Origin of the sequence: Qipengyuania sp. (assembly GCF_043423005.1) — a bacterium.
Lineage (GTDB): Bacteria > Pseudomonadota > Alphaproteobacteria > Sphingomonadales > Sphingomonadaceae > Qipengyuania.
In genome coordinates this window covers 1-42,710 of record NZ_JBHWMI010000059.1, presented here as the reverse complement: position 1 = coordinate 42,710, position 42,710 = coordinate 1, and the positions used below count along the sequence as shown (strand labels likewise).

The 42,710-nt window shown below is 67.3% G+C and carries 45 protein-coding genes; 26 read left to right on the top strand and 19 right to left on the bottom strand.

All coding sequences use genetic code 11. From position 1 onward, the window contains the following. Nucleotides 1–11: 11 nt before the first annotated feature. Entirely contained in the window at nucleotides 12–1,586 is a 1,575-nt protein-coding gene (locus tag ACHFFA_RS09260) for a helicase HerA-like domain-containing protein (RefSeq protein WP_394270565.1), read from the bottom strand. 114 nt (nucleotides 1,587–1,700) lie between these two features. Here ACHFFA_RS09260 and pabB point away from each other — a divergent pair, with 114 nt between their 5' ends. The 7 genes from pabB (at nucleotide 1,701) to ribA (ending at nucleotide 7,757) form a co-directional block, all read left to right on the top strand. Continuing rightward, the gene (gene pabB, locus ACHFFA_RS09255; protein ID WP_394270564.1) at nucleotides 1,701–3,509 is read left to right on the top strand and encodes an aminodeoxychorismate synthase component I; all 1,809 of its coding nucleotides are present in this window, start codon (nucleotides 1,701–1,703) and stop codon (nucleotides 3,507–3,509) included. Beyond that, on the top strand, nucleotides 3,506–4,165 hold the full coding sequence (locus ACHFFA_RS09250) for an RluA family pseudouridine synthase (protein ID WP_394270563.1): 660 nt from the start codon (nucleotides 3,506–3,508) through the stop codon (nucleotides 4,163–4,165). Before pabB ends, ACHFFA_RS09250 begins: the two co-directional genes overlap by 4 nt. Further along, on the top strand, nucleotides 4,158–4,562 hold the full coding sequence (gene arfB / locus ACHFFA_RS09245) for an alternative ribosome rescue aminoacyl-tRNA hydrolase ArfB (RefSeq protein WP_394270562.1): 405 nt from the start codon (nucleotides 4,158–4,160) through the stop codon (nucleotides 4,560–4,562). Before ACHFFA_RS09250 ends, arfB begins: the two co-directional genes overlap by 8 nt. 151 nt (nucleotides 4,563–4,713) lie before the next feature. Further along, nucleotides 4,714–4,881 (top strand): 50S ribosomal protein L33, encoded by a 168-nt coding sequence (rpmG, locus tag ACHFFA_RS09240; RefSeq protein ID WP_067682697.1) that lies wholly within the window; start codon nucleotides 4,714–4,716, stop codon nucleotides 4,879–4,881. Nucleotides 4,882–4,963: 82 nt separating this feature from the next. After that, nucleotides 4,964–5,620 (top strand): outer membrane lipoprotein carrier protein LolA, encoded by a 657-nt coding sequence (locus ACHFFA_RS09235; RefSeq protein WP_394270561.1) that lies wholly within the window; start codon nucleotides 4,964–4,966, stop codon nucleotides 5,618–5,620. 272 nt (nucleotides 5,621–5,892) lie between these two features. Next, nucleotides 5,893–6,690: an exodeoxyribonuclease III gene (gene xth, locus ACHFFA_RS09230; RefSeq protein ID WP_394270560.1), complete on the top strand. Its 798-nt coding sequence runs from the start codon at nucleotides 5,893–5,895 to the stop codon at nucleotides 6,688–6,690. A gap of 53 nt (nucleotides 6,691–6,743) precedes the next feature. Further along, nucleotides 6,744–7,757, top strand: coding sequence for a GTP cyclohydrolase II (ribA, locus tag ACHFFA_RS09225; RefSeq protein ID WP_394270559.1), 1,014 nt, complete (start codon nucleotides 6,744–6,746; stop codon nucleotides 7,755–7,757). Between the two features lie 10 nt (nucleotides 7,758–7,767). Here ribA and asd read toward each other — a convergent pair whose 3' ends face one another. The 3 genes from asd to recQ all read right to left on the bottom strand — a co-directional run bounded on the left by asd (nucleotide 7,768) and on the right by recQ (nucleotide 10,753). Continuing rightward, nucleotides 7,768–8,610 (bottom strand): archaetidylserine decarboxylase, encoded by an 843-nt coding sequence (gene asd, locus ACHFFA_RS09220; RefSeq protein ID WP_394270558.1) that lies wholly within the window; start codon nucleotides 8,608–8,610, stop codon nucleotides 7,768–7,770. Between the two features lie 29 nt (nucleotides 8,611–8,639). Beyond that, a complete protein-coding gene (locus tag ACHFFA_RS09215; protein WP_394270557.1) occupies nucleotides 8,640–8,903 on the bottom strand; it encodes a DksA/TraR family C4-type zinc finger protein in 264 nt (87 codons plus the stop codon). A 77-nt stretch (nucleotides 8,904–8,980) separates the two neighbouring features. Then, a complete protein-coding gene (gene recQ / locus ACHFFA_RS09210; RefSeq protein WP_394270556.1) occupies nucleotides 8,981–10,753 on the bottom strand; it encodes a DNA helicase RecQ in 1,773 nt (590 codons plus the stop codon). 139 nt (nucleotides 10,754–10,892) lie between these two features. Here recQ and ACHFFA_RS09205 point away from each other — a divergent pair, with 139 nt between their 5' ends. The 6 genes from ACHFFA_RS09205 to ACHFFA_RS09180 all read left to right on the top strand — a co-directional run bounded on the left by ACHFFA_RS09205 (nucleotide 10,893) and on the right by ACHFFA_RS09180 (nucleotide 16,088). Continuing rightward, nucleotides 10,893–11,204 carry a hypothetical protein gene (locus tag ACHFFA_RS09205; protein WP_394270555.1) on the top strand — a complete coding sequence of 104 codons (312 nt, stop codon included), beginning with the start codon at nucleotides 10,893–10,895 and terminating at the stop codon, nucleotides 11,202–11,204. Between the two features lie 8 nt (nucleotides 11,205–11,212). Further along, nucleotides 11,213–11,413, top strand: coding sequence for a hypothetical protein (locus tag ACHFFA_RS09200; protein WP_394270554.1), 201 nt, complete (start codon nucleotides 11,213–11,215; stop codon nucleotides 11,411–11,413). Next, on the top strand, nucleotides 11,410–12,603 hold the full coding sequence (locus ACHFFA_RS09195) for an acyl-CoA dehydrogenase family protein (RefSeq protein ID WP_394270553.1): 1,194 nt from the start codon (nucleotides 11,410–11,412) through the stop codon (nucleotides 12,601–12,603). Before ACHFFA_RS09200 ends, ACHFFA_RS09195 begins: the two co-directional genes overlap by 4 nt. Before the next feature lies 1 nt (nucleotide 12,604). After that, complete coding sequence (locus ACHFFA_RS09190) at nucleotides 12,605–13,828, top strand: CoA transferase (RefSeq protein ID WP_394270552.1); 1,224 nt, start codon at nucleotides 12,605–12,607, stop codon at nucleotides 13,826–13,828. A 167-nt stretch (nucleotides 13,829–13,995) separates the two neighbouring features. Next, entirely contained in the window at nucleotides 13,996–15,228 is a 1,233-nt protein-coding gene (locus ACHFFA_RS09185) for an acetyl-CoA C-acetyltransferase (protein ID WP_394270551.1), read from the top strand. Further along, the gene (locus tag ACHFFA_RS09180) at nucleotides 15,225–16,088 is read left to right on the top strand and encodes a MaoC family dehydratase N-terminal domain-containing protein (protein ID WP_394270550.1); all 864 of its coding nucleotides are present in this window, start codon (nucleotides 15,225–15,227) and stop codon (nucleotides 16,086–16,088) included. The genes ACHFFA_RS09185 and ACHFFA_RS09180 overlap by 4 nt, the downstream gene beginning before the upstream one ends. Here the strand turns inward: ACHFFA_RS09180 and ppk2 are convergent, their stop codons facing one another. Then, complete coding sequence (gene ppk2, locus ACHFFA_RS09175) at nucleotides 16,089–16,856, bottom strand: polyphosphate kinase 2 (RefSeq protein ID WP_394270549.1); 768 nt, start codon at nucleotides 16,854–16,856, stop codon at nucleotides 16,089–16,091. It abuts the gene before it with no gap. A gap of 49 nt (nucleotides 16,857–16,905) precedes the next feature. On the opposite strand from ppk2, the gene phhA reads away from it, so the two are divergent. Beyond that, nucleotides 16,906–17,844: a phenylalanine 4-monooxygenase gene (gene phhA / locus ACHFFA_RS09170; RefSeq protein WP_394270548.1), complete on the top strand. Its 939-nt coding sequence runs from the start codon at nucleotides 16,906–16,908 to the stop codon at nucleotides 17,842–17,844. A 76-nt stretch (nucleotides 17,845–17,920) separates the two neighbouring features. Here the strand turns inward: phhA and ACHFFA_RS09165 are convergent, their stop codons facing one another. The 5 genes from ACHFFA_RS09165 to ACHFFA_RS09145 all read right to left on the bottom strand — a co-directional run bounded on the left by ACHFFA_RS09165 (nucleotide 17,921) and on the right by ACHFFA_RS09145 (nucleotide 23,606). Then, a complete protein-coding gene (locus ACHFFA_RS09165) occupies nucleotides 17,921–18,217 on the bottom strand; it encodes a hypothetical protein (protein WP_394270547.1) in 297 nt (98 codons plus the stop codon). Nucleotides 18,218–18,294: 77 nt separating this feature from the next. After that, entirely contained in the window at nucleotides 18,295–18,552 is a 258-nt protein-coding gene (locus ACHFFA_RS09160; protein WP_394270546.1) for a hypothetical protein, read from the bottom strand. A gap of 109 nt (nucleotides 18,553–18,661) precedes the next feature. Beyond that, entirely contained in the window at nucleotides 18,662–19,474 is an 813-nt protein-coding gene (locus tag ACHFFA_RS09155) for an undecaprenyl-diphosphate phosphatase (protein WP_394270545.1), read from the bottom strand. Between the two features lie 96 nt (nucleotides 19,475–19,570). Beyond that, nucleotides 19,571–21,724, bottom strand: a complete 2,154-nt coding sequence (locus tag ACHFFA_RS09150) for a M13 family metallopeptidase (RefSeq protein WP_394270544.1) — start codon at nucleotides 21,722–21,724, stop codon at nucleotides 19,571–19,573. A 151-nt stretch (nucleotides 21,725–21,875) separates the two neighbouring features. Further along, nucleotides 21,876–23,606, bottom strand: coding sequence for an ABC transporter transmembrane domain-containing protein (locus tag ACHFFA_RS09145; RefSeq protein ID WP_394270567.1), 1,731 nt, complete (start codon nucleotides 23,604–23,606; stop codon nucleotides 21,876–21,878). 267 nt (nucleotides 23,607–23,873) lie between these two features. Here ACHFFA_RS09145 and ACHFFA_RS09140 point away from each other — a divergent pair, with 267 nt between their 5' ends. Further along, nucleotides 23,874–25,115 carry a polyhydroxyalkanoate depolymerase gene (locus tag ACHFFA_RS09140; RefSeq protein WP_394270543.1) on the top strand — a complete coding sequence of 414 codons (1,242 nt, stop codon included), beginning with the start codon at nucleotides 23,874–23,876 and terminating at the stop codon, nucleotides 25,113–25,115. 109 nt (nucleotides 25,116–25,224) lie between these two features. Then, complete coding sequence (locus ACHFFA_RS09135; protein WP_394270542.1) at nucleotides 25,225–25,719, top strand: ferritin-like domain-containing protein; 495 nt, start codon at nucleotides 25,225–25,227, stop codon at nucleotides 25,717–25,719. Between the two features lie 60 nt (nucleotides 25,720–25,779). On the opposite strand, the gene fghA is transcribed toward ACHFFA_RS09135, so the two are convergent. From fghA to ACHFFA_RS09120, 3 genes are all read right to left on the bottom strand, one after another. Continuing rightward, complete coding sequence (gene fghA / locus ACHFFA_RS09130) at nucleotides 25,780–26,619, bottom strand: S-formylglutathione hydrolase (protein WP_394270541.1); 840 nt, start codon at nucleotides 26,617–26,619, stop codon at nucleotides 25,780–25,782. Between the two features lie 89 nt (nucleotides 26,620–26,708). Continuing rightward, the gene (locus ACHFFA_RS09125) at nucleotides 26,709–27,089 is read right to left on the bottom strand and encodes a VOC family protein (protein ID WP_394270540.1); all 381 of its coding nucleotides are present in this window, start codon (nucleotides 27,087–27,089) and stop codon (nucleotides 26,709–26,711) included. Between the two features lie 34 nt (nucleotides 27,090–27,123). Further along, the gene (locus tag ACHFFA_RS09120) at nucleotides 27,124–28,233 is read right to left on the bottom strand and encodes an S-(hydroxymethyl)glutathione dehydrogenase/class III alcohol dehydrogenase (RefSeq protein WP_394270539.1); all 1,110 of its coding nucleotides are present in this window, start codon (nucleotides 28,231–28,233) and stop codon (nucleotides 27,124–27,126) included. 97 nt (nucleotides 28,234–28,330) lie between these two features. Between ACHFFA_RS09120 and ACHFFA_RS09115 the strand changes: the two genes are divergently transcribed. From ACHFFA_RS09115 to ACHFFA_RS09105, 3 genes are all read left to right on the top strand, one after another. Continuing rightward, complete coding sequence (locus ACHFFA_RS09115; protein ID WP_394270538.1) at nucleotides 28,331–28,717, top strand: hypothetical protein; 387 nt, start codon at nucleotides 28,331–28,333, stop codon at nucleotides 28,715–28,717. A gap of 25 nt (nucleotides 28,718–28,742) precedes the next feature. Then, nucleotides 28,743–29,189: a hypothetical protein gene (locus tag ACHFFA_RS09110; protein ID WP_394270537.1), complete on the top strand. Its 447-nt coding sequence runs from the start codon at nucleotides 28,743–28,745 to the stop codon at nucleotides 29,187–29,189. Nucleotides 29,190–29,261: 72 nt separating this feature from the next. Further along, complete coding sequence (locus ACHFFA_RS09105) at nucleotides 29,262–29,933, top strand: glutathione S-transferase family protein (protein ID WP_394270566.1); 672 nt, start codon at nucleotides 29,262–29,264, stop codon at nucleotides 29,931–29,933. A 51-nt stretch (nucleotides 29,934–29,984) separates the two neighbouring features. Here ACHFFA_RS09105 and mutM read toward each other — a convergent pair whose 3' ends face one another. After that, complete coding sequence (gene mutM / locus ACHFFA_RS09100; RefSeq protein ID WP_394270536.1) at nucleotides 29,985–30,800, bottom strand: bifunctional DNA-formamidopyrimidine glycosylase/DNA-(apurinic or apyrimidinic site) lyase; 816 nt, start codon at nucleotides 30,798–30,800, stop codon at nucleotides 29,985–29,987. A gap of 55 nt (nucleotides 30,801–30,855) precedes the next feature. Here mutM and ACHFFA_RS09095 point away from each other — a divergent pair, with 55 nt between their 5' ends. The 4 genes from ACHFFA_RS09095 to dut all read left to right on the top strand — a co-directional run bounded on the left by ACHFFA_RS09095 (nucleotide 30,856) and on the right by dut (nucleotide 35,544). Continuing rightward, a complete protein-coding gene (locus ACHFFA_RS09095) occupies nucleotides 30,856–31,587 on the top strand; it encodes a class I SAM-dependent methyltransferase (RefSeq protein ID WP_394270535.1) in 732 nt (243 codons plus the stop codon). 4 nt (nucleotides 31,588–31,591) lie between these two features. Next, nucleotides 31,592–33,139, top strand: a complete 1,548-nt coding sequence (gene ubiB, locus ACHFFA_RS09090) for a 2-polyprenylphenol 6-hydroxylase (RefSeq protein WP_394270534.1) — start codon at nucleotides 31,592–31,594, stop codon at nucleotides 33,137–33,139. Between the two features lie 205 nt (nucleotides 33,140–33,344). Next, entirely contained in the window at nucleotides 33,345–35,090 is a 1,746-nt protein-coding gene (locus tag ACHFFA_RS09085) for a bifunctional phosphopantothenoylcysteine decarboxylase/phosphopantothenate synthase (protein WP_394270533.1), read from the top strand. After that, complete coding sequence (gene dut, locus ACHFFA_RS09080; protein ID WP_394270532.1) at nucleotides 35,083–35,544, top strand: dUTP diphosphatase; 462 nt, start codon at nucleotides 35,083–35,085, stop codon at nucleotides 35,542–35,544. The genes ACHFFA_RS09085 and dut overlap by 8 nt, the downstream gene beginning before the upstream one ends. Nucleotides 35,545–35,551: 7 nt before the next feature. Here the strand turns inward: dut and ACHFFA_RS09075 are convergent, their stop codons facing one another. The 5 genes from ACHFFA_RS09075 to secB form a co-directional block, all read right to left on the bottom strand. After that, nucleotides 35,552–35,839, bottom strand: coding sequence for a hypothetical protein (locus ACHFFA_RS09075; RefSeq protein WP_394270531.1), 288 nt, complete (start codon nucleotides 35,837–35,839; stop codon nucleotides 35,552–35,554). 120 nt (nucleotides 35,840–35,959) lie between these two features. After that, nucleotides 35,960–36,646: a DUF4136 domain-containing protein gene (locus tag ACHFFA_RS09070; RefSeq protein WP_394270530.1), complete on the bottom strand. Its 687-nt coding sequence runs from the start codon at nucleotides 36,644–36,646 to the stop codon at nucleotides 35,960–35,962. Nucleotides 36,647–36,811: 165 nt separating this feature from the next. Further along, nucleotides 36,812–37,840 carry a tryptophan--tRNA ligase gene (gene trpS / locus ACHFFA_RS09065; protein WP_394270529.1) on the bottom strand — a complete coding sequence of 343 codons (1,029 nt, stop codon included), beginning with the start codon at nucleotides 37,838–37,840 and terminating at the stop codon, nucleotides 36,812–36,814. Nucleotides 37,841–37,858: 18 nt separating this feature from the next. Continuing rightward, complete coding sequence (gene murJ / locus ACHFFA_RS09060) at nucleotides 37,859–39,472, bottom strand: murein biosynthesis integral membrane protein MurJ (RefSeq protein WP_394270528.1); 1,614 nt, start codon at nucleotides 39,470–39,472, stop codon at nucleotides 37,859–37,861. 34 nt (nucleotides 39,473–39,506) lie between these two features. Then, nucleotides 39,507–40,037 carry a protein-export chaperone SecB gene (secB, locus tag ACHFFA_RS09055; RefSeq protein ID WP_394270527.1) on the bottom strand — a complete coding sequence of 177 codons (531 nt, stop codon included), beginning with the start codon at nucleotides 40,035–40,037 and terminating at the stop codon, nucleotides 39,507–39,509. Nucleotides 40,038–40,268: 231 nt separating this feature from the next. Between secB and ACHFFA_RS09050 the strand changes: the two genes are divergently transcribed. From ACHFFA_RS09050 to ACHFFA_RS09040, 3 genes are all read left to right on the top strand, one after another. Continuing rightward, the gene (locus ACHFFA_RS09050) at nucleotides 40,269–40,934 is read left to right on the top strand and encodes a Tim44/TimA family putative adaptor protein (protein WP_394270526.1); all 666 of its coding nucleotides are present in this window, start codon (nucleotides 40,269–40,271) and stop codon (nucleotides 40,932–40,934) included. 55 nt (nucleotides 40,935–40,989) lie between these two features. Continuing rightward, nucleotides 40,990–42,186: a murein transglycosylase A gene (locus ACHFFA_RS09045; protein WP_394270525.1), complete on the top strand. Its 1,197-nt coding sequence runs from the start codon at nucleotides 40,990–40,992 to the stop codon at nucleotides 42,184–42,186. Further along, the coding region (locus ACHFFA_RS09040) for a Smr/MutS family protein (protein ID WP_394270524.1) at nucleotides 42,183–42,710 on the top strand (528 nt) is incomplete at its 3' end. The genes ACHFFA_RS09045 and ACHFFA_RS09040, both read left to right, overlap by 4 nt.

The following is a 42,710-nucleotide window of genomic DNA, read 5'->3' as shown; positions in this document are numbered from 1 at the left end:
TGTCTCGGCCGCTATCGCATCAGCCCGCCGATAAGGTTGCGCAAGAAGCGCCCGGCCAGCGCCCCGCCAAGGCCGGTGGCAATGGTGCCGGCGGCGGCACTGGCCGCGGTCTTGTCCGGACTGGCGCTGCTGCGCCGACCGGTGACCTTGGCGGCAACCACCGCCGCGGCGCTGCCGGCCGCCGCCCCCATCGCGGCTTTCCCGGCCTTCTCCCACAGCGATGGCGACTTGCGCGCGCGGCGGGCGACGTTCGCGCGTCCCGCCTCGGCCACCTCCTCGGCGGTGGCGGCGGCATCCACGGCCTTGGCGGCGAGCACCTCGGCGGCGCTTTCGCGGTCCACCGGCTCATCGTACTTGCCCGTGAGGTCGCCTGCCGAATTGACGATCGCCCGTTCGCGCGCCGTGACCGGGCCGAGGCGCGAGCGGGGCGGCTTGATCAGCGTGCGCTGCACCGGCGTCGGCGCCCCGTCCGCGTCAAGGGTCGAGACCAGTGCCTCGCCGACCTTCAGCTCGGTGATCGCCCGCTCGACATCGAGCTCGGGGTTGATGCGAAAAGTTTCCGCCGCTGCCTTGATCGCCCGCTTGTCGCGCGGGGTGAAGGCACGCAGCGCGTGCTGCACCCGGTTGCCCAGCTGGCCGGCGATCTTTTCGGGAATGTCGATCGGGTTCTGGGTGACGAAATAGACGCCGACGCCCTTCGACCGGATCAGGCGCACGACCTGCTCGACCTTGTCCAGCAAGGCATCAGGCGCGTCGTCGAACAGGAGGTGCGCCTCGTCGAAGAAGAAGACGAGCTTCGGTTTCTCAGGGTCGCCTACTTCGGGCAGGCTCTCGAACAGTTCGGACAGCAGCCACAGGAGGAACGTCGCATACAGCTTGGGGCTGCGCATCAGCTTGTCGGCGGCAAGGATGTTGATCATTCCGCGGCCGTTCTCGTCGGCGCTGAGGAAGTCGTCGATCTCCAGCGCCGGTTCGCCAAAGAACATCGCCCCGCCCTGGCTTTCGAGCGTCAGCAGCTGGCGCTGGATCGCCCCGACGCTGGCCCTGGAGACATTGCCGTACGTGCCGGACAGCTCGGCGGCATTGTCATAGGCCCAGGCAAGCATCGCCTGCAGGTCGGTCAGATCGAGCAGCAGCAGTCCATTGTCGTCCGCATGGCGGAAGACGATGGCCAGCACGCCTTCCTGCGTCTCGTTGAGGTCGAGCAGACGGGCGAGCAGCAGCGGACCCATTTCGCTGATGGTGGTGCGGATGGGCAGGCCCTGTTCGCCGAACAGATCCCAGTAGACGGCCGGATTGTCGCGATAGGCATAATCGGCAATTCCGAGTTCGCGGGCGCGCCCCTCCAGCTTGTCGGCATTGGGCGCCTGCGCGCTGCCCGCCATCGCGATGCCGGCAAGGTCGCCCTTGACGTCGGCCAGGAACACCGGGACGCCCGCGGCCGAGAAATCCTCGGCCAGCGTCTGCAGGGTGACGGTCTTGCCGGTGCCTGTCGCCCCCGCGATCAGCCCGTGCCGATTGGCCTGCGCCAGCAGCAGGCTCTGCGCCGCGCCGCCTTTCGTCTTGCCGATCAGTATCGCCCCCATTTCCGTCCGTCCTCCGTCAGCCCGCGCGGCATGATCCCGCCGCATTGGCCAGCGCCGGGCATGCGGTCAAGCAATGGCTCGACAGCCGGGGGCAAGGCGTTAAAGGCTGTGGCAATGGCCCGCCGGCAACCCTTCGTCCTGCTCGACGACGCCCGCGAAAGCGGCGCGGCGGACGCCTTGCTGTACGAAAATCCCCAGGCGATCTTCATTGCCCGCCACCCGGACGAGGTCGAACAGGCGCTCGCCGCGGCCGATGCGGCGCGGCACGATGGCGGAACGCTGGTCGGCTACATCGCCTATGAGGCGGGGCTGGCGCTCGAACCCCGGCTCGCCCCGCTTGCTCCTGCGCGCAGTGGCGGGGCGGGGCCGCTGGTCTGGCTGGGCCTGTTCGCCAGCGAGGAGCGTATCGCCGCCGCCGACATGCCGGCCTGGCTGGATGCACGCGCCGGCGGCCCCGGCAGCGTCGGCCCGCTCGAGCCGCAGGTGTCGCCAGCCGGCTATGATGCGGCCTTCGCCCGCCTGCAGCAGGCGATCCGCGCCGGCGATATCTATCAGGCGAACCTCACCATCGCGCTCGCCGGGGCGTTCTCCGGCGACCCGCTCGGCCTCTATGCGGCGCTCCGGCCGGCGGGCAGGGCGGGCTATGGCGGGGTGGTGTTCGACGGGTCGCACTGGCTCATAAGCCTCTCGCCCGAACTGTTCGTGGCCGCGCAGGACGGTCGCGCGCGGGCCAAGCCGATGAAAGGCACCCGCCCGCGCAGCGCCGACCCGGTCGAGGACGCCGCACGGGCCGAGGAACTCGCCGCCTCGGTCAAGGATCGGGCAGAGAACCTCATGATCGTCGACCTGATGCGCAACGATCTTGCCCGTGTGGCCACGGCGGGGAGCGTCACCGTCGACCAGCCGTTCGCCGTCGAAAGCTACCCCACCGTCCATCAGATGGTGACCGGCATTCGCGCGCACCTGGCCGAGGGGCGGGGCCCGCTCGATCTGGTGCGCGCGCTGTTTCCCTGCGGGTCGATAACCGGCGCGCCCAAGATCAGGGCGATGGAATTGATCGCCAAGGTCGAGCGCGATCCGCGCGGCCCCTATTGCGGCGCCATCGGCCGCATCGGGCCGGATGGCGATGCGGCGTTCAACGTCGCCATTCGTACCCTCCGCCTGACCGAGATGGAAAATGCCCGCGGCAAGGCCGTGCTTGGCGTCGGCGGCGCGATCGTGGCGGATAGCGATGCGGGTGCCGAACGGCGCGAGGCCCTGCTCAAGGGCGCGTTCGTCACGGCCAGCTCACCGGTTCTGCGGGCGGCGCAATTCGACCTTATCGAAACGATGCGGTTTTCTCCGGCGGGGGGCATCCCGCTGCTCGAGCGACATCTGGCGCGGATCGGACGCAGCGCCCACGACCTCGGCTTTGCCTTCGATCGTCACCAGACCCGCAACCAGTTGCATGCGCTGTGCTTCATGATCGAGCGGCCGAGCCGGGTGAGGCTGCTGCTCGCCCGCTCGGGCGCGATCGCCTTCGATGTGCAGGACCTGGCGGAGGGATGGCCCGAGCCGGTTCCCTGCATCGCCCTGCCGCTGCCGGTTGATCCGGGCGACTGGAGGTTGCGCCACAAGACCACCGATCGCGGCTTTTACGAGGAAGGGCAGCAGGCAGCACGCGCTTGCGGTGCGGTAGAGGCGCTGTTCGTGCGCGAGGATGGACTGGTGACCGAGGGGTGCGTGTCCAATGTGTTCGTGACGCGCGGGGACACGCTCATGACCCCGCCCGCCGCACTGGGTCTGCTCCCCGGTATCCTGCGCCAGTCGCTGATCGACGAGGGCCGGGCGCGCGAAGAGCCGCTGAGGCTGGACGATCTGGCGGGCGGCTTCCTGATCGGCAACGCCGTACGCGGGCTGTGCCCGGCAAGGTTGATGACATGACGGGCGACATTCCCATCGTCTTCGAGGACGGCGAGGCGCTGGTGATCGACAAGCCCGCAGGCCTGCCGGTCGACCGGCCGCGCCGCGGCGGCCATTCGCTCGAGGACCATCTGCCGCGCCTGCGGCTGGGGTTCCAGCGCGATCCGCTGCCGGTCCACCGGCTCGATACCGATACCAGCGGCTGCCTGCTGCTGGCCCGCAATCCCAAGGCGGCGCGGCGGTTCGGGCAGGCGTTCGAGGCGCGGCGGGTCGGCAAGCGGTATCTCGGCATCCTCGCCGGTGTGCCCGCGACGCAGGAAGGGACGATCGAGCTTGCCCTCGCCAAGGTCAGCAGCGCGGCGAAAGGCTGGCGGATGATCGCGGCGCGCAGCGGCAAGCCGTCGGTCACCCACTGGCGGGTCGTCGGGGAAGTCGGCGGACGGGCGCTGATCGAGTTCCGGCCCGAGACCGGACGGACGCACCAGATCCGCATTCACGCGCTGGCCGGGCTGGGCGTCCCCCTGCTGGGCGACCCCGTCTATGGCGAGGGTACGGGGGCGGCGCGCACGATGCTGCATGCCGCCGGCCTGACGGTGGAGCGCGACGGGAAGCCGCCGATCGTCGCCCATGCCCTGCTGCCGGCCGATTTCGCCGCGCTCGGCTTTGTCGATGGGTAGGATCGCCCAGCGCGCGATCGAGCTGGCCGAGGAAAAGTTCGTTACCGCGTCCGGGCCCGGCGGGCAGAATGTCAACAAGGTCGCGACCGCGGTGCAGTTGCGGGTCGATGTCTTCGCCCTCGGCCTGTCGCCCGAAGCCTTTGCGCGGCTGCGCGAACTGGCAGGCAGCCGGCTGACCAAGGCGGGCGAGATCCTGATCCTGGCGAGCGAACACCGCACGCAGGACATGAACCGCCAGGCGGCACGGGCGCGCCTCGCCGCGCTGCTCGACGAGGCGCTGACCCCGCCGGCGCGGCGGGCCAAGAGCCGGCTCAACCGGCTGGGGAAGGTCAAGCGGCTGAAGGCCAAGAAGGAACGCGGCGCGGTGAAGGCCGGGCGGGGCAAGATCGACTGGTAAGCCTGGCGCCGCTTGCTTGACTTTGGCCGGTGAATCGCCCAAAGGCCGCGCCGGAACGGCGGTGGCCTGGCGATGCCGGGCGCGCCGCCTTTGTTTTTTCGGCATCTGCACCCCGTGGCGGGGCAATGCCCGCAGCGATCAGGAATACGTCATGGCGAAGCCCGCAACCGTCAAGATCAAGCTCGTCTCGACCGCCGATACGGGCTTCTATTACGTGACGAAGAAGAACCCGCGCAACATCACGGAAAAGATGACCTTCCGCAAGTATGACCCGGTCGCGCGCAAGCACGTCGAGTTCAAGGAAGCCAAGATCAAGTAATCGCCACCGTCCCGCGTGACGACGTCGCGGGAACGGGTCGGGTTCACCGGCGGTTCAATGCTCCGACCATAATCGGGGGAGCATGAAAAACGTGTCATTCTTGAGCAAGCGTACGGCCGCGGCCGTTTCCGCGATCGCCATCGGGTTCGCCATTCCCGCCAGCTTCGTGGCCGCGCCCGCGCCGGTCGAGGCGGCGGCGGGCGATCTCGACAGGGCGGTTGCCGCCCTGCGCGGCATTTCGACCATGAAGGCCGACTTCACCCAGACCGACCGCAACGGGCAGACCGTATCCGGCGTGATGACCTTGAAGCGCCCCGGCCGCATCCGCTTCGAATATGCCAAGGGCGTGCCGATGCTGGTCGTCTCCAACGGCAAGTCGATGTATCTGGTCGATTACGAGGTCAATCAGGTCCAGCGCTGGCCGATCCAGAACTCCCCGCTCGGCGCGCTGCTCGATCCCAGTCGCGACGTGAAGAAATACGGCCGGCTCGTGAACACCGATCACCCGGATGTCGTCAGCGTGCAGGTGCGAGATACCACCCACCCGGAATATGGCGTCATCACGTTGATCTTCACGCGCAAGACCGGTGCGCCCGGCGGGCTCGAGCTGACCCACTGGGTCGCGCTCGATTCGCAGAATCACCGCACCACCGTACGGCTGCGCAATCATCGCTATGGGGTCGAGGTGGCGGATAGCGCGTTCACCTTCCGTGACCCGCGCCGCGCCGCTCGGCGCTGATCCGCAACGTCGCGGCGACCAAGCGTTGCCCCTGCGCGTTCTACGAAGAAAAGCATTCATTTCCTGGCAAGCACGGCGGGCCTAATACCGGTTGGACGAGACGACGGGAGGCGGGTTTCCCCCCTGTTGACCCCCAACCATCAGGTCGCCTCGTACAGGCGTGACGAACGCTAAGTGGAACCCCCGAGCCAATGCCCCCGGCTCGGGGGTTTTACGTATCCGCGGCCCGCGCAGGGGTGGACCGGGCGCGGGCACGCTTCTATCTGCCGCGCATGGTTTCCATCGCCACCTGGAACATCAATTCCGTGCGCCTGCGCATGCCCCTGGTCGAGCGCTTCGTGCGCGAGCAGGCGCCCGACATCCTGTGCCTGCAGGAGATCAAATGCCAGGAACACCAGTTCCCCTACGAGGCCTTTCGCGCGCTCGGTTACGAGCATTTCGCGATCCACGGCCAGAAGGGCTATCACGGGGTCGCCACGGTGGGACGGATACCGTTTCGCGACTTTTCGCGCCATGACTGGCAGGACAATGGCGAGGCCCGCCACGTCGGCGTCGAACTGATCGATCCGCGGTATCAGGGCATGGTGGTCGAGAACGTCTACGTACCCGCCGGCGGCGATATTCCCGACCGGGAACAGAACGCAAAGTTCGGCCAGAAGCTCGATTTCCTTCAACGGATGACGCGGTGGGCCGAACGGGTCGACAGGCCGAGCCTGATCGTCGGCGATTTCAACATCGCGCCTCTCGAAAGCGACGTCTGGAACCACAGGCAGCTGCTCAAGGTCGTCAGCCACACTCCCGTCGAAGTCGACAGCCTCAAGCGGTTCATGGATGCGCATGGCTGGGCGGATCTCGGCCGCCAGCATGTCGCCGCGCCGGCGCGGTACTACAGCTGGTGGAGTTACCGCGCGAAGGACTGGCGCCAGCACGATCGCGGGCGGCGGCTCGATCATATGTGGGCCAGCCCCGAGCTTGCCCGGCAGACCCGCGCCCACCACGTCATCGAGGATGCTCGCGCATGGGAGCAGCCATCCGATCACGTGCCCCTGATCACGGAGTTCGATCTCTGAGCCGGAGGGCGCCGCCGTCTCCCGCGCGCCGGGCCGCACAGGCGGTCGACGCCTTGCGTCACGGCTGGCCGCTGGCGATCGGCGGGGCACCGCTGTTGCAGCCGGTGGAAACGGGCTTCGGCTCGATCGGCGCGGAGCTGATGCTGATCTCCTCCAGCCGCGCCGTAACCTTGAAGCTTGTTAACCAGCGGGCCGCGGCCGAGCCGGGGCAGCCGGTCGTCATCGCCGGGGCGGAGCCTTTCGACTTGCCGGCCGCATTGGCAGTAACCGATCCCGCGCTCGATCTCTCGCACCCGTTCAAGGGTCCGTTCGAGGCCCGGCCCTGCGACTGGCGCGGCGAGGCGGCGGCCGCGCTGGAGCTGGCCCGGATCGCGGGCATCCTCCCGGCCTTTCTGGTATCGCCGCAAGGGGCGGGCGAGCCCGTCAGCCTCGAGGCGGGCGATCTTGCCGCGTTCCTCGATCCTGCCCGGCTCGCCATCGCCAGCCGCGCGCGGCTGCCGGTATCGGCTGCCGATACCGCGCAGATCGTCGCCTTCCGCAGCCCCGACGATACGCGCGAACATGTGGCGCTGATCATCGGTTCGCAGCAGAGCGGGCGCCCGCCGCTGGTGCGGCTGCATTCCGAATGCCTCACCGGCGACGTTCTCGGCAGCCTCAAATGCGATTGCGGGCCGCAACTGGATGCCGCCCTGGCCGCAATGGCGGACGAGGCGACCGGGGGAGGCTGGGGCGTGCTGCTGTATCTGCGGCAGGAGGGCCGGGGCATCGGCCTCATCAACAAGCTGCGCGCCTATCGCCTGCAGGACCAGGGGTTCGACACCGTCGATGCCAACACCCGGCTCGGTCTGCCGGACGAGGCGCGCGATTTCCCGGTGGCGGCGCGGATGCTGGCACTGCTCGGGGTTCGCGCGGTCCGACTGATGACCAACAATCCCGCCAAGGTCGCGGCGATGGAGGGAAGCGGGGTGACGGTCGCCAAGCGGGTGCCGCACGCCCTGCCCGACAATCCGCACAACGTCCGCTATCTCGCCACCAAGCGTGACCGGGCGGGACATCTGCTGCCGTAGGACGCGCCGTCTAGATCCAGTCGCCGATCGCCTCGCCCATGCGCACACTGTCGCCTGGCGCAAGCCCGCGGCGCCAGCGGGCCCGGCCCGGCTCGAACAGCAACACCACGGTCGAGCCGAGCACGAAGCGACCCATTTCCGCGCCGGCTTCCAGCACGTGCTCTCCGCGTGCGAAGCGGTCGTGCACTCTTTCCGGCGCGTGGGTTTCGACCGGGCCACCGAACACCGTCTCGATCCCGGCGACGATCATCGCGCCGACCATTACGCTGGCGAACTGGCCATGCGATCCGGTGAACAGGCTGACGAGCCGCTCGTTGCGGGCGAACAGCCCTTCGACATTCTCGGCCGTGACGCCGTTTACCGAGAACAGGTCGCCCGGCAGATAGGTGGTGCTGAGGAGCTCGCCGGTCGCCGGCATGTGGACCCGGTGATAATCGCGCGGCGAGAGATAGATGGTTGCAAAGCTGCCGCCGTCGAACCGCCGGGCCGCCGCTTCGTCCCCCCCAAGAAGCTGTGCGGCGGTGAACTCGCGCCCCTTGGCCTGGAGGATGCGGCCGCCCTCGATCCGGCCGATCTGGCTTACCGCGCCGTCGGCCGGGCTGAGGACGTGGCGCTCCGCATCGGCCAGCGGCCGGGTGCCGGGCTTGAGTTCGCGGGTAAAGAAATCGTTGAAGCTGCGGAACTGCCCGGGCGAGCGCGCCGCCTCGGTCATGTCGACGTCGTAGGCGGCGATGAAGCGGCGGATCAGCAGATCGCGCAGCCACGGGGTCTCGCTGGCAGCAAGCTTGCCGACGCTGCGGGACAGCGGATGGTGGGGCAGGGCGTGCTGCAGCCAGATGAAGGGGGAAGCCATGGTGTGCAGGCGATGGACGGCTGCGCGGTTCAGCGCAACTGGCTATCCTTGCTGCCCCTGCGGTTGATCGCCGAATGGCGCACCGCGCGGTCTCTTTCGGCCTGGCATTGCACGCAGGTGCGCACCCCCGGCAGGGCCGCGCGGCGTTTTTCCGGCACCGGTTCGCCGCATTCGTCGCAGAACTCTGCGCTCTCGCCCTGTGGCATCCGCGCGCGGGCGGCGGTGACGGCATCGCTCACCGTATCGTCGATCTGATCCTGCACCGCGCCATCGCGGGTCCAACCGCCTGCCATGTTCCGCTCCTTCCGCCATACAACGGCGCGCAGGGCGCAGGCGTTCCGCTGGCCGTTCTTGCCGGGGCGGCGGTGGCTCAATACTGGCGGATGATCCCCAGAAAGGCATCGCCATAGGCGGCAAGCTTCTTGGCCCCCACGCCTTCGACGCGGCCGAGCTGAGTGAGGGTCGCGGGGCGCGCGGCGGCCATCTGGCGCAAGGTCGAATCGTGGAAGATCACATAGGGCGGGAGGCCGGCCTCCTTCGCCAGATCGCGGCGCAGGGCGCGCAAGGCCTCGAACAGCGGATCGCCAACGGGATTGGCTTCGGACGGGGCGCGCCGGGCAGACCGGCTGCGCGGCGGAGGCACCACGATGCGGACCCCGCGCTCGCCTTTGAGGATTTCGCGCGCGCCGTTGCCCAGCGCCAAGCCGCCATGCGCCGTCGCCACCAGTTCGCCCCGCGCCTGCAGCGCCCGGGCGAGGGGTTGCAGCAAGCGCGCGTCCTCGCCCCCGACGATGCCGAATACCGAGAGCGCTTCGTGCCCCTTGTCGCGGGTGCGCTCGTCGCTCTGCCCGGTCAGCACCTTGGCGAGATGCCCCATGCCGAAGCTCTGCCCGGTGCGATAGACAGCCGAGAGCAGCTTTTGCGCCAGCTCGGTCGCGTCCGTCACCTTGGGCGGGTCGAGGCAGTTGTCGCAATTGCTGCAGGCCGGCGGCGGGTCCTCGCCAAAATGCCGCAGCAGCACCGCTCGGCGGCATTCGGCGGTCTCGATCAGAGCGGCGAGGGCATCGAGCCGCTGGCGCTCGGCCGCGCGGCGGGCTTCGGGCGTTTCGGACAGGCGGGCGCGGGCGGTGGTGAAATCGCCCGCGCTCCAGAACAGTTCGGCGCGGGCCGGATCGCCATCGCGCCCGGCGCGGCCGGTTTCCTGATAATAGCCCTCGACCGATTTCGGCAGTCCGACATGGGCGACGAAGCGGACGTCGGGCTTGTCGATTCCCATGCCGAAGGCGACCGTGGCGACGATCACCATGTCCTCGCTGGCGACGAAGGCGGCCTGGTTGGCGGCGCGTACTTCCGGCGGCAGACCGGCGTGATAGGGGCGGACTTCGCGCGCCGACGCGGCGTCCAGCGCCGCGGCCAGTTCCTCGACCTTGCGGCGGGTGGGGGCGTAGATGATCCCCGCGCCCGGTTCGTCCCCTAGCAGCGCGGCAAGCTGACGCATCCCGCCCTCGCGCTGCTGCACGGCATAGCGGATATTGGGCCGGTCGAATCCGGCAAGGATCAGGCCATCTTCCGGAATGCCAAGCTGCGCCATCACGTCGGCCCGGGTCTGGCTATCGGCGGTGGCGGTCAGCGCCAGGCGGGGTACGTCCGGAAAGGCGTCCATCAACGGGCGCAGCTGGCGATAGTCGGGGCGGAAATCATGCCCCCATTCCGATACGCAATGCGCCTCGTCCACCGCGAAGAGGGCCAGCGGCGCGGCGCCGAGCAGGCTGCGGAAGCCCGGCTGGCTGGCCCGTTCGGGCGCGACATAGAGGAGATCGAGCGCGCGTGCGCGGAAGGCCTCCTGCGTTTCGCGCCAGTCCTCGTCGGCGCTGGTCAGGGCGGCGGCGCGGATGCCGTTGGCCCGGGCGCTGCGCAACTGGTCGTGCATCAGGGCGATGAGCGGGCTGATGACCACGCAGGTGCCGGGCAGCATGACTGCGGGCAGCTGGTAGGTGAGCGACTTGCCCGCGCCCGTCGGCATGACCGCCAGGGTGGATCGCCCCGCCAGCACCCGCGCCACCACCTCGCCCTGCCGCCCGCGAAAGTCGTCGAACCCGAAGGTCTGGCGCAGGGTTTCGCGGGCATGGTCGAGCGTCGGCATGGGCGGCCATGTCGCGGCTCGGCCCGTGCCGCGCAAGCCATCTGCGCGTTTTTCCCCTTGGCCTGTGGCCGCGCGCCATATTAAGACGCCCGGCAGTTTCGGCGCCCCTTCGCGCCGCGTGTTCCCAAGGAGATTTTCGATGAAGTTGCGTCTTGCCACTCTTGTTCTTGGCACCCTTGCCCTTGCCGCGTGCGGTGGCACCGAGGATGCCTCGACCGGGGCCGAGGTCGATACCGTCGAGATGACCGCCGACGAGGCGCTGGCTCCCGTGGACGAAGCACCGGTCGCCGATCCGATGGCGAACACCGCGCCGGCTCCCGCCGCCGGAGCCGACACCGGCCCGGCCGAGCAGACCGAGGAGGAACAGATCCAGCAGGCGGGCGACGATGCCGCCGCCACCGCCGAGGCCGCGCTCGATGCGATGGCCGAGGATGGCGAGCCGCAGAACTGATGACGGGCATGGCACCGGCTGCATGGGCACGCCTGCCCCTGCTCGCCGGTGCCGCCCTGCTGTCCGCCTGCGACGGCGCAGCGGATAACGCCCCGCTTCCTCCCGCCACCGTGGCGGAAGAGCAGGCATTGAAGGATGCCGAGGCCATGCTTGCGCCCCGAGGGCGCGGCGCAGCGCCAGCGCAGACGAGATCGGGAGAGACGCCATGAGCAATCCGCCAGCCACCGCCAACCCGGGCATGGATCCCGAAACCTTCGAACAGTTCCACGAACAGCTCGAACGGTTTGTCCGCGAACGGCTGATCCCGGCGGAAAAGGACGTCATCGCCAACGACCGCATCCCCGACGAGATCGTCGCGGAGATGAAGGAGATGGGTCTGTTTGGCCTGTCGGTCCCCGAAGAGTTCGGCGGGGCGGGGCTCAACCTCACGCAATACGCGCGGGTGGTGAAGGCGATGTCCTATGCTGCGCCGGCTTTCCGCTCGATCTTCTCGATCAATATCGGGATGTTCAATTCCGCGCTCAAGAACGGCGGCACGCCGGCCCAGCAGGCCGAATGGTGGCCCCGGATCGCGGCGGGCGAGATCGCCTGTTTCGGTCTGACCGAGCCGGGTTCGGGCAGCGACAGCGCCGCCATGCAGACCACCGCGCGCCCCGATCCCGATGGCAACGGCTGGGTGCTCAACGGGTCCAAGCGCTACATCACCAACGCCCCCCATGCCGAAGTCGCGCTGATCATGGCGCGGACCGAAAAGGAGGCGCTGCCGCGCAATGCCCATGTCTCGGCCTTCATCGTGCCGATGAACACGCCGGGCGTCACGGTGGGCACGCCGGACAAGAAGATGGGCCAGGCCGGCAGTCACATCGCCGACATCATGCTCGACGATGTCCACGTGCCGGGCGATGCGCTGCTTGGCGGGGAAACCGGGCAGGGCTTCCGCTTCGCCATGATGAGCCTCGACAACGGGCGCATCTCGGTGGGGGCGGCCAGCACCGGATATGCCCGCCGCGCACTCGATTCCGCGCTGCGCTATGCGACCGAGCGCAAGGCGTTCGGCGAACCGATCGCCAATTTCCAGCTGATCCAGCAGATGCTCGCCGAAAGCGAGACCGAGATCTACGCCGCCGAATGCATGATGGCCGATGTGACCGCGCGCGCCGACCGGGGCGAGAACACTATCCGCCAGGCGGCGGCCTTCAAGGTCTTCGCCAGCGAGATGTGCGGCCGGGTGGTCGACCGGGTGGTGCAGATCTACGGCGGGGCGGGCTATCTGGCTGAATACGATGCCGAACGCTTCTTCCGCGATGCGCGCATCTATCGCATCTACGAAGGCACGACGCAGATCCTGCAATTGCAGATCGCCAAGCATATGCTGCGCGAATTCGCCGCGCAGGGTTGAGGTGTACCAACTCCTCCACGGGCTTTCGATCATCGAGGCGTCGAGCTTCGTCGCCTCGCCCACCGCCGGGCTCTACTGCGCGCAGATGGGGGCGGAGGTCATCCGCGTCGATCACAAGACAGGCGGGCTCGATTACGATCGCTCGCTGCTGACTGCCGAAGGGCGCAGCCTTGCGTGGGAGAACCTCAACCGGGCGAAGAAATCCGTTGCGATCGACCTGCGGTCGGACGAGGGGCGCGAGCTGCTGGTCGAGCTGGCCGCACGCGCCGGAAACCTCATCACCAACCTGCCGGAACGCAGTTTCCTCGGCCATGCGGCGGTGGCCGAGCGGCGGCCCGACCTTGTCAGCGTGCGCATCATGGGCTGGCACGACGGGCGCCAGGCGATGGATTTCACCGTCAACGCGGCCAGCGGCTATCCGCTGATGTGCGGGCCGGAGGAATGGGATCCGGCAACCGCCCCGCCGGTCAACCAGGCGCTGCCGGCCTGGGACTTCCTCACCGGCGCCTACTGCGCCTTTGCGCTCCTCGCCGCGATCCGCCACCGCGACCTGACGGGCGAAGGCAGCGAGGTGCGCGTGCCGCTGGGCGATGTTGCGATGGGCACGGTCGCCAACAGCGGCTCGATGGCGGAAATGCTCTATCGCGGGGCGGACCGCGAACGGCTGGGCAATTCGGTCTGGGGCGCGTTCGGACGCGATTTCGTCAGCCGTGACGGCGTGCGCTTCATGGTCGCCGCGCTCACCGAAAAGCAGTGGTCCGGCCTGGTCGCGGCCTTTGCGCTTGCGGACGACATCGCCGCCCTGGAGGCAGAACTGGGCGTGCGTCTCGATGGTGACCTTCCGCGGTTCGATCATCGCCACGGGCTGTTCGCCCTGTTCCAGGGGCGGGCCGGCACCCTCGCGTGGCATGACCTGTCTGCCCGGCTCGCCGCGGAAGGCCGCACGTTCGAGCGGTATCGCACGATGTACGAGGCTGCCCGCGATCCACAGCTGGTCACGAACAATCCCCTGTTCGGCCCCTCGCCCGCCAACCCCAGCGGCTTTGCCTATCCCGCCGCGCGCAGCTTCGCCAATATCCCCGGCCGCACGGCCGGCGATCCCCGACCGGCGCCCTATCTGGGCGAGCATACCGAAGAGGTGCTGGCCGAACGGCTCGGGCTGACGCAGGCGGCGATCGGCGATCTGGTCCAGCGCGGCGTCGCCCGCCTTTCGGACCGCGACTAGCGCTGTCCTACACGGCTCGTGTCATGCAGGTTTTGCGCCATGACGTCATCCCGAAGCCCTCTGTGTTGCGTCGCTAGAAAACCGCTGGCGGCGCAGCCCGCTTTTCTTGATCAGGACTGTGTGACAAGTGTGACACGTCCCTCCGCGAACCACCGAAAGGCCCCCTCATGACCCAACTTCGCCGCGTTGCCATCTGCCAGCCGCTGCGCACCCCTGTGGGCACTTTCCAGGGCAGCCTCGCCCCGCTCGAGGCGGGACGGCTGGCCGCCATCGTCATCCGCGCGGTCATGGAGCGCAGCGGGATCGATCCGCTGCGGGTCGACGATGTCGTCTTCAGCCAGGGCTACGGCAATGGCGAGGCACCTGCCATCGGCCGCTGGAGCTGGCTCGCCGCGGGCTATCCGGTCGAAGTGCCGGGCTACCAGCTCGACCGGCGCTGTGGTTCGGGGCTTCAGGCCATCGTCAACGCCGCGATGATGGTGCAGACCGGCGCCGCCGATTGCGTGCTCGCCGGCGGGGTCGAGAGCATGAGCAATGTCGAGCATTACACCACTGCGGCGCGGGGCGGGGCGCGGCTCGGCGACATGGCGCTGTGGGACCGGCTGACGCGCGGGCGGCTGATGAGCCAGCCGATCGACCGCTTCGGCGTGATCACCGGCATGATCGAGACGGCCGAGAACCTCGCCAAGGATTACGCCATTACGCGCGAGGACGCCGATGCCTTTGCCGTGAAGAGCCATCGCAACGCCGCGCAGGCGTGGGACGAGGGGCGGTTCGACGCGCAGCTCGTCCCCGTCGAGGTGCCGCAGAGGAAGGGCGAGCCGCGGGTGTTCGCCCGGGACGAGGGCTTTCGCCCCGATGCCAGCATGGAAAGCCTCGCCGCGCTGCGCCCGATCGACCTCAAACGCGATCCCGAGGCGATCGTTACCGCCGGCAACGCCAGCCAGCAGAACGATGCCGCCGCCGCCTGTCTGGTGGTGGCCGAGGACAAGGTGAGCGAACTCGGCCTCGAACCGCTGCTGTGGTTCCATTCGTGGAGCGCGGCGGGCTGCGAACCCTCGCGCATGGGCATCGGCCCGGTGCCCGCGGTGGAGCGCCTGTTCGCCCGCAACGGACTTGGCTGGGACGATATCGGCCTCGTCGAGCTCAACGAGGCCTTCGCCCCGCAGGCGCTGGCGGTGCTCAAGGGCTGGGGCTTTGCCGCGGACGACAGCCGCCGCGAGATCGTCAACGTCAATGGCTCGGGCATCAGCCTCGGCCATCCCATCGGCGCGACCGGCGTGCGCATCCTTGCCGACATGGCGCACGAGATGCACCGGCGCGGCGCGCGCTATGGTCTTGAAACCATGTGCATCGGCGGCGGGCAGGGCATGGCCGCGGTGTTCGAGCGCGCGGCATGAGCGAGTGGCAGCCCTGGATCGGGCGAGAGGCGCTGGCGGAGGACGTGCTGGGCGAGAGCCTCGCGCGGCGCTGGTGCGCTGCGTTCGATCTGGCGCTGCCCGAGGACGGCGTCATGCCGCAGGGCATTCACTTCTGCCTCTGCACGCCCGATGCGCCGACAGGCGCGCTGGGGGAAGACGGCCACCCGCTGCGCGATGACAGCCCGCAAAGCTTCCTGCCCCCAGTCCCCCTGCCGCGGCGGATGTGGGCGAGCAGCAGCATCGCGTTCCACGCCCCCCTCGCCATCCGCCAGCGTATCGCGCGCCGCTCGCGCATCCTCAGCGTCGAGGAGAAGTCCGGCCGCAGCGGAGCGATGGTGTTTGTCGAGGTCGAGCACGAGACGCAGGGCGACGGGGCACTGGCGGTGCGTGAGGTGCAGACGCTGGTTTACCGCGAGGCGGCCGCGCCCGATGCCCCGCTCCAGCCGCCGGCCCCGGCGACCGCCGGCACCTTTGCGCCCGATGCCTACGACGTCCACCGCACGATCGTCCCCGATCCGCGGCTGCTGTTCCGTTACTCCGCGCTCACCTTCAACACGCATCGCATCCATTACGATGCGCCCTATGCCACAAAGGTGGAGCGTTATCGCGGGATCGTGGTCCATGGGCCATTGACGGCAAGCCTGCTGCTGCAACTCGCCGCCCGGACGGTGGGGGAGAACCGACTCCGCCACTTCGCCTTTCGCGGGCTGAGCCCGGCGATTGCGGACGAGCCGCTGCACCTGGTTGCCCGGCATGACGACAGCGGGCTGGCGCTCGCCGCCTTCGCCGCCGACGGGCGGCAGGTGACAGAGGCCAGCGCCCGCCTGGCGCCCGGCTGACTAGATACGGTACGGCGCCAAGGGGGTCGCCGCGCCATAGCGTTCCAGCAGCGGACGATGGCTGAGCGGGGGCAGGGCGATATCCTCCAGCGGCACCGCCGTATCGGGTAGCCGGTCGAGCAGGTCGCGGATGAGGGTGAGCCGGCCGAGCTTCTGGTCGTTGAATTCGACGATCCGCCACGGCGCCCAGTCGGTATGGGTCGCGGCCAGCAACTGCTCTCTGGCGGCCGTGTAGTCCTCGTACCGCTCGCGCGCGGCAAGATCGACCGGTGAAAGCTTCCACCGCTTGAGCGGATCGTCGAGCCGCTCCTGAAAGCGGGCTTCCTGTTCGGCCTGGTCGACGGCGAGCCAGTACTTGAACAGCAGGATGCCGTCGTCGGTCAGCAGCTTTTCGAACACCGGGGCCTGCGCGAGGAATGCCTGTACCTCGGCATCGGTGGCAAAGCCCATCACCTGCTCTACCCCGGCGCGGTTGTACCAGCTGCGATCGAACAGCACGATCTCGCCGGCGGTGGGCAGATGGGCGACGTAGCGCTGGAAATACCATTGCCCGCGTTCCGTCTCGGACGGGGTCCCGAGGGCAACGGTCCGGCACTGGCGCGGGCTCAGCGAATCCGCGATTTCGCGGATCACGCCGCCCTTGCCCGCGGCATCGCGGCCCTCGAACAGGATCGCGATCCGGGCACCCGTGGCGCTGCCCCAGCGGGCCATGCCGACAAGTTCGTTCTGAAGGGGCTCCAGCGCCGCCTCGTACTCCTTGCGCTTCATCGCCGCTCTCCCGTTTGTGCTGTCCCGCCTTTGGGTATAGATCGCTAGCATGGCTACTCTTGCAGAACCGCAAACGGATTTTACGCGCCTGCCGACGATGGCGGACGAGGTGTTCACCGCCCCGCTCAGAAAACCGGCGCATGTCGGGGACGACTGGCTCGAACCCGAACAGACCGCCTACAGCACCGAGGACGATGCGATCTGGGACGATCTGTTCGCCCGCCAGATGGACGTCTTGCCGGGCCGCGCGGCGAGCGCATTCCTTGCCGGGCTGGACAAGCTCGATCTGGGACGCGGCGGGGTGCCGGAGTTTCGCCAGATGAGCGAGGAACTGGACCGGCTTACCGGGTGGAGCGTGGTCCCCGTGCCGATGCTGATCCCCGATCACGTGTTCTTCTGGCACCTTGCCAATCGCCGCTTCCCGGCAGGCAATTTCATCCGTACGCGAGAGACGTTCGACTATATCCAGGAGCCTGACGTCTTTCACGACGTGTTCGGCCACGTGCCGATGCTCACCGATCCGGTTTATGCCGATTACATGCAGGAATATGGCAAGGCCGGGTGGAAAGCGATGCGCTACAACCGGTTGAAGGCACTGGGCTCGCTGTATTGGTACACCGTGGAATTCGGCTTGCTGATGGAGGAGGCCGGGTTGCGCGCCTATGGAGCGGGCATCCTCTCCGGGCCGACCGAGGTGGTCTATGCCATCGAGGCGCAGAGCCCCAACCGGATCATGCTCAACGTCGACCGCGTGATGCGCACAGATTACGTCATCAGCGATCTGCAACCGACCTATTTCGTGATCGACAGCTTCGAGGACCTCTATCGCCAGACGGTGGAACGCGATTTTGATCGGCTTTATCGCAGCCTTGGGCCGGGGTTCACTTACGCCAATACGGCGGTGATTGACGTCGATAACGTCCTCAATCGCGGGACACTCGAGTATACCTTGCGCGGCGGGCGGGGGAGCGGGGCGGCGCCTCTCTGACGCCTCGCGCATCCCCCAACACGCAAAACGGCCCCGGATCGCTCCGGGGCCGTTTCGATTCGCAAGCGGATAAGGCTTACTGGGCGGCGGGGGTCGTCGCCGTGACGGGAGCGACGGCGGCATCGCCTTCGTCCATCGCTTCGCCCATTTCTTCCATGTTGTCGGCCTGATCTTCGGCCTGGTCGACCATGGCGTCTTCCTGGTCGCTGGTGATCTGGCCTTCAGCTTCCATCTGGTCAGCCATGTCGTTCACGGCTTCGGCGTTCTGCTCGCCGGCGTCTTCCATGGCGTTTTCGTTCGGGCCGTCACATGCGGCGACACCGAGGCTGAGCGCGGCGGCCGAAATGACGAGCATGGTCTTGTTGAACTTCATAACTCTTCCTTCTCTGTAAGAGGTGGGCGTGATTAGCAGGACGTCGGGCCATATGTAAGCCCTAATTTCGCCTCAATTCAGTCCGCCGTATTCCGGCGAAACGCGAGGTGACCGGCAGCGATGGTGACGATCGCCCCGACAACGCCGGCCAAAAGGGTGAGGGCGGTGACCGATCCGAGGATCAACCCCTCAGCGGTCGCGAACCCAGCGATTACCGCACCGACAAGCCCGAAGACGATATAGCGGCCGATCTCCCGCCCATCCTCGATCTGCAATACGATCGTCGCCAGCCAACCGAGCAGTGCGCCGGTAAGAATTAGAAGAGATAGTCCCACGATTGGCCTTCAAGCTGATGAATGTTGGTTTGAAACTGCACAGAGGGGCGGGGGTTCCGGCTATATCTTCGCGCCATCCCGTGTGTGGCGTCGACGCAACTATGACCCGTTACCCGAAACTCAGCCAAGCCAGCGCGGCGGACCCGATGATGATGCGATACCAGCCGAAAGGCGAAAAACCGGCCTTGCTCACATAGGCGACGAACGCCCGGATCACGATCAGTGCGACGACGAAGCTGACGAGAAACCCGATCGCGATCTCGTCCCAGCCGACCCGCGACGTGCCCGAGGCCATCGTGTCCCAGTTTGTCGTCAGTTCGAGGAAGCTTGCCCCGATCATCGTCGGCACGGCGAGGAAGAACGAAAATTCGGCCGCGGTCTTGCGGTTCACCCCCATCGCCAGGGCGCCCATGATCGTCGCACCCGACCGGCTGACCCCGGGGACCAGCGCCAGGCATTGGGCAAACCCTACGCTGAGCACTTTCTTGAGCGGTAGATCGGCGACGCCGCTTTCATCCGTGGGATGAACGGCGCGTTCGATCAGGATGATGGCGATACCGCCCACTATCAGCGCCCACGGCACCACCGAAGGGCTGCCAAGCAGCATCTCGAATTGTTCATGCAAGGCGAAGCCGAGCGCGGCGCTGGGCAGGAAAGCAAGCAGGATGTTGCGCGCGAACATCAACCCCTCGCGTTCGCGCCGAAGCACACCGAGAAAGGCGCTCCAGAACGTCCCCCAGTATTGATAGACGACCGCCAGTATCGCCCCGAGCTGGATGACGACGTTGAACATCGCCCATTCGGCAGGCTCGGCCCCGATCAGTTCCGTTGCGAGGATGAGATGCCCGGTCGACGATACGGGGATGAACTCGGTCAGGCCCTCGACAATCCCGAGGATGATGGCGGTGATCCAGTCTGGCATGGAGCGGGTCCATGAAGAAAGGGCGGGACAAGTCAAGCGACCTGTCCCGCCCTGTTCGATCATGCGTCCGATCGCGACCGGACGAAACAGAGGTCCCTACCAGATGGTGATGCGCTGTTCCGGCGGCAGGTAGAGGTCATCGCCCGGCTTGACGTCGAACGCCTTGTACCAGGCATCCATATTGCGCACGACGCCGTTGACCCGGAACTCCTCGGGGCTGTGGGGATCGGTGGTCAGCCGTTGCCGGGCCGCCGCCTCGCGCTGCTGCGCGCGCCACACCTGGGCCCAGGCGAGGAAGAACCGCTGATCGCCGGTCAGCCCTTCGATCACCTTGTCCTCCTTGCCATCAAGCGACAGCTTGTAGGCGCGGTAGGCGAGGCTCAGCCCGCCGAGATCGCCGATGTTCTCGCCAAGCGTCAGTCGTCCGTTGACGCAGGTCTTGCCGTCATCGAGCGGGCAATAGGCGTTGTATTGCGCCACCAGCTGATTGCCGAGTTCGTCGAACGCCTTGCGATCGCTGTCCGTCCACCAGTTGCGCAGCATTCCGGTGGCATCCGACTTCGACCCCTGGTCGTCGAAGCCGTGGCCCATTTCGTGGCCGATGACGCCGCCGATCGCGCCGTAATTGACCGCCGGATCGGCACTCGCTCCGAAGAACGGCTGCTGGAGGATGGCGGCGGGGAAGACGATCTCGTTCTTGGTCGGGTTGTAATAGGCGTTGACGGTCTGCGGCAGCATGTACCACTCGGTCCGGTCGATCGGCTGGCCGAGCTTGGCGAGATTGTCGCGCCAGGCCCATTCGTTCGCCGCCATGCGATTGGCCAGCGGCTGGCCGGCAGCGACGACGAGCCCCGGGTAAGTCTCGAGATTGTCGCGGTAGCCGATCTTGGGATCGAAGCTGTCGAGCTTGGCAAGCGCCTGCTGCTTGGTCGCCTCGCCCATCCATTCGTTATCGTCGAGCGATGCGGCAAGCGCCTTGCGCAGATTGCCGACGAGTTCGCTCATCGCGGCCTTGTTGGCGGGCGGGAAGTAACGCTCGACATAGGACTTGCCGAGCAGTTCGCCGAGCAGTCCTTCGGTCTCGTCGGTGGCGCGCTTCCACCGCGGGCGCTGTTCGGGAGTGCCGTTCAGCAGCGTGCCGTAAAGCGCGAAGTTCGCCTCGTCGAAGCGGCGGGGAAGGGCAGCGGCATTGCTGCTCAAGAACCCCTTCGCGGTCCACGCCTGCAGCACCTCGATCGGAGTGTCCTGCACCAAGGCCATCAATGCCGGGAGCCCGCCGCCGATCTTGGACAGGGTTTCGGCATCGAGGCCAAGCTCTGCGGCGCGTTGCGGCGAGGGGGGAAGATCGCCGACGATCACCCGGTCAAGCGCGGGATAACCGGCCGACGACAGCATCGTTGCAAGCGGGAAGCCACCCGCCAGCCGCTGCAATTCCGCCGGGGTCAGCGCGTTATAGGTCAGATCGTCGTTGCGGCGCGTCGCGCGGTCCCATGCGACCTTGCGGGCGATGGTATCCTCGAAGGCATAGACCTTGCCGGCCAGCGCCTGCGGGTCGGCATAGCCTGCCTCGCCCAGGAGGAAGGCGAGATATTCGCGATACTTGGCCTGGATCTCGCGGCCTTTCTCGCTCTCGTCGAGATAATAGTCGCGGTCGGGCAGGCCGAGGCCACCGGAACCGGCATGGGCGGTGTAGCGGGTCGGCTCCTTCGCATCGACCTCGACATAGCTGTAGATCGGCGAGGAATAGCCAGGCTTGCCCCACAGCGCCGCCAGTTCGGCCAGCGTGTCGGCATCGCGGATCGCGGCGAGATAGGGCGTCGCCGGGGCAAGACCCGCCGCCTCGATCCGGTCGGTATCGAGGAAGGCGCCATAGGCATCCACGATCCGGCGTTCGTCATCGGTCAGCGCCGCGCGATCCTTGGCCAGCAGCTCGTCGATCACCGCCTTGACGTCGGCGGTCGATTTCTCGCGCAGGATATTGAACGCGCCGAAGCGGGCGAATTCCGGCGGCAGGGGGTTCGCATCGAGCCAGGTTTTGTTGGCATAGGCGAAGAAATCGTCGCCCGGGTCGATCGTCGTCGAAAGAGAGGAAGGATCGAACCCCCATTCGCCGAATTCCATGGTCGGCGTGGCGGGGGTCGCCTCGGTTGCGGCGGGGGCAGTCGGCGCCGTCTGGGCGGCGGCGGGAACAGCGAAAAGAAGTGCCAGCGTCGAAGCGCCGGCGGCGAGCATCGTCTTGGTCAAGCCCATTCTCCTTGGACGGGGCACCGGCCCGGCAGGGCTGAAGGGTGCCGTAACCGCCTGCCCCTAGCAGAACCGGTGCGAAAGTGTCGCGCTTCGTCGGCGGAACTTGGGGTTGGTCGATTTCCAGGGCAACGTCGAGGGGAGGGCGAGGAGGCCGTCAGGCAGCGCTCTCGCGCCCGAATTGCAGGGCGGCAAGCCGTGCATAAAGGCCGTCGCCGCCGCTCAGGCTGGCATGGGTGCCCTGTTCGACGATGCGGCCGTCGGCCATCACGATGATGCGGTCGGCCGCACGGATGGTCGCCAGCCGATGCGCGATGACCAGCGTGGTGCGATGCTCCATCAGCCGGTCGAGCGCGTCCTGCACCAGCCGCTCGCTTTCGGCATCGAGCGCGCTGGTCGCCTCGTCGAGCAGGAGGATCGGCGCATCGCGCAGCACCGCCCGGGCAATGGCGAGTCGCTGTTGCTGGCCGCCTGACAGCCGCGTTCCGCTTTCGCCGAGATAGGTGTCGAGCCCGTCTGGCAGGCGCTCGAGAAACTCCGCGGCATTGGCGGCACGGGCAGCGGCCCAGATTTCGTCCTCGCTGGCGTCCCAGCGGCCATAGCGCAGATTATCCCGCGCGCTGGCCGAGAACAGCACCCCGTCCTGCGGCACGAAGGCGATGCGTTCGCGGATCGCCGCCGGATCGACGCTGGCGAGGGGCACCCCATCGATGCGGACCGAGCCTGCCTGCGGATCGTAGAATCGTTCGGCCAGCTGGAAGATGGTCGACTTGCCGGCTCCCGAAGGGCCGACGATGGCGACCGTCTCGCCCGGTTCGACCTCGAGGTTGAAATCCTCCAGCGCTGGCTGGTCGAGCCGGTTGGGATAGCGGAAGGTGACATTGCGGAACGCCAGCCCTCCACGCGGCGGGCTTGGCAGGGCCAGCGGCCGGGCCGGGGGCGCGATTGCGGGCTGTTCGTCGAGCAGTTCGGACAGGCGGCTGGCGGCGCCCGCCCCGCGGAGCAGATCGCCCAGCACCTCGGTCAGCGCGCCGAAGGCTCCTGCCGCGATCACTCCGGCAAAGACGAAGGCACCGATCGTGCCGCCGGTGATCTCGCCCTGCTGGACGAGGTTCGCGCCCCGCCACAGCAGTACGACGATCGCCCCGAAGATCAGCGTGATGACGAGCGCGGTCATGATCGCGCGGATGAGGATGCGCTGGCGGGCGGTATCGAAGGTCCGCTCCACCGCGGCAGAGAACCGCTCGCCCTCGCGCCGTTCCTGGTTGAATGCCTGGACGATCTTCATGCCCGAGAGAACTTCGGTCACCATCGCGCCGACATCGGCCACCCGGTCCTGACTGGTCCGGCTGATCGCGCGCAGCCGCGATCCGAACAGGGCGATCGGCAGGATCACCAGCGGAATGCCGATCACCAGATATTGCGCCAGCTGGGGGGCGAGCCAGAAGAGATAGGCCGTGGCGAAGATCGCCATGATGATGTTGCGCAGCGCCACCGACAGGGTGGTGCCGACGACGGTCTCGATGATCGCGGTATCCGCGGTCATCCGGCTGGAGATCTCCCGCGGACTGTTCTCCTCGAAGAACGAGGGCGACAGGCGCAGGAGGTTGGCATGCACCTGGCGGCGGATGTCGGCAACCACCCGCTCGCCCAGCCAGCTGACGAAATAGAACCGCAGCGCGGTGAACCCGCCGAGCAGGGCGACCAGTAGCAGGAGATAGCGGAACCAGCGCCCGATATCGGCCCCGCCGTCCGCGCCGAAGCCGCGATCGATGATCAGCTTGAGTGCGCTGGGCACCGCCAGCGAGGTGATCAGCGCGGTGACCAGCAGCGCGATCCCGGCGAGCGTCAGCTGCACGGGATAGGCGCGGGCCGAACGCCAGATCATGCCGAGCGGCCGGAGCGAACGCGGCTGCGCCTCGCCGCTGGTTCCGCGAATGCGCTCGAACAGCGTTGCACCGCGCCGGCCGGCCGGTTCTGACTCACCTTCGCTCATGCCGCATCGCCTAGCCAGACCGGGGGATGAAATCCACCGGCGCCTTGTGGTTTTGCGGCACATCCTGCCTATTTGTGCATTGCACAAGGTTGAGTTCCGGCAATTTACGCTGCGGCGCGCGCCACCGATCGCGGGCACCGGCGCTGACAGGATATGACGATGCTATATCACGCTTACGAATTGCAGCGCAGCTGGCTTGCCGGGGCCAGTGCCATGGCCTCGATCGGGGCGGAGGTGTTGTCGCGCTCGGCCCTGCCGATGGGGGCACTCGGCTTCGGTTCCGCCGCGGCTTCGGCGCTGGAGGTCTTCGCCCATGCCGCCGCCCCGCGCGGCAAGCCGGCCTGGAACATCGATACCGTGCTGGTCGCAGGCGGACGGCACGCAGTGGAAGAGGCGACCGTCGTCAACCGTCCGTTCGGCGATCTCAAGCGCTTCACCCGCGAGGGTTTGCCTGACGATGCGCCGCGGGTGCTGATCGTCGCCCCGATGAGCGGCCACTATGCCACCTTGCTGCGCGGCACGGTGGAACGCATGGTCCACCATAACGTCGTATTCGTGACCGACTGGGCGGATGCGCGCAACGTGCCCCTGTCCGAGGGGCATTTCGATCTCGACGACTACATCGACTACGTCATCGGCTATTTCGAACATATCGGGCCGGGCGCGCATGGCATCGCGGTATGCCAGCCTTCGGTTCCGGTATTCGCCGCAACCGCGATCATGAACCGCGACGATCATCCCTGCGCCCCGAAAACCCTGACCATGATGGGCGGACCGATCGACACGCGCTGTTCGCCCACCACGGTCAACGATCTGGCGATGGAGCGCCCGATCGAGTGGTTCCGTCACAATGTCATCGCGACCGTGCCGATGCAGTATCGCGGGGCCGGACGGAAGGTGTATCCCGGGTTCATGCAGCTGGCCGGGTTCATGAGCATGAACCTCACCAACCACCTGATGAGCCATTACGAGATGTTCAAGCATCTCACCCTTGGCGACGATGAAAGCGCGCAGGCGACGAAGGATTTCTATGACGAGTATCGCAGCGTCTGCGACATGACGGCGGAGTTCTATCTTCAGACGGTCGAGGAAGTTTTCCAGAACCATGCGATCCCCAACGGCACGTTCCTCCACCGGGGCAAGCGGATCGATCTGGGCGATATCACCCGGACCGCCCTGCTCGCCATCGAGGGCGAACGCGACGATATCTCGGGCATCGGCCAGACGCGCGCGGCGCTGGAGCTGACCCCCAATCTCGCCGCTTCCAAGAAACGCTATTATCTGGCCGAAGGAGCCGGCCATTACGGCATCTTCAACGGCAGCAAGTGGCGTGCGCGGATCGCGCCGGTGGTGGAAGAGTTCATCGCCGCCCACGGCGACCGCGCCTCTGCCTCGGACTGACCCCTGTCACAGGATGCTGGCGGAACTTCTCGCCGTCTCTCGCCTTCCCAAAGTGTGCGGTTGCCGACCGGTCCCTCCGGATCGGGGCACCGCGAGAGGAGACAGACAAATGTCCGCACCCGAAAATCTCGAAGATTGCTACGCCGGCGAGCTGGCCGACCTGTGGTCTGCCAATGACCAGATGGAAAAGGTCGTCAAGGAACTGGCCAGCGTGGCAAGCGACGACAAATTGAAGCAGAAGCTCGAGAAAGCGACCGAGGGCATCGCCAAGCATACCAAGACGATCAAGGCGCTGCTCGATGAAATGGGCGAGAGCGAGAAGGAACATTGCAAAGGCATGGAGGGCCTCGTCAAGGAAGCCCGCAAGCACGCCATCGAAGAAGACATTCAGGACGATGACGTGCGCGATGTCGTGATCGTCGCGCAGTATCAGCGCATGTGCCACTACGGTATCTGCGGCTTCGGCACCTCGAAGGCCTTTGCCGAGGCGCTGGGCAAGAAGGATCACGTCAAGAAACTCGACGAGATCACCGCCTCGATCTACGACGCGGACGAGAACATGTCGGACCTTGCCGAACGCAGCGTCAACCTCGCGGCGAAGTAAGGCGAAGCGCGCGGGGCGGCGGGCCGGCGATGCGCTGCCCGCCGCCCTGCCGTATCCTGTTTAACGCAGCCGCGCCGCGTGCCAAGCGACGTGTTCGCCCATGAAGGTCGAGATGAAGTAATAGGAGTGGTCGTACCCCTCCCACATGCGGATCTCGGGTTGCATCCCCGCCTTGGCGCAGGCCATCGACAGCAGGCCCGGTTTCAGCTGTTCTTCGAGGAACTGGTCGGCTGTGCCCTGGTCGACCAGGAGGTGATCGAGCCGCGCTCCATCCTCGATCAGGGCTACTGCATCATAGGCGCGCCATGCCGTCCGGTCCTCGCCCAGATAACGGCTGAACGCCTTTTCCCCCCACGGCACCTGCGACGGCGCGACGATCGGCGAAAATGCGCTGACCGAGCGGAAACGGCCCGGATTGCGCAGCGCCATCGTCAACGCGCCGTGCCCGCCCATCGAATGCCCCGTTATCGCCTGACGGGTCTGGCTGACCGGAAACTCCGCCGCGATGAGGGCGGGCAGTTCGTCCTCGAGATAGGTACGCATCCGGTAATTGGCCGACCAGGGGTCCTGCGTCGCATCGAGATACATGCCCGCACCCTTGCCGAAATCATATTCGTCCGGCGCATCCGGCACGTCCGCCCCGCGGGGCGAGGTGTCCGGCGCCACGAGGACGATCCCGTGCTCGGCACAGGCCGCGCGATATTCGCCCTTCTCGGTGACATTGGCATGGGTGCAGGTAAGGCCCGAGAGATACCACAGGACGGGGAGCCGTTCCTCCGGACGATGGGGCGGGACATAGACCGACAGCGTCATGTCCGTGCCGGTGCTGGCCGAGGCGTGGGAACAGACATACTGCGTGCCGCCGTACGCCTTGTTCTGCGAAAGATATTCGAACTGCATCCCGGCCCCATGATGCAAAGGGCGCAGCCGGCCAAGGACCGCTGCGCCCGGATCACCCCGGGGCGGGATGGCTCGTGCCGGTTCCGGGATCAGCCCGGGCGGTGCATCGCGCAGATCTTGTTGCCGGCGGGATCGCGCAGGTAGGCCAGATAAAGCTTCATGCCCGCGCCTTCGCGAATGCCTGGCGGATCCTCGATCGCGGTGCCGCCATGCTCGAGCCCGGCCTTGTGCCAGGCGTCGGCCATTTCGGGACTGGAGGCGGCGAAACCGATGGTCGATCCGTTGCCGCAACTCGCCGGACCGCCGTCGATCGGCTTGGTCAGGATGAAGATGCCGCCGTTGTGGAGGTAGATGACCCGGCCCAGCGGATCGATCTGTCCCTCGCGCCCGCCGAGCGCCTTGATGCAGGCATCGTAGAAGGTCTTGGACGCCTCGATATCGTCCGCTCCGAGCATGACATGGCTGAACATGGCTTCCTGTTCTCCTCTCTCGTGTGTTGATGGATCAGTCGTAGACGACGACGCTGCGGATGCTTTCGCCGGAATGCATCAGGTCGAACCCCTTGTTGATCTCGTCCAGCGTCAGGACGTGGGTGATCATCGGGTCGATCTGGATCTTGCCGTCCATGTACCAGTCGACGATTTTGGGCACGTCGGTACGTCCTTTCGCGCCCCCGAACGCGGTGCCGCGCCAGTTGCGCCCGGTAACCAGCTGGAACGGACGGGTGGCGATCTCCTTGCCCGCTTCGGCCACGCCGATGATGATCGAGGTTCCCCAGCCCTTGTGGCAGCATTCGAGCGCCTGGCGCATGACCTCGGTGTTGCCAGTGCAGTCGAAGCTGTAGTCCGCCCCGCCGTCGAGCATGGCGACGAGGGTTGCCACCACGTCGTCGACCTCGCGCGGGTTGACGAAGTCGGTCATGCCGAAATGCTCGCCCCAGCTCTTGCGCTCGGGATTGATGTCGACCCCGACGATGCGGTCCGCGCCCGACATCTTCGCGCCCTGCACCACGTTGAGGCCGATTCCGCCGAGCCCGAAGACCACCACCTTGTCCCCCGGCGCGATCTTCGCGGTGTTGACCGCCGCGCCCACCCCGGTCGTCACTCCGCAGCCGATATAGCAGGCGGTGTGGAACGGCGCGTCCTCGCGGATTTTCGCGACCGCGATTTCCGGCAGGACGGTGAAGTTCGAGAAGGTCGAGCAGCCCATGTAATGGTAGATCGGCTGGCCGCGATAGCTGAACCGGGTGGTCCCGTCGGGCATCAAGCCCTTGCCCTGCGTCTCGCGGATGGCGCTGCACAGATTGGTCTTGCCCGAGAGGCACATTTTGCACTGGCGGCATTCAGGGGTGTAGAGCGGGATGACGTGATCGCCGGGCGCCACGCTGGTCACCCCGGCGCCAACTTCGCGCACGATTCCGGCGCCTTCATGGCCGAGGATGGAGGGGAAGATGCCCTCGCTGTCGTGCCCTTCCAGCGTATAGGCGTCGGTATGGCAGATGCCGGTCGCCTTGATCTCCACCAGCACTTCGCCCGCCTTGGGTCCTTCGAGGTCGAGTTCGACGATCTCGAGCGGCTGGTTCGCGGCAAAGGCAACGGCGGCGCGGGTCTTCATGCACGAATCTCCTCTGCCAAATGCGGTAGGGGCGGGCGGCACGGCTCGCAAGCGAGGGTTGCGACGGGTTCAGGTAAAGCGCGATAGGGGCGTGGCGATGATCACATTCCTGTTTTTCGCTGCCGCCCTCGCCCCGCCTGTGAGCCCCATCGCCGTTCAGGATACTGCGCCGCCGGCAGGCGCACTGGCCGAGTGGCCCATCCGCCAGCAGGCCGCCCTGCGCTGTGCGGTGGCGGTCGCGCTCGCTGCCGAGCAGCAGAAGGCCGGCACCGGGTCGCCGGCGGACTGGCCCGATCTTGCCGCTGACAACCGCGGCCGCGAATTCTTCGTCCGCACGATGGCGCAGCTGATGGATGAAACCGGCGCAACCCGCGAGCAGATCGCAGACCGCGCCCGCGCCGAGGCGCAGGATCTGCAAACCGGGGGACGGCTGATCGAAGTGATGCCGGCATGCCTGTTGATGCTTCAGGCATCCGGGCTGTAAGACATTGGCGCTCAAGGAAGGACTGATGATGCCACGGACCGTTCCCATATCGCTGGTGCTTGGTGCCTTCTGTTTGCCGACCGCCGCGCTGGCGCAGGATCAGGAGACAGACCGAATGCCCGCGCCCGAGGTTTCCGCCTCGATCAAGGCGCACCTGTCCGACCCTGCGCGTCAGGCGCAGCTTGCGCGGACCCTTCGGGTGCTGGGCGAAGTGATGCTCGACCTGCCCCTTGCGCCCCTGGCCGATGCGGCGGCGCAGATCGCCGGGGAGGATGGGCCCGCCATTCCTCCGGGCACTACCCTGCGCAGCATGGCACCCGAAGCCTCGCGCCTGCCCGAACTGGCCGAGCGCGCCACCCCCCGCGCTCTGGACGCGCTGGCGGCGCTCGCCGAAACGCTCGACGCGATGGCGCCGGCGCTGCGCGACCTTTCGGCCCAGCTCGAGGATACCGCGCCCCCGCCGCCACGCTGAGGGGCAAAACGCGCGGATTTACAGGCACTCCCGGTGGACGGGGACGCAGGCATGGGGCATGAGGGGCGCTGCATGTGGCAGCTCCACCAGTTTCCCCTCTGTCCGTTCAGCCGCAAGGTTCGCCTCCAGCTTGCGGAGAAGGCCGTCGCCTATGATCTCGTCCGCGAAAATCCGTGGGAGGGTCGCGACGAATTATGGCAGATCAATCCTGCCGGCCGTACCCCGGTGCTGCGGGACAGCGCGCGCGGATCGGTGCTGGCGGACAGCCGGGCAATCTGCGAATATTTCGAAGAAACCATCGAGCGGACGCCGCTGATTGCAGGCACTGCCTTGCAACGCGCCGAAACCCGCCGTCTGGTCGCCCTGTTCGACGAGAACCTCTATCGCGACGTGACCGAGCCGGTGATGCACGAAAAGCTGATGAAGCGGCTGATCCTGCGCCAGCCGCCCGATGGCCAGACCCTGCGCCGGGCGGGCAAGCTGCTTCACGGGCATCTCGATTATATCGACTGGCTGGTCGACACCCGCCAGTGGCTCGCCGGGCCGACGCTGAGCCTCGCCGACCTCGCCTGTGCGGCGCATCTTTCGGTCATCGACTATCTCGGCGCGATGGACTGGTCGGGGCACGAACAGGCCAAAGGCTGGTACATGGTCATGAAAAGCCGGCCCAGCTTCCGCCCCCTGCTGGGCGAGAAGATGGACGGCTTGCCGGCCGCGCGGGAATACGCGACGCTGGATTTGTAGGGAGTGAGAGGACGTCATCCCAGTGCAAGCTGGCATGATGGATAGCATCCCTCACCGCTGGCAAACCCCGCAGAACCATGTGCTGCGCCCGCCCTGGACAATGCGCTTGACGATCCCGCCGTCCTCGCGGTGGCACGTGCCGCCTTCGCGGGCGTAGACGTGGAAGGATTTGGCGAAGTAGCCCAATTCGCCATCGGGGCGGGCGAAGTCGCGCAGGGTCGAGCCCCCCTCGCGGATCGATTGCTCGAGCACGTTGCGGATAGCCGGGATCAGGCGGACAAGCTGCGGCATCGTCACCTTGCCGCCGGCCTTGCGCGGGTTGATGCGGGCACGCCACAAGGCTTCGCAGACATAGATGTTGCCAAGGCCGGCGACGACCCTCTGATCGAGCAGCAGCAGCTTGATCGCCTGCTTGCGCCCCTTCGTCGCCGCGCGCAGGTGTTCGGCCGTCAGTTCGTCGCCCAAAGGTTCCGGACCGAGCGCCGCGAACGGCGGCCAGGCAGCCAGCGCCGCCTCCTCCAGCAGATCGACCGAGCCGAACCGCCGCGGATCGTTGAGGGCGAAACGGTGGCGTGCGGTCTCGAGCAGCAGGTGATCGTGCTTGTCCTCCGCATCCGGGTCGATCCGCCAGCGCCCGCTCATGCCGAGGTGGAAGACCAGTGCCCGCTCGCGGTCGGTGTGGACGATTCCGTATTTCGCCCGGCGCGAGAGCCCTGTCACCCGCGCGCCTGTCAATGCCTGCACGAGGTCGGGCGGAAACGGCCGACGCATGTCCGCGCGATTGACGGCCACGCGGGTAATGGTCTCTCCATCGAGGAAACGGGCGAGGCCGCGTACGGTCGTCTCGACTTCAGGTAGCTCGGGCATGGGAGTGCCTCTAACACCCTTTGCGCCCGCCTCAATTGCCCCTAAGGCCGGCGCCATGCCTGATACCGTCTCTTTCGGTTACGAAGATATCGACGCCGCGGAAAAGACCGGGCGCGTCGGCGCGATCTTCTCCAGCGTCGCCGCGCGCTATGACATCATGAACGACGCGATGAGCGGCGGGATGCATCGCCTGTGGAAGGACCGTTTCGTGCGCCGCGTGAAGCCGCAGGTGGACGAGGACATCCTCGACATGGCCGGCGGCACCGGGGACATCGCCTTCCGCCTCGCCGCGCGCGGGGCGCGGGTGACGGTGGCGGACATCAATCAGGAGATGCTCGACGTGGGCGTCGAACGGGCGATGGAGCGCGGGATCGACGGGTTGGTCTGGAGCCGGCAGAACGCCGAGACGCTGACATTCCCCTCGCGCAGCTTCGATGCCTACACCATCGCCTTCGGCATCCGCAATGTGACCCATATCGACAAGGCGCTGGCCGAGGCGCACCGCGTGCTGCGCTTCGGCGGGCGGTTCTTCTGCCTCGAGTTCTCGAATGTCGAATGGCCCGGGTTCAAGGAAGCCTACGACCTCTATTCCCACAAGGTCGTGCCGCAGATCGGCAAGGCCATCGCCGGCGACGAGGACAGCTATCGCTATCTCATCGAATCGATCCGCCGGTTTCCAGACATGCCGGGCTTCGAGGCGATGATCCGCAAGGCCGGCTTCAGCAATACGCGGGTCGAACCGATCATGGGCGGGCTGGTCGCCATTCATTCGGGATGGAAAGTCTGACCGAGTGACCCGACCGGCCACGCATATCTGGCGCCTGTTCAAATGGGGCCGCACCCTGGCGCGTCACGGGGCGCTGCGCGGGATCGAGCGCGATCCCAATACGCCGCTGCCGGTCAAGCGGCTGGCCCGTCTGGCGCGGATCGGCACCATCCAGCCGGCCGTGCCCGATTACGCCGGCGCTTTTCGCGATATCGGTCCTGCGGCGATCAAGCTCGGGCAGACGCTGGCCACAAGGCCCGATCTGGTCGGCGAGGATGCGGCGCGCAATCTCCTCAGCCTGCAGGACAATCTGCCCCCCGTCGATTTCGCGCAGATCAGGGCCAGCATCGAGGCGAGCTTCGAACAGCCCATCGAGGCGCTGTGGGCCGAGTTCGACCCGGTGCCGATCGGCGCCGCTTCGATCGCGCAGGTCCACCGCGCGGTCACGACCGATGGGCGCAAGGTCGCGGTAAAGGTGCTGCGTCCCGGCGTGCGCGAACGTTTCGCGCGCGACATCGAAACCTACGAATGGGCGGCGGCGCAGCTCGAAAGCTTCGGCGGCGAGGCGGCCCGCCTGCGCCCGCGGCTCACCATCGCCAATTTCAAGCGCTGGACCCTGCGCGAACTCGACCTGCGACGCGAAGCCGCGTCGGCGTCGGAACTGGCCGAACACATGGCGGGCACCGCCGGGTACGAAGTGCCGGGGATCGATTGGGATCGCACCAACGGCCGCGTCCTGACGGTGGACTGGATCGACGGGATCAAGATCTCCGATACCGAAAGCCTGCGCGCCGCCGGCCACGACATGCACGAACTGGCCGGCCGGCTGGTGCTTGCCTTCCTCAAGCAGGCGATCGCGGCGGGCTTCTTCCACGCCGATATGCATCAGGGCAATCTGTTCGTGCGGGCCGACGGCACCATCGTCGCGATCGATTTCGGGATCATGGGCCGGATCGACCGGCGCGCGCGGATGTGGCTCGCCGAAATCCTCTACGGCCTGACCACCGGCAATTACCGCCGGGTCGCCGAGATCCATTTCGAGGCGCAATACGTGCCCAGCTATCACAACGTCGACGAGTTTGCGACCGCGCTGCGGGCCGTGGGCGAGCCGATGCGCGGCAAGCCGGTCAGCGAACTCAGCGTCGGCCAGATGCTCGACGGGCTGTTCGCCATCACCCGCGATTTCGACATGCAGACCCAGCCCCACCTGCTGCTGCTGCAGAAGACGATGGTGATGGTCGAAGGGATTGCCACCCAGCTCGATCCTGCAATCAACATGTGGGACGTGTCCGCGCCCTATGTGCGTAACTGGATCCGCGGCGAACTGGGGCCCGAGGCGGCGCTGGCCGATCGCCTGCGCGAAGATACCCAGACGCTGCTGCGCATCCCGCAGCTGATCCGCCGTCTGGAAGAGCGCTACCCGCCCAAGGGTGGCGCGCCCGAGCAGCCGCCGCTGCCCGATATCGAGCTGCTGCGCGAGCGGCGCCCTTCGGGGGCGGCCCGCTATCTGGTCGCGGCGGCGGCGGGCGGGGCGCTGGTGTGGCTCGGCACCGCACTCGGCTGGCTTGCCTGACATCTGTTCGCGAACGGGCGGTCGCAAGCGGGCGTTTGCGAAATCTCAACCATCCCCTGTCATGCGAGGGTCGGCATGGCGCGCCTTTGCGCGCTGGCAATGACGGGCAGGGGGCGCTAGCAAGCGCATCGATGACGCAATGGGATTGCATTCGCCGATCAGTGTTAACCGTGCCTCACCACGCCGTGACGTGCGGGGCGGGGGCATGACCGGCCCACGCATCCTGCTGGTGATCGGCGGCGGCATCGCGGCCTACAAGTCGTGCGAGCTCGTCCGCTTGATCCGAAAGGCCGGCGGCGAAGTGACCTGCGTGCTGACCGAAGGGGGGCAGCAGTTCGTCACGCCGATGGCGCTCGCCGCGCTGAGCGAGAACAAGGTCTATACCTCGCTGTTCGATCTCAAGGACGAGGTTGAAATGGGGCATATCCGCCTCAGCCGCGAGGCGGACCTCATCGTCGTTTGCCCGGCCACCGCCGATCTGATGGCGAAGATGGCTGCCGGCATCGCCGACGATCTCGCGACGACCCTCATCCTCGCCACCGACAAACCTGTGCTGGCGGTGCCGGCGATGAACGTGCGCATGTGGGAGCATGAGGCGACCAGGCGCAATGCCGAATGGCTGCGTGAGGCGGGGGTAACGGTGGTCGAGCCCGACGAAGGGCCGATGGCCTGCGGCGAATTCGGCCCCGGCCGGCTTCCCGAACCGCCCGCGATCCTCGCCCGCATTGCCGAGCGGCTCGGCCTCGACATCGACTTGCCGGAAATGGCGCCGCCCGCCCCGCAGCTTGCCGGACCCCTGATGGAGCCGGCGCCGGCCGCCAGCCTCGACGAGCTGGCGCAGGAAGCGCTCGAGCCGGAGGAGCCGGATGACGGCAGCCCCGCAGCCGGCGGGCTCGGCAGTCTGCTCTCGGCCATCATTCCGCGCAGCACCCGGCGCCGCAGCCAGGCCGATATTGAAGAGGAGATGGCCGAAGAATGGGGCGGGGCCGAACCGCCGATGCTCGACGCCGCCGCGCTGGTCCAGCAGACGCCCTTCGATCCCTCGTTCGGGGGGCCACTGCTTGCGAAAAAGGGCGCTGCCGGCGCCGCCCCGCCGACCGATCCCGATGCGATCAATCACGAGGTCGCGCGGCAGGACATGCGCGCAATGCCGCAGCCGATCGGCGAGGCCGTGCTGCGGCAAGAGATCGACGCGGTGTCGGCTGCGGGCGACGATTTCGACGACGGCCCGCTGGCCGGGCAGGACGAGTTCGACCCCACGCCGGCGCATCGGCCGCTTTATGGCAAGCACGTGCTCGTCACCGCCGGGCCGACGTGGGAGCCGATCGATCCGGTACGCTATATCGCCAACCGGTCGAGCGGGAAGCAGGGCTTCGCCATTGCCGAAATGGCCGCGGCGGCAGGGGCGCGGGTGACGCTGGTCGCCGGGCCGGTTCATCTGCCGACGCCGCCGGGTGTCGACCGGATCGACGTGGAAACCGCCGACGACATGGCACAGGAAGTGCGCAACGCGCTGCCGGCCGATGCCGCCTTCATGGTGGCCGCCGTGGCCGACTGGAAAAGCCGCCATGTCGCGGCGGAAAAGATGAAAAAGCGCGGCAGCGCCCCGCCGGCGCTGATCCTGGCGGAAAATCCCGATATCCTCGCCGCCGTCGCCGCAGGGCGCAAACGTCCGCAGCTGCTGGTCGGCTTTGCCGCCGAAACCGAAAACGTGGTCGAAAACGCCAAGTCCAAGCGCAAGCGCAAGGGGGCGGACTGGATCATCGCCAACAATGTCGCAGGCGCGGCGGGCGAAAGCGTGATGGGCGGCGATTTCAACCAGGTGCACATCGTCACCGCGAAGGGCGTCGAAAGCCTGCCCGAGATGCCCAAGGAGGAGGTTGCGCGCGAACTGATCGACCGTGCGGCAGCGGCCTTGGCCGAAAGCTCCGACGACGAAGCCCATGGCTGAACCGGTCGGGGTTCGCATCCGCCGCCTCGCGCATGGCGCGGGTCTCGCTCTCCCGGCCTATGCCACGCCGGGCGCGGCGGGGATGGACGTGGTTGCCGCCGAAGCATGCGAAATCCTGCCGGGCGAGCGCCATGCGGTGGCCACGGGGTTCGCGCTGGCGATCCCGTCAGGTTACGAGATTCAGGTCCGCCCCCGTTCGGGGCTGGCGATGCGGCACGGCATCACGGTGCCCAATACACCGGGCACCATCGATTCCGATTATCGCGGAGAATTGAAGGTGCTCCTGATTAACCACGGCACCGAGCCCTTCGCGATCGCCCGGGGTGACCGGATCGCTCAGCTCGTCCTGGCGCCGGTAGTTCAGGCGCACTGGTCCGAAGTGGAGCAACTGGACGAGACCGGGCGGGGCGAGGGCGGCTTCGGTTCGACCGGGGGTCACGCGCTGCTGGGCTGACGGGCGGTCAGCCGAACAGGCCGACTGCCAGTTCCGCCCACGTCAGCAGGAACAGCGCGAGCGCGCCGGCAATCAGCAGGAACCGCCCGGGCGCGCTCATCGCGTTGCGCAAGGCAAGCTCGATCACCAGCCCCACCATCGCCAGCAGGGCCGCCATCACGGCGAAATCGCCCGGCCCCCAATCCATTCCGCGGGCGAAGGTCATCGCGATTGCCGGCAGGGCGATGATCACAGCAGCGGCGAGCCAGAAAACAAGGCGCACCCGGCGGGCGGTGGCGGCGGCAAGCGTGGACATCGTTACGCTCCTTCGCAAGGCATAGGGGACAAGGCGGAGCAGATAGCAAAATGGGCGGCCGTGCAAGGCCGCCCATTCGATGCTCCCGCCAAGGGAAGCAGCAAGTCGATTCTTCCCGCTCTAGCGGTCCTTTTCCGGCGCGATCGAAATGCGGACCGTCTCGCCCGAATTGCCGGGGAAGTCGGTGAACATCGCCTCGACCAGGTTGGGGACGAGATATTGCAGCCGGTTGGAGGTCGACAAGGCCTGCGCCTTGCCCTCGAACAGCCGTTCGCCGGTCCGCGCGCGATCGATCTTCATCGTTATCCCGCTGGAATAGACGGTGTAGCTGCGCACGTCGGGTGCGCCGAACCACGGATCGTAGAAGCCGTAGCCCCAGCTGCCGCCGAACCGGCTGCGCGGCCAGTAACCGAGGCCCCGCCGGCCGTAGAACGGGCCGTAACCGTACCACGGATCGTAGAACGGATCGCGGAACCCGGTCGTGCGGACGCGCTCGCGCCCGGTGTCGACCCCGTAGTCGAAGCGCACCAGCAGGGACGCGGCTTCCGGGGTGGCGGCACGGGCATAGCCAAGCCGCTGCATCTCGTCCTCGACGAGACGGGCATACTGCGAGAATTCCAGCCCGCCGGAGAGGGCCGGATCGTCGGCGACAATCGCAAAGGTTTCGCCCTGCGGGGCGGGAAGCTGAGTTTCGAACCGGGTAACGTCGGCACGAAACGGTGTTGCGCACGCCGCCAGCGACGCGAGCACGATGGGTACGCTGGCCAGCTTCAAAACGCGGCCCAGCCCCCTGTTGCGGTTAGTCATGGCACGGATCCTTTTCATGCGAGCATCAGTGACAGGATAGGCCGTGTGGCACGCAAATTGCACGGGCATTCTGCCAGCAGTGAGGCACGGCCTATCGCAGCGGCCGTGAACATGGATTGAATGCACAACTAGACAAATGTTGCCCGGCGGGCAGGAAGAAGCCCGTCAGCGACGCACCAGCCCCAGCGCGCGGTAAGCGTTTTCCAGGGTCGGCACCGCCAGTTCGCGCGCCCGATCTGCCCCGCTGGCAAGGATCGTGCCCAGTGCCGCCCGGTCGTCCAGCAGGCGCTGAAGCTCGGCGGAAATCGGGCGCAGGGTTTCGACCAGCGCCTCGCCCAGCGCCGTCTTGAACGGACCGAAGCCCTGCCCGCCGTGATCGATCAGCACCTGCTCGACACTGGCGCCGGTAATCGCGGCATGGATGGTGACGAGGTTCAGGGCCTCGGGCCGGCCGTCCAGGCCCGCCGGCTCGCTCGGCAAGGGGTCCGGATCGGTCTTGGCCTTGCGGATCTTCTTCATCACGGTTTCGGCATCGTCGGCCAGTTCGATCCGGCTCATGTCCGACGAATCGGACTTGCTCATCTTGGCGGACCCGTCGCGCAGGCTCATGATCCGGGCTGCGGCGGGCGGGGTGATCGCCTCGGGCAGGGTGAAGACCGGCGCATCCTCGGCGGCAAAGTCATTGTTAAACTTCTGCGCGATGTCGCGGGCGAACTCGAGATGCTGCGTCTGATCCTCGCCCACCGGCACATGGGTCGCCTGATACAGCAGGACGTCGGCTGCCTGCAGGACGGGATAGGTGAACAGGGCGACGGACTGGCCCTCGCGATTCTTGCCGGCCTTGTCCTTCCACTGGGTCATGCGGTTGAGCCAGCCCATCCGCGCGGTGCCCGACAGCAGCCATTGCAGCTCGGCATGCTGCGGCACCTGTGCCTGATTGAACAGGATCGAGCGAGCCGGATCGATGCCGCAGGCGACCAGTGCGGCCGCCATTTCCAGCGTGCCGGCGCGCAGCTGCGCCGGAACGTGCGGCATCGATATCGCATGAAGGTCGGCCAGGAAGAACAGGCACTGCGCATCGTCCTCCCCGCCCGCAGCGATCTCGTCCTGCATGCGTACCCAGTTGCGGATCGCGCCGAGATAATTGCCGAGGTGGAGGTTGCCGGTTGGCTGGATGCCGCTGACGACTCGCATGACGAAACAGATACTCGCTTATTCGGAAAGGTTGGGCGGGCCGGTGTCCGCAGGCACCGGTCGACGGCGGCGTAGCTGGGCGATGAGGTCCTTGTCGAGCGCACCGATCAGGAAAGCGACGGCGAAGAAGACGACCGCGCCGGCAAGGATCAGCCCCGAAAGCGACATGACCCGTTCCAGCGCATTGCCCCGCCAATAGGGTTCGAGCGCGGGCGTCAGCCACAGAAGCGCTGCCGACATCGCCGCGGTGGCGACGATCTGGCGTGCGATCCTGCCCGCCAGCTTGCCGGTGAAGTGGAACCAGCCGCGCAGCTGCAGGATGGTATAGAGCGTCAGCACGTTGAGCGTTGCGGTGAAGGCGGTCGCTCCGGCCAGCCCGACGATGCCGTAGCGCGGCACGACGTAGAAATTGAGCGCGATGTTGATCAGCAGCGCGCCGGCCGCGACCCACACCGGGGTGCGGGTATCCTCGCGGCTGAAGAAAGCGGGCTGAAACACCTTGATCAGAACGTAGGCCGGCAACCCGGCGACCAGCGCGATGACGATGGCGCCCATCAGGTCGGTATCGGCCGCGGTCATCCTGCCGCCCTGGAAGATCCCGGTCGAGAATGCCTCGGCACAGATCGCCAGCGCGGCTGCGCAGGGCAGGCACAGCAGCATCGCGATCTCGACCGCATTGGATTGCAGGCGCTGCGCCTCGCTGCGGTTGCCCGCCTGGATATGCCGGGCCAGCATCGGCAGGATCGCCGTGCCCAGCGCAATGCCGAAGACACCGAGCGGCATCTGGTTCAGCCGGTCAGCCAGCTTGAGCAGGGTCAGCGAGCCCTGCGGCAGGGAGGTGGCGAAGAAGGTGTCGACCAGCTGGCTGATCTGGTAGATTCCGGCCCCGAACGTGGCCGGCAGGATCAGCATGCCCAGCCGCTTGACCTCGGGCGTGAAGCGCGGGCGGGTGAACTTGAGGTGGACCCCGGCGCGGCGCGTGGCCCAGGCCATGTAGGCCAGCTGGGCGATACCGGCGAAGGCGAGGCTGATCGCGAGCGCCCAGGCGACCAGACGGTCGTCCGCCCCCCCGGCATTCTCGCGCCAGTAATAGCCGGCGACGATACCCGCGATCATCACCAGATTGAGCAGCACCGGCACGAAGGCACCCGGCGCGAACCGGCTGCGGGCATTGAGGATGCCCGACAGCATCGCCACCATGCTGACCAGCGCGAGGTACGGAAAGGTGATGCGCGAGAGATTCGTGGCCAGCTCGAACTTGCCCGGCACCTGCTGGAACTCGCGCGCGAGCAGCCAGACGATCCCCGGCATCGCCAGCATGCAGATCGCCGAAAAGCCCAGCAGCACCCAGATGAAGACCGCCATCACATCGTTGGCGAACTGGTTGGCCGCCCCGTGATCCTCGCCATTCTCGCCCAGCCGGCGGGTGTACATCGGCACGAAGGCGACGCTGAACGCCCCCTCGGCGAACAGACGGCGGAATGTGTTCGGGAGAGTGAAGGCCAGCTGCCAGGCGTCCGCCGCCAGACCCGCGCCCAGCACGCGCGCGAGCAGCATGTCGCGCACGAAGCCGAACACACGGCTCAGAAGCGTGAGTCCGCCGATCGTGCCGACGTTCCTGACGAGGCTCATGGGCGGGGTGCTGCGCCCGGTGCGGCCATTGAGGTCAGGCGTTGCCGGCCGGCGGCTGATCGCCGTCGAGCTGCTGTTGCTGCGCCCGGGCGGCAAGCTGCTGCTGGTAAAGCTGGCCGAAGTCCATCGGGTCCAGCACCAGCGGCGGATAGCCGGCATCGCGCGTCGCCTCGGCGATCACCGCGCGGGCGAACGGGAACAGCATGCGCGGGGTTTCGGCATACTGGAACATGTGCGACGCCTCGTCCGGCACGTTGCGCAGGCCCACCAGCCCGCAATAGGACAGGTCGACGAGGTAAAGCGCGCCCTGCTCGCACTTGGCGTTGGCCGTGATCTTCAACTCGACCTCGAACACCTCCTCGTTGATGCGGTTGGAGGCGATGTTGACCTGAATGTCGACCTGCGGCTGATCCTGCCACTGATAGGAATGCGGCGCATTCGGGTTCTCGACCGAGAGATCCTTGACGTACTGGCTGATCATGCCCGCCGCCGGGCCGGTATCGGCGCCGTTGGGGCCGCCGGGATTGTTCTGCGTATCGTCGGAGAAGGGGCTGTGGCTCGCCATTGCGGGACTGGTCCTGTTGCAGATGAAGGGGCAGGAAAGCCGCGGCGGCGCCCGCCTGCGGCAATGAAATCGCTATCGCCGGCGCGCCTAGCATCGTCGATCGAAGGCCGCAATGCACAGTCGGGCGCGGCATTGCGGGTTTGTGTTTCCTTCCTATCTAAGGCAGATATGCGGGAACCGTGAGCTGAAACGCCGCGTAGCCGCGCTACGAAGCAGATTGGACGTGCCCCTGTGATCACTGAGATCGTCATCCTCGCCGCGATCGCCGCCTTTCTCGGGCTGCGCCTCTATGCCGTGCTCGGGCGGCGGTCGGAACATGAGGAAGAGGTCATTCCGCAGCGCTTCGAACGGCCGGAACAGGCGGGGCCGCTCGACGCCCCCGTGGCCGAACCGCGCGTCGTGCGTCAGCCGGCCCGGACACAGGCGCAGGCCGAACTTGGCGGTAACGCCAACGAAGCCGCGATCCGGGCCATTGCCGCGGTCGATCCGCGCTTCGACCTGTTGGGCTTCCTCGAAGGCGCGAAGGCGGCATACGGCATGATCCTCGAGGCGTTCTGGAAGGGCGACCGCGAAACCTTGCGCGACCTGACCGACGATGACGTCTACGAAGGCTTCGTCGGCGCGATCGACGAGCGCGAGGCGGCGGGCGAAACGCTCGACAATCGCCTGATCCGGATCGAGGATGCGGTGGTTCATTCCGCCGATCTCGACGGCAGGGTGGCGCGGATCGCGGTGCGCTTCACCGCCGATATTGCCGCCGTAACCCGCGATGCCGAAGGGACGGTCGTGGCCGGCTCGCTCGACGACGCGATCGAAAGCCGTGACGTGTGGACCTTCAGCCGCAATGTCGATGCGCGTGATCCCAACTGGGTGCTCGACGAAACCGACCAGGCCTGATCGGCTCCGGCGCGCGCGTCGGCCGCATCACGACGGACCATAGCGGGGGAGGGGCATGATGCGGCAACTGATCGCGGCACTGGCCTTGTTCGCCTTGTCCGCTTGTGCCGGGATGGTCCCCGGTGGACGCCCGCCGCTCGATACCGGTGCGGTGTCGCAGCCGCCCCCGCTCATTGCCGACAGCGCCATTGCCGCGGGCCTTGCGCCGGGCCCGCCGCTCTCCAGCCTCGCGCTGGGCGAAGGCGATGCGGCAGGCGCGCTGTCCGCCTTCACCGCCTCGTGCGACAAGATCCTGTTCCGCGACGATGCCAGCGGCCTTACCCGGCGGACCGACTGGCAGGCGCCATGCGGTGCCGCGAGGTCCTGGACCAGGCCCGCCCGCGAATTCTTCGCAGCCCAGTTCGAGACCGCGATCGTGGGCGATGGTCAGGCGTTCGCGACGGGCTATTTCGAACCCGAGATCGCCGGCAGCAGGGTGCCGGCACCGGGCTATGCGGTGCCCGTCTATGCCATGCCGGCAGACTTGGTGCGCGGCTGGCCTGACGATATTCCCGTGGCCGAACGGACCGGACGGCCCCCGCTTGGACGGCTCGATTCCGCAGGCCGGTTCGTTCCCTATTTTGAGCGTTCCGAGATCGAGGCAGGCGCGCTTGCGGGGCGCGGTCTGGAGATTGCCTGGGCGGCCGACCCGATCGAGTTCTTCTTCCTCCAGATCCAGGGTTCGGGCCTCCTGCGCCTGCCCGATGGAACGCGGATGCGGATCGGCTATGCCGGCCAGAACGGCCGCGAATACGTCGGCATCGGCGCGGTGATGCGCGAACGCGGCCTGATCGGCGACGGGCCGGGGCAATATCCCGGTTCGATGCAGGGCATTATCCGCTACCTGCGCGAACATCCTGAAGAGGGCGCGGAACTGATGCGGCTCAACAAGAGCTGGATCTTCTTTCGCGAGCTGACCACGGACGGGCCGCTGGGATCGCTGGAGATTCCCGTGCGGCGGGGCGACAGCGTGGCGGTCGACCCGAAGTTCGTCCCCTACGGCGCACCGGTGGTGCTCGATCTCGACCGTGATGTCGCCGACGGGCTGTGGATCGCGCAGGACACCGGCGGCGCGATCAAGGGCGCCAACCGCTTCGACACCTTCTGGGGCAACGGGGACGACGCGCGCGAGATTGCCGGCGGGATGAGCGGGCGAGGGCGCGCGGTGCTGTTGTTGCCCAAGGGGACGCTGGCCCGGCTGCGCTCGCGATGAGCGCGCCGCGCGGCCTGACGCCGGCAGAAGCCGAGGCCTGGGATCGCCTTGCCGCCACAGTCACCCCGCTTGCGCCCGCGCGGCGCAGGCAGGCCATGGTGACGGCCGGATTGCGCGAAACGCCCCCGCCGGACGAGCCGTCGCCGCCCGAGCCGTCGCCCCGCGAACCGTCGCCGCCCTTTCGCCCGCGAACCGCGCGTCTGCGGCACTCGGCCCCGGTCTCCCCGCCACCGCGATCCCCGGCCGGCAATCTCGATTCGCATTGGGAACGGCGGATGAAGGGCGGCACCGTGATGCCGGACTTCACGCTCGACCTTCACGGACATACGCTGGGCAGCGCGCATGGCCGGCTCGATGCCGGGCTGGCGCAGGCGCGTGCGATGGGCGCTCGGGTGGTCCTGCTGATCGCCGGCAAACCGCGCCCGGTCGCCGCGGCGGATCGGGGCGAGCGGCGCGGGGCGATCCGGGCCAAGCTGCTCGACTGGCTGGCTGCCGGCCCCCATGCCTCGGCCATCGCCGACAAA

Coding starts and splice junctions, on each gene's coding strand:
- ACHFFA_RS09260 (WP_394270565.1), bottom strand. CDS start 1,586: ATGGGGGCGATACTGATCGGCAAGACGAAAGGCGGCGCGGCGCAGAGC.
- pabB (WP_394270564.1), top strand. CDS start 1,701: ATGGCCCGCCGGCAACCCTTCGTCCTGCTCGACGACGCCCGCGAAAGC.
- ACHFFA_RS09250 (WP_394270563.1), top strand. CDS start 3,506: ATGACGGGCGACATTCCCATCGTCTTCGAGGACGGCGAGGCGCTGGTG.
- arfB (WP_394270562.1), top strand. CDS start 4,158: ATGGGTAGGATCGCCCAGCGCGCGATCGAGCTGGCCGAGGAAAAGTTC.
- rpmG (WP_067682697.1), top strand. CDS start 4,714: ATGGCGAAGCCCGCAACCGTCAAGATCAAGCTCGTCTCGACCGCCGAT.
- ACHFFA_RS09235 (WP_394270561.1), top strand. CDS start 4,964: ATGAAAAACGTGTCATTCTTGAGCAAGCGTACGGCCGCGGCCGTTTCC.
- xth (WP_394270560.1), top strand. CDS start 5,893: ATGGTTTCCATCGCCACCTGGAACATCAATTCCGTGCGCCTGCGCATG.
- asd (WP_394270558.1), bottom strand. CDS start 8,610: ATGGCTTCCCCCTTCATCTGGCTGCAGCACGCCCTGCCCCACCATCCG.
- ACHFFA_RS09215 (WP_394270557.1), bottom strand. CDS start 8,903: ATGGCAGGCGGTTGGACCCGCGATGGCGCGGTGCAGGATCAGATCGAC.
- recQ (WP_394270556.1), bottom strand. CDS start 10,753: ATGCCGACGCTCGACCATGCCCGCGAAACCCTGCGCCAGACCTTCGGG.
- ACHFFA_RS09205 (WP_394270555.1), top strand. CDS start 10,893: ATGAAGTTGCGTCTTGCCACTCTTGTTCTTGGCACCCTTGCCCTTGCC.
- ACHFFA_RS09200 (WP_394270554.1), top strand. CDS start 11,213: ATGGCACCGGCTGCATGGGCACGCCTGCCCCTGCTCGCCGGTGCCGCC.
- ACHFFA_RS09195 (WP_394270553.1), top strand. CDS start 11,410: ATGAGCAATCCGCCAGCCACCGCCAACCCGGGCATGGATCCCGAAACC.
- ACHFFA_RS09185 (WP_394270551.1), top strand. CDS start 13,996: ATGACCCAACTTCGCCGCGTTGCCATCTGCCAGCCGCTGCGCACCCCT.
- ACHFFA_RS09180 (WP_394270550.1), top strand. CDS start 15,225: ATGAGCGAGTGGCAGCCCTGGATCGGGCGAGAGGCGCTGGCGGAGGAC.
- ppk2 (WP_394270549.1), bottom strand. CDS start 16,856: ATGAAGCGCAAGGAGTACGAGGCGGCGCTGGAGCCCCTTCAGAACGAA.
- phhA (WP_394270548.1), top strand. CDS start 16,906: ATGGCTACTCTTGCAGAACCGCAAACGGATTTTACGCGCCTGCCGACG.
- ACHFFA_RS09165 (WP_394270547.1), bottom strand. CDS start 18,217: ATGAAGTTCAACAAGACCATGCTCGTCATTTCGGCCGCCGCGCTCAGC.
- ACHFFA_RS09155 (WP_394270545.1), bottom strand. CDS start 19,474: ATGCCAGACTGGATCACCGCCATCATCCTCGGGATTGTCGAGGGCCTG.
- ACHFFA_RS09150 (WP_394270544.1), bottom strand. CDS start 21,724: ATGGGCTTGACCAAGACGATGCTCGCCGCCGGCGCTTCGACGCTGGCA.
- ACHFFA_RS09145 (WP_394270567.1), bottom strand. CDS start 23,606: ATGATCTGGCGTTCGGCCCGCGCCTATCCCGTGCAGCTGACGCTCGCC.
- ACHFFA_RS09140 (WP_394270543.1), top strand. CDS start 23,874: ATGCTATATCACGCTTACGAATTGCAGCGCAGCTGGCTTGCCGGGGCC.
- ACHFFA_RS09135 (WP_394270542.1), top strand. CDS start 25,225: ATGTCCGCACCCGAAAATCTCGAAGATTGCTACGCCGGCGAGCTGGCC.
- fghA (WP_394270541.1), bottom strand. CDS start 26,619: ATGCAGTTCGAATATCTTTCGCAGAACAAGGCGTACGGCGGCACGCAG.
- ACHFFA_RS09125 (WP_394270540.1), bottom strand. CDS start 27,089: ATGTTCAGCCATGTCATGCTCGGAGCGGACGATATCGAGGCGTCCAAG.
- ACHFFA_RS09120 (WP_394270539.1), bottom strand. CDS start 28,233: ATGAAGACCCGCGCCGCCGTTGCCTTTGCCGCGAACCAGCCGCTCGAG.
- ACHFFA_RS09115 (WP_394270538.1), top strand. CDS start 28,331: ATGATCACATTCCTGTTTTTCGCTGCCGCCCTCGCCCCGCCTGTGAGC.
- ACHFFA_RS09110 (WP_394270537.1), top strand. CDS start 28,743: ATGATGCCACGGACCGTTCCCATATCGCTGGTGCTTGGTGCCTTCTGT.
- ACHFFA_RS09105 (WP_394270566.1), top strand. CDS start 29,262: ATGTGGCAGCTCCACCAGTTTCCCCTCTGTCCGTTCAGCCGCAAGGTT.
- mutM (WP_394270536.1), bottom strand. CDS start 30,800: ATGCCCGAGCTACCTGAAGTCGAGACGACCGTACGCGGCCTCGCCCGT.
- ACHFFA_RS09095 (WP_394270535.1), top strand. CDS start 30,856: ATGCCTGATACCGTCTCTTTCGGTTACGAAGATATCGACGCCGCGGAA.
- ACHFFA_RS09085 (WP_394270533.1), top strand. CDS start 33,345: ATGACCGGCCCACGCATCCTGCTGGTGATCGGCGGCGGCATCGCGGCC.
- dut (WP_394270532.1), top strand. CDS start 35,083: ATGGCTGAACCGGTCGGGGTTCGCATCCGCCGCCTCGCGCATGGCGCG.
- ACHFFA_RS09075 (WP_394270531.1), bottom strand. CDS start 35,839: ATGTCCACGCTTGCCGCCGCCACCGCCCGCCGGGTGCGCCTTGTTTTC.
- ACHFFA_RS09070 (WP_394270530.1), bottom strand. CDS start 36,646: ATGACTAACCGCAACAGGGGGCTGGGCCGCGTTTTGAAGCTGGCCAGC.
- trpS (WP_394270529.1), bottom strand. CDS start 37,840: ATGCGAGTCGTCAGCGGCATCCAGCCAACCGGCAACCTCCACCTCGGC.
- murJ (WP_394270528.1), bottom strand. CDS start 39,472: ATGAGCCTCGTCAGGAACGTCGGCACGATCGGCGGACTCACGCTTCTG.
- secB (WP_394270527.1), bottom strand. CDS start 40,037: ATGGCGAGCCACAGCCCCTTCTCCGACGATACGCAGAACAATCCCGGC.
- ACHFFA_RS09045 (WP_394270525.1), top strand. CDS start 40,990: ATGATGCGGCAACTGATCGCGGCACTGGCCTTGTTCGCCTTGTCCGCT.